The following is a 51,888-nucleotide window of genomic DNA, read 5'->3' on the forward strand; positions in this document are numbered from 1 at the left end:
CGTCATGTTCTGCGAGCCGCGCAATTGGCCGATCAGTCCGGCCGCATGCCAGGTGGTGCCGCTGGTGAGCTGCTTGCGCTCCAAGAGCACGATGTCGGTCCAGCCGAGCTTGGCTAGGTGATAGGCGACCGAGCAGCCGGAGACGCCGCCGCCGATGATGACGGCGCGGGCCTTACTGGGGATGGCCTTGGTCATGCTGCCTCGCGGCGGTAGTTGGAGGCGAAGCGGCGCACGCGAAGCGCTGCTTCCTTGAGGATGGGTTCTGGCTGGCAGAGGCTGATGCGGATGTGCCCGGCCGCGGCCTCGCCGAAGCTCGATCCGGGCATCACGCCGACCTTTTCCTTGTCGAGCAGTGCCCAGGCGAATTTCTCATCGTCGGGCTCGACGGCAGAGATATCGAGCATGATGTACATGCCGCCTTCGGAGCCGCGCACGGTGACTTCGTTGGCGCCGCGTATGGCATCGAGGAAGACGGTGCGTCGCGCGGCATAGCGTTCGGCGATGTCCTTCACGCCATAGTGGTTCTCCAACGCCTCGGCGCAGGCGATCGAAATGAAGGCCGGCAGGCCATAGGTCGTGACCAGATTGAGGTCGGTCATCAGCGCGATCATCGCTTTCGGCCCGGTCAGCCAGCCCATGCGCCAACCGGTCATGCCGTGGCTTTTCGACATGGAGTTGATGACCAGCGTGCGCTCGGCCATGCCGGGCAGCGAACGCGGCGAGATATGCTCGCCGCCGCCAAGCGTCCAGTAGACCTCGTCCGACAGCAGCCAGAGATCATGCTCCTTGCAGATTTTGGCCAGTTGCTCGAGCCGTTCGCGCGAGTAGACGGCGCCCGTCGGATTGTTCGGCGTGTTGATCAGGATGGCGCGGGTGTTGGGCTTGAGCGCGGCGCGGATCATCTCCGCGCGGGGTTGAAATCCATCTTCGGCGGGCGTCTCGACCACGGTGAAGCGGGCGCCTGCGGCGCTGAAGGTGTTGGGATAGGTGGCGTAATAGGGCGCGACGACGATGGCGTGGTCGCCAGGGTCGAGCACGCCCTGCACGGCAGCGTAAAGCGCTGCCTGGCCGCCAGGCGTGGCGATGACCTCGTCGGGTTCCGTGAGGATGCCGGCGCAAGCGGTCGCGGCGGCGGCCATCGCCTTGCGCAGGCGCGGTAGGCCAGGCAGCGGCGTGTAGTGATGGTTGCTGCCGCGCACGGCGGTCACGCAAGCCTCGATCGTTTCAGACGGCGTGTCGAAATCATGGTCGCCGACCGAGAGCACGATGATGTCTTCGCCGGCCTGCTTCCGATTCCAGGCGGCGAAATGAACCTCCCAACCATCCTTGCCGGAAGGCACGATGGCAGTAATGCGCTTTGACGGCTTTGGCATCAGGAAACTCCCGAAATCTGGTGGCCGGCCCGCGTGAGCTTGTCCCGCAGGGCGGCGATATGGGCGGGGCCGACCTCGCAGCAGCCGCCGACAATGCCGGCGCCGGCATCGACCCAGCCGATGGCCTGGTCGGCATAGGCTTGCGGATCGAGATCATGGCGGGCGTGCAGCACCTCGACCGTGCCGCCATGCTTCAATGCCTCGACCGAAGTGAAGCCGTTGGCATAGGCACCCACCTGTCCTCCCAGGGCAACGAGTTCGGGCAAGGCGGCGGCGATGGCTTCGGGCCGGCAGCAGTTGAGCAGCCGGGTCGCGACCGGCAGGTCGTCGAGAGCGTTGACGGCGGCAGCAATGGTTTCGCCGCTGCGCAGGCGGGGCGTGCCGTGGTCGGCCAATGTCCACGACACCCATACGGGCTTGCCGCTTTCCGAGGCTGCGGTGACCGCTGCGCGGGCCTCCTCGGCGGAAGCCATCGTCTCGCACAGGAACAGATCGACGCTGTCGGCCTGCTCGGCGACTATTCGGCGATAGATATCGAGCGTCTCCTCGAAGGAGATGGTCAGCGCCGGCGCGTAGCTTCCGAACAGAGGCGACAGGCAGCCGGCTATGGCTGCGTCGCCCGCTTCGTCGCGGGCCTGCCTCGCCAGTTCGATGCCGCGCTTCTGCAACGGCTTGAACAGATCTTCGGCGCCCTCGCGGGCCAGGCGTTCCGGCGTTGCCGAATAGGTGTTGATGGTAATGACACGTGCGCCGGCACGGATGAATTCCGCGTGCAGGTCGCGCACCAGGTTCGGTTCGTCGATCAGCACCCTGGCCGACCATAACGGCGTCGGCTCGGACCTGCTGCGCCGGACCAGTTCCTGGCCCATGCCGCCATCCGTGAGGATGACGGAGGTCATGCCCGCAACCTCTCGTTCTTCGGATCCCACAGCGGCTCGTCATTCTGGACGACGGCCTTGAAGCGATCGCCAAAAATCTCGATTTCGATCGCCGTGCCCGGCTGCGTGAGATCGGCGCGCAGCATGCCAAGCGCAATCGACTTGCCGACCCGGTGGCCCCAGCCGCCCGACGTCGTCTCACCGACGATGCTGCCGCCGTGCCAGAGCGTCGACATATAGGGCGCGTCGCAATCGCCGGGATTTTCGACGACCAGCGTGACGAAACGCTTCGTCACGCCCTGCTGCTTTTCATTGAGCAAAGCCGCCTTGCCGCGGAAGTCGGGCTTGTCCCATTTGACGAAGCGCTCCAGGCCGCCCTGCAGGATCGAATAGTCGGTCGAGAGATCGCCCTTCCAGGCGCGGTAGCCTTTCTCCAGCCGCAGCGAATCCAGCGCATACATTCCGAAGGGTTTCAGCCCGAGCTTCTGGCCGGCGGCCCAGACGGCGTCGAAGATGGTCGCCGTGTCGGCGACCTTGGTGTGGATCTCCCAGCCGAGCTCGCCGGCGAAGGAGACGCGTACCAGTTTCGCCCAGCGTCCGGCGATGGTCGTTTCCTGATGCGTCAGCCAGGGCAGCGAGAGATCCGCGTCGCAGACGTCGGCCAGGATCTTGCGCGAGTTCGGTCCGGCGAGGATCTGGGTCGAGTATTCCTCCGTCCGGTCGGTCAGCGTGAAGGCTGCGTCGGCGGGCATGCGCGACTTCAGCCATTCGAAATCGTGCCACTGCGCCACCGCCGCTGTGATCAGCGTCATCTGGTCCTCGCCATGGCGTACCACCGACATTTCGGTAACGATGCGGCCCTTGTCGTCGGCGAAATAGACGAGGCCGATGCGGCCGGGCTTCGGCACCAGCCCGGTGACCTGCCTTGCCAGCCAGTCAGCCGCACCGGGGCCTTCGAGGTTGAAACGCGAGAAGCCGGGCAGATCGAGGATGCCGGCGGCGTCGCGTACGGCGAGGCATTCCTCGCGCACCGCGCGGTGCCACGGACCTTCGCGGCGGAAGGTGAGGGTGGCTTCTTCCGATGTGTCGTCGCCGGGCTTCGCATACCAGGTGGCGCGCTCCCAGCCATTATAGGCGTCGAACTGGCCGCCCACCGCCTTGATGCGCTCATGCAGCGGCGAAAGCTTGCGGTTGCGCCCCTCCGGCCAGGCATGACGCGGGAACTGGATGGCGTATTCGTTGCCGTAGATCTCCATGCCCTTGGCGACGCAATAGTCGGGGGCCGAGGCAAAGCTCGTGAACCGGCGCGGATCGCAGGACCACATGTCCCATTCGGTCTGGCCCTCGGTGACCCACTCGGCCAGCACCTTGCCGGCGCCGCCCCCTTGCGCGATGCCGAAGGTGAAGACGCAGGCCTCGAAGGCATTCGGCACGCCGGGCATTGGCCCGATCAGCGGGTTGCCGTCCGGCGCGTAGGGGATCGGCCCGTTGATCACCTTGGAGAGGCCGGCGGTGCCGAGGATCGGCACGCGGGCCACGGCATCGGCGAGGTAATGCTCGAGGCGGTCGAGATCGTCGGGGAAAAGCTGGAAGGAAAAATCCTCCGGCATCGGATCGTTGTGGGTCGCCCAATGCGCACGGCAATTGCGCTCATAGGGGCCGAGATTCATGCCGGTCTTTTCTTGGCGCAGATAATAGGAGGTGTCGACGTCGCGCAGCAGCGGCAATTTGCGGCCCTGTTCCTTCGACCATGCGGCGAGCTCGGGGATTTCCTCGAACAATATGTACTGATGGCTCATTACCATCATCGGCACTTCGCGGCCGAACATTTTTCCAACCTCGGCGGCGCGATAGCCGGCCGCGTTGATGACGATCTCGCAGCGGATTTCGCCCTGTGGGGTGGTAACCACCCATTCGCCATTCTCGCGGCGCACGCCGGTGACCGGGCAGAAGCGGATGATTTTCGCGCCCATGTCGCGCGCGCCCTTGGCGAGCGCCTGGGTCAGCTGCGCCGGGTCGATGTCGCCGTCGCTCGGATCGTAGAGCGCACCCTTCAGCTCATGCGTCTCGATAAAGGGGTAGCGGCGCTTGATCTCGTCGAGGCCGACGACGTCGATGTCCATGCCTTGGTAGCGGCCCATGCCCTTGGCGCGCTGGAATTCCTGCATGCGCTCATTGCTATGAGCAAGCCGGAGCGAGCCGGTGACATGGTAGTTCATCGGATAGTCGACCGCTTCGGCCAGACCCCGGTAAAGCTCGGTTGAATAGCGCTGCATGTTCATCAGCGACCACGACGAGGAAAAGGTCGGCACGTTGCCTGCGGCATGCCAGGTCGAGCCGGAAGTCAGCTCGTTCTTTTCCAGAAGCACGCAATCGGTCCAGCCGGCCTTGCAAAGGTGGTAGAGCGATGAGCAGCCGACGACACCGCCTCCGATGATCACCACGCGTGCCGTGGTCGGCAAACCCGCCATGTTCTTCCTCCAACTCAAAGCGCGACACGTCGCGCTTTGCTTCCTGTTGATGCTTGCCGATGTCCCAAAACCGCTGGGCACTTTTGGGCGGCATGCAATGTTCAATAGACAGGCGGTGAAACCACCCAAATGACGACCGCTGCCTCGACGCCAGGATTGCGCCAGCGGAACGGCTTGCCCTCGAAGCGGAACGAATCGCCTTCGCCGAGACGATGCCAGACGCCGTCGATCTCGATCTCGAACGTGCCCGACGCGACATAGCCTGCTTCTTCCGTCGGGCGGCGCGCTTCGGTCTTCAGCTCCGCGCCCGGCGCGAAGACCGAGCGCAGCATCTCGAAGCTACCGCCGAGGTCGGGCGACAGAAGCTCCTCCACCAGGCCGGATTCACTTGTGCCAAGCGAACGGCGGCTGCCGGCGCGCACGACCACGCCGCGCTCCTGCTCGACAGGGACATCATGGCTGAAGAACAGGCTGATCGGAACATCGAAGAGGCTGGCGAATGCTCTGAGGTCGCCGAGCGAAGGAACCGAGAGGCCGCGCTCGACCTGGCTGACCCAACCGACCGAACGGCCTAACTTGAGCGCGATTTCAGCAAGCGTGAGGCCGCGCGCCTTGCGGAGCGCACGGATGTCGCCGGCCAGCAGCCGGTCGCCATTGTCCTGCTCCGATTTGGTCGCGGTCGGGGTCAAAGGTTGCTCGTGAAAAAATCTGGATAAATTTCATGAGAGGGTAAAATCATGAAAAAATCAAGGAGATTTTCATAGGCCACAAGATTTGCTTGCGCGTTTTCGGCGGTTGATGCAAAGGCTCGCGCACGAGCGGCGAGTGGGGCGTCCGGTCGGGGACCAGTTTTAGCTTATAGTCTGCGGATGGTCGTTAAGGAAACCGGGTTGCGGGTTTCTGGCCATGCCAAAAGGGACGACCCATGCTTGAGAAGAACATCCGGATCGCGTCGGATGCGGAGATCGTCGATGAGGCGATCATGTCGCGCCGGTCGGTGCGCGCCTTCCTGCCCGATATGGTCGATGATGACACGATCCGCGCGATCCTGGCCGTCGCCGCGCGCGCGCCGTCCGGCACCAACATGCAGCCCTGGCGCGTCTATGTGACCAAGGGCGAGGTCAAGCAGCGCATCAGCGACGCCATCCTCAATTCCGGCATCCGCGCCGAAAAGGCGGAGTGGGACGAGTACCGCTACTATCCCGACCAGTTCTTCGAACCATACCTCACGCGCCGCCGTGCCAACGGCTTCGGGCTCTATGGCGTGCTGGGCATCGGCCGCCGCGAGGTCGACAGGATGCGCGCCCAGCACGACCGCAACTTCATCTTCTTCGACGCGCCGGTCGGCATGATCTTCACGATCGACCGGAGATTGAACCAGGGGTCGTGGATCGACTACGGCATGTTCCTGCAGAACATCATGGTGGCGGCGCGGGGCAGGGGGCTGCATACCTGCCCGCAGGCGGCCTTCGCGCCCTATCACCGCCAGATCAGGCCGGTGCTCGGTATTCCCGACGAGGAGATCGTCGTCTGCGGCATGGCGCTCGGCTATGAGGACACGTCGAAGCCCGAAAACGAGTTCCGCACCGACCGCGCGCCGCTCGAGGACTGGGTAAGCTTCGCGGAATAATGACGCCGAGTTTCTCGGTCGGCTAATCGGTGCTCATATGCGCGCCGTGCCCGCTGACATGGGCGCCATCCTGCGGCGTCAGCCTGAGATAAGCCGACAGCGCGCAAAGCGTGATCAGCCCTTCGATGACGAACAGGATGCGATAGTCGTTGACGCTGGCCTTGCCGCCGCCGGCAAGCAGCGACAGCAGCGCAGCGGCGAGGCCGACGCTGATCGCCACCGCAAGCTGCCACAAGATGTAATAGAGCGCGCTGAAGCGCGCGAGCTGCTCCGGCGCGATATCCGAATAGGAAAGGTTGCCGGTCGAGGCCCATTGCACCGAACGGAAGACGCCGAAGGCGAAGATGTAGGCCAGGACGATCCAGGCCGGCAGGCTCTCTTGCATCAGGGCAAAGCCCGCGACCAGCAAAGCGACGATCGGCGTGTTGGTGACCAGCACGCGCCTGAAACCGAAGCGGTTCAACAGGCGCGGCATGAAGAAGCGCATCATCAACGACCCGATCGCGGCGACGAAGGTCAGCGATCCGGCCTGCACGGCGCTCATGCCGAAGCCGAGCTGGAACATCAGCGGCAGCAGGAAAACCACCGAGCTCAGGCCAATCGTGTCGAGGGCGCCGCCGGTGAGGAAGGAGATGCGGAAGGTGCGGATGCGCAGCAGGTTGAGATCGAGCAGCGGGTTGCGGGCGCGCAGGCAATAGAAGGCGGCAACCGCCAGGATGACGATCGCCAGGCCAAGCTCGATGCCGATGAGACTGCTTGCGGCATCCTTGGCGGCAAGCGAATCCATGCCGAAGACCAGCAGCCCCATGCCGCTGCCCACGAGCAGGAAGCCCGGAAAATCGAACGGCGTGCGGACCGGCTTGGTCGTCGTGGGAAACATGGAGGCGGCCAGCATCGCGGCGGTCAGCGCGATCGGGATGTTGATGTAGAAGATCCAGCGCCATGAGACGTAAGTGGTGAGCGCGCCGCCGACGAGCGGGCCGACAAGCGGCCCGGATTGGCCGGCCAGCGAGATATACATGTTGATCTTCAGCGTGCGGTCGCGCGGGAAGCTCGACAGGATCACGACCTGGCCAAGCGTGCCCATCAGCGCGCCGCCGCAGCCTTGCAAGGCGCGCGAGCCGACCAGCATCCAGATGTTTTCCGAAAGGCCGCACAGGGCCGAGGCGCCAGCAAAGACGAGCAGCGCGAAGCAATAGACGTTGCGCAGGCCGAAGCGGTCGGCCAACCAGCCGCCGAGCGGCATGGTGACGATGAGGCTCGCGACGTAGACCGTGATCAGCAGGCCAAGCTGGCTTGGCGGGCGATCGAGGCTCTCGCCGATGCCGGGCAGCGCGGTAACCACGACATTCTGGTCGAGGCTGGTCATGAACACGCCGCAGGCGACCGTCGCCGGCAACAGCATCGACGGCCCCCCCGCCGGAGCAAAGCGGGTCGTGGCCGTCGCCGAAGTCTCAACAGTCATGGAAGAGTATGGTCGAACTGGTTGCCTGAGCGGACGTTTGCCCTGGCAAACGCCGATGATTCCTATCTATCGTCCCTGCTGGCCCAACGCTCAAGCAGCAGTTGTAATCGTCCGTAGTGCCAGATGCCGGCTGGACCATTCCTGATCTTGCCGCGCCGGGCTATTGCACTTCGTAACCGACCTCCTCCGAGGCGTGGCACAAAGCCTTCCAGAACGAGCGCGCGAAAGAGCGGAAGACGTAGATGTCGAACTGGTCGGCGCCTGTGCGCTGGATCTGCGCGAAGACCTCGTGATGGTTGGTCGAACGTCCAGCGCCGAGCGGGAAGGCCGGCAAGGCGAAGTCGATGGCGAAGAATTTCGCCATTACCCATTCGGCCTTCGGGCCGGCGATGCGGATCGCGGTGCGGCCGTGCGAAAGGTCCGTCAGTGTGCCGATGGCCGGCGTGATCGATCCGGCAAAGGCCTGAGCCAGGCCTTCGGCCTCGTCCACCACGGTGAATTTCCCCGGCGCGAAGCCGAAAACGGCGCGGGCGCCGTTGCTCGCGCCACCGCCGGCGCCGTCGGGCAGCGCGAGCCCGGTGATCTTGCGGACAATTTCGATCAGCCGCTTCTCTTCGCCCGGCCATGCGGCGAGCTGCAGGATCGAGCCCGGCCGCGTCTCGGACAGGATGACATCGACGCCATGTTCGAAATTGCCGTGCGACCCCGGATGATAGTCCGGTTCGAGCGGCGATTGGCGTTCTGGCAACTGGTGCTCAGCCATGCATGCGGCTCCCGTCCGGATCGTAGAAGTGGTTGGAGACGATCTCGATCGGCCCGAACCGGTTGCGCAGCGGATCCGAGACGAACGCGCGGGTCCCGTGACGCGCCTTGCCGCCCTTGACCAGGGCCAGCGCGACATATTTGCCCAGCGCCGGCGAATAGCAGCAGGCGGTGATGTGGCCGAGCGAGTCGTGCGGATTGGCTTCGTCCAGTTCCTCGACGATGTGTCCGCCGCCGTTGAGCGGCCGGTTGTCGAGGGCGATCAGGCCGACCAGTTCGAGCCGGTCGGGCGCGATCAGGCCTTCACGGTCCATCATGGCCGAGCCGATGAAGGGCTTCTTCTTCGACAGCATCCAGTCGAGATGGAGATCGCGCGCGGTGGTGCGGCCGTCGATCTCGGCGCCGGTGACATGGCCCTTCTCGATGCGCATCGTTCCCAGCGCCTCGAGCCCGTAGGTGACCAGGCCGAAAGGCTTGCCGGCCTCGATCAAGGCTTCCCAGACGCGGGTGCCGTAGCCGGCGCCGGAATAGACCTCGAACGCCATTTCGCCGGAGAAGGACAGCCGGCAGATCATCACTGGGACGCCGGCGATCCGGCCATGGACGATGCCCATGAAGGGCAGGCTGGCGTTGTCGACGGCGGTGCCGGTGACACAGGAGGCAAGGATGGCGCGCGCGTTCGGTCCGCCGATCGCCGCGCCCGCCCATTCGTCGGTGACGGAGGTGACGGTGACCTTCAGCTCCGGCCAGATGACGTCGAGGAAATATTCCAGATGCTGCATCACCTTGCCGGCATTGGCGGTGGTGGTGGTCATCAGGAATTCCTGCTCGCCAAGCCGCCAGGTGGTGCCGTCGTCGAAGGCAAGCCCGTCCTCGCGCAGCATCAGGCCGTAGCGGGCCTTGCCGACCGCGAGTGTGGAAAACATGTTGGTGTAGACGCGGTCGAGGAACTCGGCCGCGTCGGGCCCTTGCACGGCGATCTTGCCCAGTGTCGAGACGTCGACGATGCCGGCGCTTTCGCGTGTCGCTTTCGCTTCGCGGACATAGGCCTGCTCGACCGTCTCGCCGGCAAGGCCGTAGATCATCGGGCGGTACCAGAGGCCGGCCGAATACATCCTCGCGCCATTGGCGAGGTGCCAGTCATGCATCGGCGTCAGCCGTTCGGGCTTGAGGTCGCCGAAGCGTTCGGCGGCCAAGGAGCCGATCGACACCGCCGTGTAAGGCGGGCGGAAGCGCGTCGTGCCGACTTCGGGGATCGGCTTGCCGAGCGCCTCGGCCATGATGGCAAGGCCAGGCACATTGGAGTTCTTGCCCTGGTCGGTCGCCATGCCGAGCGTGGTGTAGCGCTTCAGATGCTCGACCGAGACGAAGCCTTCGCGATGCGCCAGCCGCACGTCCTCGGCGGTCACGTCGTGCTGGAAGTCGACAAAGCTCTTGCCCTTGGCCTTGATCTCGAAGACCGGCGCCGGGTCGGGATCGCCGGGGGCCGCCTCGACGACGGGCAGGGGAGCGGATGACGCTGCACCGCCAGCCGCCTGAAGGCCGGCCGCGCGGCCTTCGGCGATGGCTTCGGCAGTCGAAAAACTGCCGGTGAAGGCGCCGGCGCCAATCCATTGCTGATTTGGCCAGCTCTGCTTCGGCTTCGGCGGCAGGAAGGCCTGCCGTGCCGGGTTCCATTCGGCCTTCGCTCCGGCCTGGCTGGCAAGATGGATGGTCGGCGACCAGCCGCCGGACATCAAAAGGCTGTCGGCATGGATGCTGCGTTCGTCGCCGCTCAGCGCACCGCTCGTGGCGTCGAAGCGCTGCACCTTGAGGCCGGTGAGGCCCTTGCCGCCCTCGGTCGCAACCACGGCATGGCCGTCCAGCAGCTCGGCCTCGGCTTCGCTCGCCAGCCGGCGCATGTCGTTCGAGACGTCGCTTCGGACATCGACGATGGCAACGATCGCGGCGCCGGCCTTCTTCAAGGCGAGGGCCGAGCGGTAGGCGCTGTCGTTGTTGGTGAAGAGCGCGATGCGCTGTCCCGGCAGCACGCCATATTCAACTGCGTAGCGTTCCGCCGCATGCGCCAGCATGACGCCGGGACGGTCGTTGCCCGGGAACACCAGCGGCCGCTCGAAGGAGCCGGTGGCGAGAACCACGGTGCCTGCGCGGATCGCCCAGTAGCGCTGGCGCGGCTCACCCTTGGCGGCCACTTCCTTGTGATCGGTCACGCGTTCGAGCGCGGCCAGCGTGTTGCCGTCGTAATAACCCCACACCGTCGTGCGCGGCAAAAGGCGGACATTGTCGTTGCCTTCGAGCTGGCCAACGGTGCGCTGGGCCCAGTCGGCGGCAGGCATGTCGTCGATGGTTTCGCCCGACCAGTTGGCGGAGCCGCCGAAGTTGGCTTCGAGATCGACGAGGATGACGCGGGCGCCCTGGTCGGCGGCGGCTTTTGCCGCCATCAGGCCGGCCGGACCGGAGCCGACGACCAGCACGTCGCAAAAAGCGTTCATGCGCTCGTAGCGCGCCGGATCGGGCGCGGTGCCGGCCTTGCCGAGGCCGGCGGCGCGACGGATGAAATGCTCGCAGAACATCCAGAAGCGCGTGCCCTTCAGCGGGCCGATCACTGGCCCCATGAAGGTCTTGTAGTAGAAGCCGGCCGAAAGGATCTTGCCGCCGAGTTGGTTGATCGCGCTTACATCCCAGGCAAGCGAAGGCGTGCGGTTCTGGCTGACGGCGACGAGACCGTCATAGATCTCGACCATGGTGGCCGGGATGTTCGGCTCGCGCACTTCGCCGCGCAGCACCGTCACCAGCGCGTTCGGCTCCTCGACGCCGGCGGCAAGCAGACCGCGCGGGCGGTGATATTTGAAGGAGCGGCCGAACAGCGTCACGCCGTTGGCGAGCAGCGCCGAGGCCAGCGTGTCGCCGGCATGGCCGGTGTAAGGCGCGCCGTCGAAGGTGAAGCGGATGGTGCGCAGCCGGTCGATCCGGCCGCCGGTCTCCGTGCGGCGAGGGCTCACGATCGGCCCCCCGCCTTGTGGCCGCCACGAGCGAAGGCGGTGCTCAGGATCTCATGCGTGATGGTGTTGCGCACGACCCTCAGATGCGCGCGGCAGCCGCCGGAATGCTGCCAGATCTCGTTGTGATCGCCGGCCGGGTTCAGCCGGTCGTAGACATAGGCGTTCCAGGCGTCGAGGTTCTGCGAGGCCGGCTGCGGCCGCTCGCGGTTACCGTCGCCCTGGTAGGTGAATTCGATGACATCGCGCGGCCCGCAATAGGGACAGGTGATAAGCATTCTCTTTCAAAACCCTAATGCAGCCGCGGGTTCGCGCCCTGGCCTTTGTCGTCGATGATCAGGCCACGATAGAAGCGGTCGAGCGTGAAGGACGCGTTGAACTCGTGCGGCTCGTCCTTGGCAATCGTGTAGGCAAAGCACCAGCCCGACGCGGGCGTCGCCTTGAAGCCGCCGTAGCACCAGCCGCAATTGAGATACATGCCCGGCAGCGGACCGGTGGTGATGATCGGCGAACCGTCCATCGTCATGTCGCACAGCCCGCCCCAGGAGCGCAGCATGCGCACGCGGGCCAGGCCGGGGAACAGCGCCAGCATCTCGCTCATCACCTCGTCGACAATCGGCAGGCTGCCGCGCTGGGCGTAGCTGTTGTAGCCATCGAGGTCGCCGCCATAAACGAGGCCGCCCTTGTCGGATTGCGAAATGTAGAAATGGCCCATGCCGAAGGTGAGAACGGTGTCGACGATGGGCTTCAGCGATTCCGAGACGAAGGCCTGGAGCACGTGGCTTTCGATCGGCATGTGCGAAATGCCGGCAAGCTGCATGACCTGGCCGGTGCTGCCGGCAACCGCAAGCGCGACCTTCTTGGCGCGGATTTCGCCGCGCGTCGTCGAAACGCCGGTGATGCGGCCGCCGTCGCGCAGGAAGCCGGTAACCTCGCAATTTTCGATGATGTCGACGCCGCGCCGGTCGGCACCGCGCGCATAGCCCCACGCGACCGCGTCGTGCCGGGCGGTGCCGGCGCGCGGCTGCATCAGCCCGCCAAGAACCGGGAAGCGCGCCGAACCCGAGACGTCCAGCGCCGGCACAAGCCGCTTGATCCGGTCGACGCTCATCAGCTCGGCGTCGACGCCGAGATGCCGCATGGCGTTGCCGCGCCTGGCATAATCGTCGAGCTGGGCGGGCGTATGCGCGAGGTTGAGGCAGCCGCGTTGCGAGAACATGACGTTGTAGTTGAGGTCGTGCGAAAGGTTCTCCCACAGCTTCATCGAATGTTCGTAGAAGCGGGTGTTCTGCGGCAAGAGATAGTTGGAACGCACCGCCGTGGTGTTGCGGCCGACATTGCCGGAGCCGAGCCAGCCCTTTTCCAGCACCGCGACATTGGTGATGCCGTGTTCCTTGGCAAGATAATAGGCGGTCGAGAGGCCGTGGCCGCCGCCGCCGATGATGATCACGTCATAGGAAGCCTTGGGGTCCGGCTTGCGCCAGGCGGGCTTCCAATCCTTGTTGCCGGTCAGCGCGTTCTTGAGCAGCGAGAAGGCTGAATATTCCGCCATTCTTCCTATCGTCCTTATGATGCGAGCGGCAGACTATAGAGCAGGCGGGAAGCGCAAAGCCAAGATTGCGCCATCGCTTTTCGACAGGCCGACTCTCGCCGATGCGGTGGGGACGGCTTGCCGCCAGATATGGCGGTCTTTATCAAGGGCGGAAATTTCGAGGATTTTTCGGCTGCGAGTCGCCAACAAACTCATGTTCTTCCGCCTGCTGCGACTGATCCTGGTCGTCATCGTCGCTGTCTTCGGGCAGCCGGCGCTGGAGGCGTCGGCGCAGGCGATCGGCCATGGCTCATCGCAACTCATCGCCGACCAGACCAAGGCCATCCAGGACCTGACGGCCAAGACCGACGGCCTGGAGAAGAAATTAGGCGACCCCGATGAGGACGATGCGGGGCTGGTCGACATCCGGTTGCAGCTCGAGGATATTTCGCGGGCGGCGCTGAACAGCGCGTTGGCATTCCGGCAGCGCCTCACCGACATCAACAACCGCGTCGAGGTGCTCGGCTTGCCACCGGCGCAGGGGCAACCTGCCGAGCCGGCGATCGTCAACAACGAGCGCAGCGCGCTCTCCTCGGAAAAGGCTCAGATCAACGCGGTCGTCGCCAGCGCGCAAAACCTGTCGATCCGCGTCAACGGGCTGGTCGACAAGATCGCCGTCATGCGCAGCGAGCTTTTCCGCAGCGTCATCACCAAGCACTATGACCTGACCGAGGCGCTGAGCCCGCAGGCCTTTTCCGACGCGCACGACCAGTTCTCGGGCCTCTACAAGTCGGTGTCGTCGTGGCTGAGCTTCGCCGTCAGGTTCAAGTTCCAGGCGATCCTCGCGGCGACGCTGATGGCGCTGGCGCTGGCGGCGGTGCTGTTGATCGGCGGCAGGCGCCTGTTCGGCCGCATATTCGAGGCCGACCCGACCGTCGAGGATCCGTCCTATCTCAGCCGACTGTCGGTGGCCTTCTGGTCGACGCTGCTGCCGACCCTGGCGCTCGGCGTCTTCTTCGCCTCGGCGGTGTTCTTCTTCAATTATTACAATGTGCTGCGGGGCGATATCGGTACGTTCCTCAATGCCTTGCTGACGGTGATCGGCATGGTGTTCTGCGTCAACCGGCTGACCAACGCGGCGCTCGAACCGCGCCTGCCCAACTGGCGGCTGATCCCGGTCGCGACCGGTCCCGCGCGCTGGCTCGTCGGGCTGACGACGGCCATGGCGCTGGTGCTCGGGTTCAATTACTTCCTGTCGGTCGTCAACGAGAAGATGGGTTCGCCGCTTTCGCTGACGATCGCCAGGGGCTTTGTCGCCACCATCATCGTCGGCGTCATCCTCATCCTGATGGGGTTGCTGCGGCCTTTCAGGGCCGCCGACGGCTCGTGGCGCCCCTGGCCGGCCTGGCTTCGTTTCATCGCCATCGGGCTCGGCCTGCTCACCATCGCGGCGGCACTGCTCGGCTATATCGGCCTGGCACTTTTCGTCTCGTTCCAGGTCGTGGTGACCGGCACCGTTCTGGTGACGGCCTATATCGGCTTCCTGTCGGCACGTGCGATCGGGGAGGAGGGTGGTTTCGCCGACACTTCGGTCGGACGATGGCTTTCGGAAAACTCCAGCTACGAGGATACCGCCCTCGACCAGCTCGGCCTGGTGGTCAGCATCGCCATCAACCTGATGATCGTGCTGGTGTTCCTGCCGCTGATCCTTTTGATGTGGGGCTTCCAGCCCGGCGATATCGAGGCCTGGGCCTACAAGCTGGCGACAGGGGTCTCGATCGGTTCGGTGACCATCTCCTTCCTCGGCATCCTCAGCGGTATCGTGGTCTTCGTCATCGGCTATTTCCTGACGCGCTGGTTCCAGGGCTGGCTGGATGGCTCGGTGATGGCGCGCGGCAAGGTCGATGCCGGCGTGCGCAATTCGATCCGGCTTGGCGTCGGCTATGCCGGCGTGGCGATTGCCGGCCTGGTCGGCATCTCGGCCGCGGGCATCGATCTTTCCAATCTGGCGCTGGTTGCCGGCGCGCTTTCGCTGGGTATCGGCTTCGGCCTGCAGAACGTCGTGTCGAATTTCGTTTCGGGCCTGATCCTGCTTGCCGAGCGTCCCTTCAAGGTCGGCGACTGGATCGTCGCGGGCGACGTCAGCGGCACGGTACGCAAGATCAGCGTGCGCGCCACCGAAATCGAGACCTTCCAGCGCCAGGCGGTGATCCTGCCCAACTCGAACCTGATCAACAATGCGGTCGGCAACTGGACGCATCGCAACAAGCTCGGGCGCATCGACATCAAGGTCGGCGTCGCCTATGGCAGCGACGTCAAGCACGTCCATGCCATCCTGATGGACATTGCGCGTGCCCATCCGATGGTGCTGAAGAACCCCGAGCCGTTCGTTCTGTTCGCCAATTTCGGGGCGGCCGCGCTCGAATTCGAAATCCGCGTGTTCGTCGCCGACATCATGAACGGCAGCGTCGTGCAGAACGACATCCGCTTCGCCATCTTCGATATCTTCGAGGAGGAGCGGATCGAGATACCCTCGACGCCGCGCGCCGTGGTCGAAACGAAGAAGCACGAGGCCTGGCCGATCGACGACGACAAGATCGAGGCCGAATTCGCCGAGCGGCAGAGGCTGGAGGCGGAAGCCGCGGCAGAGCGGGAGCGGCTGGCCAAGATGAAGCGCAAGGGCCGCAAGCCCGATCCGGGCTGAGGTGCACCGATATTCGGGTGGGGCCGGCCTGCAGACCACGCAAGCTGCGCTCATCCGGCGCCGAAACCGATTGTGGCATGAATGCGGCATTCAGTTGCGGTTCAGGTAACATCTCATATAAGCTTCGATGCAAAGGGCGAGAATGCCTTGCAAATTTGAACAGAGGCGGTGTGTGAACACCGGAAATGCAATGTGGAAGTCTGTCGTTGCCGCCATCGCTTTGCTGGCTCTGGGCGGTTCGGCTTTCGCCGCCAGCGCGATCAACAGGGACGCTCAGACGCGGACCCTGGTCGTGACCGAAGGCGGCGCCAAGAGCGAGCTGACGCTTGCCGCCGGCGAGACGGTGGAATTCTGCTCGAACGGCTGCTTCGTCACCCTGCCCAATGGCGACCTCGAAGCCCTGACCGGCTCGGAAACGGTCGAAATTTCGGGCGGTGCGGCCCGCATCAAGTAACCGTCGCCGCAAGATTGGCGCAGCAAGATTTGGCAAAGGCCGGACCGATGTCCGGCCTTTTATCGTTTTCGGTAGCCGTCGCTTAACGATGACGCCCGAAAACCGGTATGACCACGCGCTGCAACCGGGCGTTTTAACGTTCGCTGCGTCATCACCCGCTATATCCGACCCGAGGACGCCGGCACGCGGCGTGGGTTGAGTTGGCGCGTGGTCCCTTTCCGGGATCTTGCGGTCGATCGGGGCAGGACAATGGACGCGAGGTCGGACAGGAACGCAATCCCGCTTGCGGTCGATCTCGACGGCACGCTGATTGCGACGGACCTTCTGTGGGAAGGGCTGTTCATCCTGTTCAAGAAGAACCCGCTCTATCTCTTTCTTGTGCCGCTCTGGCTGACCGGCGGTCCCGCACGGCTGAAGCAGGAGATCGCCAGGCGCGTCGACATCGATCCGGCCTCGCTGCCCTACCGCCAGGACCTGCTCGACCGGTTGCGCGCCGAGCACCGGGAGGGCCGCGTGATCGTGCTGGCGACGGGAACGCCGCACAAGTTCGCGGAGGCGATCGCGGCGCATCTCGGCATCTTTGATCAGGTGCTGGCGACCGATGGCCCGCACAACATGACGTCGGGCAGGAAATGCGCGGCACTTGTCGCCGCCTATGGCGACGCGGGCTTCGACTATGCCGGCAACAGCCGTCATGACCTCAAAGTGTTCGACGCCGCGCGCAACGCGCTCGTGGTCGCGCCCGACCGCAGCGCCCGGCGCTGGCAGGCCGCGCATAGCGCCGAGGCCATGCCGGCGCCGAAGCCGACGCTGAGGACCTACGTCAAGATGCTGCGCATGCATCAGTGGCTGAAGAACTCGCTGATCGCCGTGCCGATGGTGCTGTCGCACGAATATTTCAACCCAAACATGATCTGGCAGTGCCTGCTGGCGTTCGTCTCCTTCAGCGCCGTGGCGTCCGCCATCTATATCCTCAACGATTTCTTCGACCTGGCGCTCGACCGCAAGCATCCGACAAAGCGCAACCGGCCCTTCGCCAGCGGTGCATTGTCCATTCCGTTCGGCCTTGGCGCGATCGTCGCGCTGCTCGCGATCGGCATCGCCGTCGGATTGTTCCTGCCGATCGAATTCCTTGGCGTGCTTGCCGGCTATATGGCGGTCACCACTGCCTACTCGCTGTCGTTCAAGCGCATGCTTCTGGTCGACGTGCTGACGCTTGCCGGCCTCTACACGATCCGCGTGCTGGCGGGCGCGGCGGCCACCGGCGTCGACGTCTCCTTCTGGCTGCTCGCCTTTTCGATCTTCTTCTTCCTGTCGCTGGCGCTGGTGAAGCGGTTTGTCGAATTGCGCACCACGGCCATTCCTCCGGGCGAGCGCATCGCCGGTCGTGGCTATCGCACCGAGGACCAGGAAATCGTCGCCCAGGCCGGCATGGCCTCTGCCTTTTCCTCGGCGCTGGTCCTGGCGCTCTATATGGACAGCCCGGCGGTGCGCGAGCTCTATCCGCATCCCTGGCTGATATGGCCGCTGGCGCCGATCGTGCTCTACCTCACGATGCGCGTCTGGATCCTCGCCCGGCGCGACGAGATGCATGACGATCCGGTCGTCTTCATCATCCGCGACTGGCGCAGCCAGATCGTCGTCGCCATCGGCGCGGTCTTCCTCGTCGCCGGAGGCTGGTGATGAGGAACGAGCGCTTCGGCAGCTTCGGACTGGCGACGGCGCCGGCGCGCGAGGCGATCCCGGCGGACGAGGCGATCGCCTTGCTGAAGCGTGGCGAGGCGAAAGCCGGATCGCTGCTCGGTTACGGCAATGGCCGCTCTTATGGCGACAGTTGCCAAAACGATGCCGGCATGGTGGTCGACATGCGGCCGCTCAACCGCATCCGTTCCTTCAACGCCGAGACCGGCGTGCTCGAAGCGGATGCCGGTACGCTGCTTTGCGACATCATCGTGCACGTCGCGCCCTACGGCTTCTTTCCGGCCGTGGTTCCAGGCACGCAGTTCGTCACGCTGGGCGGCGCGATCGCCAATGACGTCCACGGCAAGAACCACCATCGACGCGGCAGCTTCGGCTGCCACGTCGAGGCCCTGACACTGCTTCGGTCCGACGGCCGAACCTATCGCTGTTCGCAAACCGACAATGTCCGTCTGTTCGCGGCAACGATCGGCGGCATGGGGCTGACCGGGCTTATCCTTTCGGCATCGATCAAGCTGATGCGGGTGCCCTCGCTCGACATCACGGAAAAGGCGACGCGGTTTCGCGATCTCGGCGAATTCTTCGATCTTGCCGAGGCTGCCGACCAGGCCAACGAATATGCCGTCGCCTGGATCGATCAGCTTGCCGGGGGCAAAAGGCGCGGGCGCGGGCTCCTGTTCACCGGCAATCATGCCGAGCACGGCTCGCACGCCGCCGCGCGTGCCGGCAGCCGGCTTTCCGTGCCGGTGCAGCCGCCCTTCAATGTCCTCAACCGGCCTTTCCTCACCGTCTTCAACGCGGCCTACCGCTGGAAAAAGGGCAGGTCCGCGGCTCCGCGCCAGGCGGGCTATCAGGGTTTCTTCTTTCCGCTCGACGGCATCCGCGACTGGAACCGGCTCTATGGGCCGCGCGGGCTTTTCCAGCACCAGAGCGTGGTGCCGGAGGCCAATGCGCGCCGCATCGTCCCGGCGTTGCTCGAGGCGGCACGGCGGGCGAGCGAGGGATCGTTCCTGACCGTGCTCAAGCGCTTTGGCGATGTCCGCTCGCCGGCGCTGCTGTCGTTCGCGCGGCCGGGCTACACGCTGACGCTCGATTTCCCCAACCGGGGCGAAAGGACGTTGCGACTGCTTGCCGAACTCGACCGCGTCGCCGTCGAGGCGGGTGGGGCGGTGAACCCTTACAAGGACGCCCGGATGGGTCCAGAGACGTTCGCCGCGTCGTTTCCGCAATGGCAACGCCTGGAGGCACTTCGCGATCCGGCTTTCACATCAAGCTTCTGGGCGCGTACCGCCAAGAGATTGGAGATCGGACAAGGGAGAGCTGAAGCCGCAGAATAGATAAAAGTCGAATAAAACATGGTAAATAAATCGTTACGCCATGGTTTGTTCAAAGCACTATCGTGGCTTCACGAAATATTTGCAGGTTTGTAATAGGACCGCCCAAGGGGCGGGGTGGCAACAATGAAATACATAATCTTCATTCTCTTCACGGTCATGACCAATGCCGCGGCGCAGCTGATGCTGAAGCAGGGCATGATATCGATAGGCCCGATCTCTTTCGAAGGCGCCAATCCGCTCGTCAAGCTCCTGCAGATCGTGTTCAGCCCCTGGGTGTTCCTGGGCCTCTGCACCTTCGTCATCTCGATGGCATCGCATCTTTATGTGCTGTCCAAGGTCGAGCTCAGCTTCGCCTATCCGTTCCTCAGCCTCGCTTATGTCGCCGTGGCGATCTTTGCCTATTTCGTCTTCCGCGAGGACCTCAACGGCTGGCGCATCGCCGGCATCGCCTGCATTTGCGTCGGCACGATCCTGATCGCGCAAAGTGGCCGCGGCCATGAGGACCAGACGGCTTCCATCGCGCCTGACAGAACCCAAGCAAGCGAGATCGTTCGATGAGACATGTGATTTTCGGCGGCGACGGCTTCGTCGGCCGTCACCTTGCCCCCAAGCTTGTCGCGGACGGGGAGACCGTCGTCGTCGCCGACATCGTCAAGAGCGACCTGCCGCATTACCGCTCGGTGCGCTTCATCACATGCGACGTCACCGATCCGGCCTCGGTCGCGGCGGTCGGGCTCAAGGCCGACGACATGGTCTACAATCTGTCGGCCAAGATGCTGTCGCCGATCCAGGTGCGCGCCAAGCGGCACGATTTCTTCTTCCCGGTGAATTTCCACGGCACCGAGCACATCATCCAGGCGATGGACAAGGCCGGCGCCTCGAAGCTCGTCCACTACACGACCGACATGATCTACGGCCACACGGTGGTGCTGCCGATGACCGAGGATCATCCGGTCTCGCCGCTCGGCGAGTACGGGCTGTCGAAGCTGAAGACCGAGGAACTTGCCGGCGAATGGCGCAAGCGCGGCATGTCGATCTCGCTGTTCAGGCCGCGCCTGATCATCGGCCCTGGACGCCTCGGCATCCTGGAAAAGCTGTTCAAGCTGATCGACTGGAACCTGCCTGTGCCGATGATCGGCTCAGGCAGGAATCCTTACCAGTTCATCTCGGTGTTCGACTGCGCGGAAGCCGCCCGCGCGGCCTGGAAGGCCGGCGTGCCGAACGAGGCCTACAATCTCGGCTCGCTCAGTCCGCCACCGGTAAAGAGGCTGCTCGGCGACCTGATCCGCCATGCCGGCTCGAGGTCGATCCTGTTGCCGACGCCGGGCTGGGCGGTCAAGCGCACGCTCGACCTGCTCGACCTATTGAACATGCCGATCATGGATCCGGAACAGTATCTGATCGCCGACGAGGAATGCGTGCTCGACGTGTCCAAGGCCGAGCGCCAGCTCGGCTGGGTGCCGCAATATCGCGACGAGGACATGCTGATCGCCGCCTACAGCGAATATCGCGCCAAGCAGGACGGCCACGCCGTCGCCACCAGACACGTTCCCGCCGAATAAGGCGACGAAGGGAGATTTTTCAGATGACCGTCATGGCCAAGCCGGAACATACCGGAACGCGCACGCTGGTCGATGCGCCGGCGCTATCACCAGCGACCATCGCCAAGCCCGACCTGATCAGCGTCGAGCAGGCCAAGGCGCTGGATGTCGCCCGCATCACCGACCTGTTCAAGGCGCATCTCAATCCCGGACAGCTGCATTTCATGAAGCTGCTCGGCTTCCACAAGATCAAGATCGAGCGCGCCGAGGGCATGTTCTACATCGACCAGAACGGCCGCAAGATCCTCGACTTCTTCGGCGGCTTCGGCTCGCTCGCCTTCGGCCACAATCATCCGCGCATTCTGGAAGCGCGCAAGAAGTTCCAGGAGGAGAAGCGGCAGGAGATCGCCATTGCCTTCATGTCGCAATATGCGGCAGCCCTTGCGCACAACATCGCCAAGTGCTCGCCGGGCGAGCTCGACATGGTGTTCCTTGGCTCCTCCGGCTCGGAAGCGATGGAGGCGGCGGTGAAGCTCGCCGAGCGCGCCGCCGGCCCTAAGCGGCCGAAAATCGTCTATGCCGAGAATTCCTTCCACGGCAAGACCAAGGGCGTGCTGGCGATCACCGACGGCCAGCTCTACCGCGCCGACTTCAAGGTGGCGGACAATGTCGTGCGCGTTCCCTTTGCCGACATCGCCGCTGTCGAGCGCCTGTTCAAGAGCGATCCCGAGATCGGCGTCATCGTGCTCGAAACCATCCAGGGCGGCGGCGGCATCATCCAGGCGCCGGCGCAATATTGGCAGAAGCTGCGTGCGCTTTGCGACCAGCATGGCGTGCTGTGGGTCGCCGACGAAGTGCAGTGCGGTTATGGCCGCTCGGGCCGCTTCTATGCCTTCGAGCACTACGGCGTGGTGCCGGACGTGACGGCGCTGGCGAAATCGCTGGGCGCCGGCAAGGCCGCGGTCGGCGCCATGATCGCCAAGCGCGACGTCTACATGAAGGCCTATGGCACGCCGAAGACGGCGATGATCCATGCCATGGCGACGTTCGGTGGCATGGGCGAGGCCTGCGCCACCGCGATCGAAGGCATCAACGTGCTCTATGACGAGGGCCTGATCGAAAACGCCGCCTCGACGGGCGAGTACCTTCTGCAGCGGTTGCGGGCGCTCAAGGAGAAATACCCCAAGATCATCAAGGATGTGCGCGGCAAGGGTTTCATGATCGGGCTCGAGTTCCACGATTTCTCGCAGACCCTGCCGATGGTGCTGCGCCCGGTCGTCAGTGTGCTCGACGACAAACTGAAGGGCTCGCTGTCGGGCTTCGTCGGCTCGCTTTTGTTGCGCGACTACGACGTGCTCGTCGCCTTCACCGAATACAACCGCAACGTCATCCGGCTCGAGCCGCCACTGATCTGCCAGCCCGAGCATGTCGACCGCTTCGTCGATGCCTTCGACAGCCTGTTGTCGCGCGGCATCGTGGCGATCGTGAAGGATTTCGTGAAAAGCCAGGTCGGCAAATAGAGGCCGCTGAGCATGCTAACCAGGCCGTCCGCTCCGACCAATCCGCTGGAATGGCTAACCGGCGCCGGCCTGGCGTGGGGCGAGGGGGCTTACGCGAAATGGGCGGCATCGATCGGGGCGATCGCCTTCTCGCTCTATATACTGCTCACCGCAGCGACCGCCTGGTTCATGCCCGACGCCAACTGGGACATGCTGCCTTATCTGGCGATCGCCGAGGAGGGCGCCTATCCCGATCCGCAGGCGCTGCACGACTATGCCTACAGCACGGTCAAGGCCGGCGTGTCGGCAGGCGATTACAAGACGCTGACCGACGATGGCGGCGGCTTCCGCAGCCACATGACGGAGAACGCCGCCGACTTCCATTCGCTGCTCGGCATGTACCGCATCAAGTTCCTCTATGCCGAGATACTGTCCGGTCTCAGCCATGTCGTGTCGCCGGTCGAGGCGATGCGGCTGGTTCAGGTCTTCTCTGTGCTGCTGTTCGGCGCCGTCACGCTCGTCTGGCTGCGCGCGCAATGCGCGCTGGCGCTGGCGCCCGTGGTCGGCGCGATCCTGATCATGGCCGATTTCGGCGACGCGGCACGCGCTTCGACGCCGGACCTGTTTTGCTCGGCACTGTTCCTCGGCGGGCTCTTCGCCTATGTGCGCAAGCGCGAGGCGGCGACGGCGGTCCTGCTTTTCCTGGCGTTCATGGCCAGGCCCGACAACATCGTCTTCCTCGCCATTTTCGCGGTGCTGCTCGTCGCCTTCCGCGAGAGGGCGTGGGGCGCGTTGGCCGGCTTTGCCGCCTCCTTCGCCGCCTATTTCGCCATCTCGCACTGGGCGCAGCATCCGGGCTGGTGGCCGCATCTTTGGTTTTCCAGTATCGAGCAGCACTACAATATGGACGGGTTCGAGCCGCCGCTTTCGGTGGCCGCTTATCTGAAGGCCTTCGCGGCGTCGGTGGTGCGCGCCGTCAGCGTCAACAACTGGGTCGGCGTTTCGGTGCTGGCGCTGGCTGGCTGGTTCGGGCTCGAGCGTGCCGGCTTCCGGCTCGACCGCCGCGCCGGCATCCTGCTGGCGGCGCTGGTGCTTGGCGTGCTGGCGAAGTTCGCCGTCTTCCCGATCCACGACACCCGCATCTATTTCCCCAACCTTCTGCCGCCCTTCCTCCTGCTTGTCGCGCCGGTCATGGCGCTGTGGGCATCGGCAAGCCAAAGCGGCCGCCGCGCCGCGCCGCAGGTCATTTCCGGAGACAAGTCATGAGCTCGCTTTCCAACCTGGCGCGCATCTTCCTGTCGCTCGGCCTGCCCGCCGGACTTCTCGACCGCAGCCCCTCGCTCCACGGCACGAAATTTCTCGCCAAGGCGGCGTTGCAGGCCCGCTTCGGCGGCCGGCCGTTCCAGATGGTCAATGTCGGCGCCTGCGACGGCGCGCTGTTCGACGACGTGACGCCGTGGCTGCACCGCATTCGCGGCGCCCGCGCCATGCTGGTGGAACCGATCCCGTATAACCAGAAGCGGCTGCGCGCCAATTACCCGGATGCCGAACGCTTCGTCATCGAGCCGGTTGCGGTGACGAGGACCAAGGGCACGATCACCGTGCACACTTTCGATGCCGCCGCGCTCGAGGCCGGCACGCTGCCGATCGAGTTCATCGGCTGCTCGTCGGTCACCGACACCAATCTGATGTCGGGCAAGAACGCCTGGGGCGAGGCGGATGCCAACTTCAACAAGTTCGCGCCGCATCTGAAGGATATCGAGGTGCCGTCGGAGACCTTGCAGACGCTGCTCGACCGCAACGGCATCACCCACATCGACGCCTTCCTGGTCGACTGCGAAGGCGCCGACTGGATGGTGTTCGAGCAGCTCGACCTCAAACGCTACCGCCCCGGCATGGTCAAGGTCGAGGTCGGCGCGCTGCCGGCGGCCGAGATCGGCCAGGTCGTGGTCAAGCTGAAGACCGCCGGCTACCAGGTCGGCTTCCAGGCCGAGGACATCTGGGCCTTCGCCTGAACGAAAATTGCCGATGACGGCCCGCCGGCGCGCAGGGTCGCGCCGCACCTGCGACGTGTCGCAAACAGGCGGTAGCTCAATCCGCGTCCTCTGCATATTGTGCGCCATTCGAAGGGCGCGCAAACGCGCCCGTCTATACCTTTGGAGTCGCGGGCAATGGCAGAGTTTCCGAAAAAGGCGAAGGTCGTCATCGTCGGTTTGGGCGGTATTGTCGGCGCATCGGTCGCACATCACCTGATCGAGCGCGGCTGGGACGACATCGTCGGCATCGACAAGTCGGGCATCCCGACCGATATCGGCTCGACAGCGCACGCCTCGGACTTCTGCTACACGACCAGCCACGATTTCCTCTCGTGCTGGACAACGCTCTACTCCATCGATTTCTACGAGAAGATGGGCCACTACGCGCGCGTCGGCGGCCTCGAAGTAGCGCGCGTCGGCGACGATGCCCGCATGGACGAGATCAAGCGCAAGATCGCCTCGGCCAAATCCTTCGGCACCCGCGCGCGGCTGATCGAGCCGGCCGAGATCAAGGAAAAATTCCCGCTGATCGAGGAGCATCTGGTGCAGGGCGGCCTGTGGGACCCGGATGCCGGTCTCGTCATCCCGCGCTCTCAGACGGTCGCCGGCAAGCTTGTCGATCAGGGCGTCGCCGCCGGCAAGCTCCAGGCTTTCGCCAACACTTCTGCCAAGTCGCTGATCGTCGAGAACGGTCGCATCAAGGGTGTCGTGACCGAGCGCGGCACGATCGAGACCGATTACGTGGTGGTCTGCACCGGCATCTGGGGCCGGCTCACCGCCGCGCTCGTCGGCGAGGACCTGCCGGTGATGCCGATCGACCATCCGCTCACCTTCTTCGGCCCCTACAACGAGTTCGCCGGAACCGGCAAAGAGATCGGCTGGCCGCTGCTGCGCGACCAGGGCAACTCGGCCTATATGCGCGACACCGGCGATCCGAAGACCGCCGAGGGCGGCCAGATCGAGTGGGGCTATTACGAGGAGACCAATCCGCGTCTGTGCCACCCGCGCGATCTGCTCGAAAAGGACCAGGCGCGGTTGTCGCCGTCGCAGCGCGACCTCGACATGGAGCAGATCATGGCGCCGCTGGAGCGCGCCATGGAACTGACGCCGATCCTCGGCGAACTGGGTTACAATGAAGGCCATTCCTTCAACGGGTTGCTGCAGGTGACCACCGATGGCGGCCCGTCGATGGGCGAAAGCCAGAAGGTGAGGGGCCTGTGGTACGCCGTCGCCATCTGGGTCAAGGACGGCCCGGGCATGGGCAAGCTGATCGCCGACTGGATGACCGACGGCAGGACCGAGGTCGACCATCATGCGATCGACTATTCGCGCTTCTATCCGCACCAGACGCAGGAACAGTTCATCTGGGATCGCTGCACCGAGACGGCGATGAAGGTCTACAATCCGGCGGTGCATCCGCGCGAACCCTTCTCCAAGGGCCGCAACATCCGCCGCTCGCCGTTCTGGGAGCGCGAGAAGGAGCTCGGCGGCTATTTCATGGAACTGGGCGGCTGGGAGCGCGCGCATGGCTACGCTGCCAACGAGCATCTCCTGGAAAAGTACGGCAACCGGGTTCCCGTGCGCGAGAACGAGTGGGACAACCGCCATTTCTGGCGCGTCTCCAATGCCGAGCATCTGGCGATGAGCGAGGATTGCGGCATCGTCAACCTGTCGCATTTTTCGATGTACGACGTCGAAGGTCCCGACCATGTCGCGCTGCTGGAATGGCTGTGCGCGGCCAAGATCGGCGGCGACAACAATATCGGCAAGGGCATCTACACGCACTTCCTCGACGAGGAAGGCATGGTGCGCGCGGACTTCACGGTCATCCGCATGGCGGATCGCTGCCGGGTGATCGACGGCGCCGACGCCGGTCCGCGCGACTTCCGCTACATGCAGCGCACCGCGCAGGACAAAGGCTTCGACGCCACCGTCACCGACGTGACGGAAAAATACGTCACCATCGGCATCTGGGGGCCGAACGCACGGGCGACCCTGCAGAAGGTGGTCGAGAATCCGGACGGCCTCTCGCTCGAGAATTTCCCGTTCGCGGCGATCAAGCCGATCAGGATCGGCGGCAAGGACGTCACCGCCTTCCGCATCTCCTATGTCGGCGAGCAGGGCTGGGAACTGCATATGCGCTACGAAGATGGTCTCGCCGTCTGGGACGCGCTGCGCTCGACCGGCGTCATGCCTTTCGGCGTCGAGACCTACGCCAACACGCGCCGTATGGAAAAGAGCCTGCGGCTGCAGAACGCCGATCTGCTCACCGAGTACAATTTGCTCGAGGCCGACCTTGCCCGCCCGAAGGTCAAGGAGAACGACTTCTGCGGCAAGGCCAAGCATCTGGAGTATCGCGCCCGCGAGCACCAGCCGGCGATGCTGTGCACGCTGGTGATGACCGAGAACAAGGACGCCAAGGGCGTTGCGCGCTATCCGGTCGGCATCATGCCGGTGCAGGATCCAGCGACCGGCGAGACGCTGGTCGACGAGCTCGGCCGCCGCTCCTTCACCACGTCGGTCGCCTACGGCCCGACGATCGGCAAGAACATCGCACTCGCTTACCTGCCCTGGGCTTTCGCCCAGGAGGGCCGCAAGCTGCAGGTCGAGTATTTTGGTGAGACCTATCCGGTCGAGGTCGCTGGCGTCGGCTACAAGTCGCTCTACGACCCGGAGAACCTCAAGCCGCGCAGTTGAGATCGTGGACGTTGAAGCACGGATGCGAAAGCCCGGCTTCGACCGGGCTTTTCTCTTTTGTATGCCGGGATTCTCGCATAGCGTTGCGCCGGGCGGAGTAGGCAAGCTTGCAACGGTTCGGCTGGGACAGGAAGAACGACGCATTCGTCTTCACGATGAAGGGGAACATTCCCGTTCGTGTCAGCTGGACCTTTGCCATTCCCGCCGCCTTGCCGTTCCTGCATGAATGGTCGAGGCATCCCAGCAGCGCGCTGACTCATACGGTCATCTTTGCCGCGCTGCTGTTCCTGTCGGTGTTTCTGCATGAACTCGCCCATGTCTGGGCAGCGCGGCGACAAGGCATCGGCACCCAACGGATAGATCTATACCTCTTCGGTGGAATTGCCTGGTTCAAGCCCGGCGCGGCTTCGCCTTACGGCTGGGCGTGGATCTCCTTCGCCGGGCCGCTGGTGAACATCGTCCTGGCGGCGGGCTTTGCCGCTGCCTATTACCTTTTTGCCCGGCCCTTGTTGCCGGCCGAGCCAGACGGTCTTTTCAGTTGGCTGCCGCCGAGACCGGACACGCTTCTTGAGTGGACGCTTTGGCTTGGCGCCCTGGTGAACGCGGTTCTGGCCATTCTCAACCTCCTTCCGGCCTATCCGCTCGATGGCGGAGCGATCGCCAGGCATCTGCTGGCGCCGCGCTTCGGCGCGGAGACCGCCACGCGGATCGTCGGCTTCTGCGGCGTCGTGCTTTCGATCCTGCGTTTTGCGGTCATTGTGCCTGCGGCCACAGCCGGTATCCTGATCTGGATTCCGCCGTCTTTCAGGCCGAACTGGAGAGCGTTTCGCGCTGCCGGCAATAAGAAGCCCGCTCCGCAGCATCCGGCTTGATGTGCAAGGGGCCAGCGGCTTATGTGGCCGCATCAGAAGCCCGCGAAAGCAACACGCCCATGCGCATCCTGTCCGACGCCTTCATTCCCGAGCTGCCCAACCGCTACAATGGCAAGGTGCGCGAAAACTACGATCTGCCGGACGGGCGCCGCATCATCATCGCCACCGATCGTCTGAGCGCATTCGACACGATCCTGGCCTCGATCCCGTTCAAGGGAGAAGTGCTCACCCAGACGGCGCGCTACTGGTTCGAGGAAACCGCCGACATCTGTCCCAACCATGTGCTGGAATATCCCGACCCCAACGTCGTCGTCGGCACGCGGCTCGACATGCTGCCGGTCGAGATCGTGGTGCGCGGCTATCTGGCGGGAACCACCAGCACCTCGATCCTGACCAAGTACAGAAAGGGCGAGCGGAGTTTCTACGGCCACAGTTTTCCGGACGGGCTGCGCGACAACGAAAAATTGCCGGAAGCGATCATCACGCCGACCAGCAAGGCCGCCCATGGCGGCCATGACGAGCCGTTATCGGAAGCCGAGATCATCGCAGAGCGGCTGCTCACGCAGGCGCAGTGGGACACCGTATCGCGCTATGCGCTGCGGCTGTTCGCTCGCGGCCAGCAGCGCGCGGCCGAACGCGGCCTGATCCTGGCCGACACCAAATATGAGTTCGGCACGGCGCCGGACGGCGCGATCGTGCTTGCGGACGAAATCCACACGCCCGACAGCAGCCGCTACTGGATCGCGGCGAGCTACGACGAGGCGTTCGCAGGCGGCGAGCGGCCGCAGAGTTTCGACAAGGATTTCATCCGGTCATGGGTGTCGGCGCGTTGCGACCCTTACAAGGATCCGATCCCCGGCATTCCGGACGAGATCGTCAACAAGACTTCGGCGATCTATATCCAGGCCTACGAGGCGATCACCGGCGCGAAATTCGCGCCCGACCTTTCCGGCGATACGGTGCTGGAGCGTATCCGTTCGAACCTCGCGCGGTATTTTTAGGAAGGTTTCGCCGCCGGCAGAATCCGATGCGCCGGATTCCCGGCTTTTGCGCGCGGCGATTTTCGCCTAACCTTGCTTCATGTCTGCTTATGCCCGCGCAAGGCATATCTTTTCAGGCAGTGCCGCGCTGGCGCTGGCGCTCTGGCTGACGCCGCCAGCTTCTCCCGCCGAGCCCGTCGATGTCGAGCTGGTGCTGGCGGTCGATGTTTCACTCTCCATGTCGCCGGCCGAGCTGGAGATCCAGCGTCACGGCTACGCCGCGGCACTGACGCATGACAATGTGCTGAAGGCCATCGCCGACGGCGCCTATGGCAAGATCGCCGTTACCTACGTCGAATGGGCGGGGACGACCTGGCAGCGCGTGATCGTGCCGTGGACGGTGATCGCCAACCGCGCCGATGCCGAGAAGGTGGTGGCGCAACTCAATGCGCGACCGCCGGACAGCGCCCGGCGGACCTCGATCTCCGGCGCGCTGAGCTTCGGCAGCGACCTGTTCGCCGAGAGCGGTTTCCAGGGCACGAAGCGCGTCATCGACGTCTCGGGCGACGGACCCAACAACCAGGGCGCGCCGGTCGACCTCACGCGTGACGCGGTGGTCAAGCAAGGCATCACCATCAACGGCTTGCCGCTGATGACGCGCGGCGGGTTCAGCGGCGCCTTCGATGTGGAAAATCTCGACCGCTATTACAGCGACTGCGTCATCGGCGGACCGGGCGCCTTCATGATCCCGGTCAATGACTGGACGCAGTTCCCCGAAGCGATCCGCCGCAAGCTGGTGCTCGAGCTTGCTGGTCCCTCCTCGCCGCGACGGGCGGCGGAAGAGGCCGCGCATCCGCCGGTCGTGCTCGCCGACGACGCGCCGGCAGCGGACTGCATGGCGGGCGAGAAGATGTGGCGCAATCGCGGCTGGGGCATGCCGTGACGGATCGAGAAGCCCCTCCAGGCGCGCCGCCCGGCATTAGATCAGAATGACGAATCGTCATCCCGATCGTTGGAGCATGATCTCTTCCGAAAACCAGGTCCACTTTTCGGGATCAAGCTCCAGCTTGGACCAAGGTCGAGTGCGGCGTCTGCTTCATTGACAAGCCTTTTGGCGTCTGTGAGACAATTTGCGCTCACCACAAAAAAGGGGAACCACAATGAACAGAACCTCCATCTTCGCGGCGGCGCTGACGGCGGTCGCCGTGCTCAGCGCGCCGGCCATGGCCGCTACGTCGCTCACCATCGGCATCAGCGGCTGGACCGGCTTCGCGCCGCTGACCTTGGCAAAGCAGGCCGGGCTTTTCGAAAAGCACGGGCTGGATGTCACGCTCAAGAAAGTGCCGCAGGCGAGCCGCCCGCTGGCCATCGCCAGCGGCGACCTGCAATGCGCGGCGACCACGGTCGAGACCTGGATGGTGTGGAACGCCAGCGGCGTCACCACCAAGCAGATCTTCCAGCTCGACAAATCCTATGGCGCCGACGGCATCGTCGTGCGCAACGACATCAAGACCGTCGCCGATCTCAAAGGCAAGAATGTCGCCTCGTCCGCGCCCGGAACCTCGCCCTATTTCCTGCTCGCCTGGGTGCTCAACAAGAACGGCATGTCGACCAAGGACGTGACGGTGGTCAACCTGGAGCCGGACGCGGCGGCGCAAGCCTTCCTCGCCGGCCAGAACGATGCCGCGGTCACTTACGAGCCCTTCATCTCCGCCGTGCGCGACAAGGCCGACCAGGGCCATATCCTGGCGACCACGCTCGACTACCCGATGGTGATGGATACGGTCGGCTGCACACCGGACTTCCTCAAGACCAATCCCGACGCAGCCAAGGCGCTCGCCGACAGCTATTTCGACGCGCTCGACATGATCAAGAAGGACCCGCAGAAATCCTATGAGATCATGGGCGCCGACGTGAAGCAGTCGGCCAAGGAGTTCGAGGATTCGGCCAAGTACCTGAAATGGGCCGACAAGGCAGAGAACAAGCAGTTCTTCACCAAGGATTTCCAGGATTTTTCCAAGACGGCCGCCGAGCTGTTGCTGCAGATGGGGTTGATCAAGGAAGCGCCAGATGTGACGACGCTTGCCGACACCAGCGCGGTCGCCAACTGATCGCGCATTTTTCGATCGACGGCGGCGACAAGCCGCCGTTCTTCCTCTTCAAGGACAGGGCCTGATGCTGCGTCCCTTGCACCCCGTTGCGCCGGGCACGCGAACCGTGCTCGGCATCGCCTTTTTCGTGCTGTTCGTGGCCTTCTGGGCATGGATCACGCTCGGCGGCCATGTGAACCGGATCTTCCTCGCCGATCCGCTGTCGATGCTGAAGGATGGCTGGCGGCTGCTCACCGAGGATCGTTTCTGGCTCGACATCCTGATCACCATCTGGCGCGTCTTCGGCGGCTTCGTGCTGGCCTCTATCGTCGCGGTGCCGATCGGCATCGCCATGGGCGCCTGGAAACCGGTCGAAGCCTTTCTCGAACCGTTCGTCTCCTTCGCCCGCTACCTGCCGGCGTCCGCCTTCATCCCGCTGCTCATCCTGTGGGCCGGCATCGGCGAGCTGGAGAAGCTTCTGGTTATCTTCGTCGGCTCGGTGTTCCAGATCATTCTGATCGTGGCGGTCAAGGTCGGCAGCACGAGGCGGGACCTTGTCGAGGCCGCCTATACGCTTGGCGCGACGGACAATGGCATCGTCAGGCGCGTCATCATGCCGGCCAATGCACCGGAAATCGCCGAGACGCTGCGGCTGGTGCTCGGCTGGGCCTGGACCTATGTGATCGTCGCCGAGCTGATCGGCTCGTCTTCGGGCATCGGCTACATGATCATCAACAGCCAGTCGCGGCTGGCGACGGGGCAGATCATCTTCGGCATCATTGTCATCGGGCTGATCGGGCTTTTGTCCGACTTCGCCTTCAAGGCGCTCAACCGCTGGCTCTATCCATGGAGCCTGGCGTGAGCAAGCTTCTCATCGAAGGCGTTTCGCGGACCTTTGCCGGGGTCGGGGGCGGAGAGCCGGTGCGGGCGCTGCAGCCGGTCGACCTCGCGGTCGCGGCCAATGACTTCATCACCATCCTGGGGCCGTCCGGTTGTGGGAAATCTACCCTGCTCAGAATCGTCGCCGGGCTGGAGGCGCCGAGCACCGGCCGCGTGCTGCTCGACGGCAAGGCGGTCACAAGGCCGGGACCAGACCGCGGCATGGTGTTCCAGTCTTATACGCTGTTTCCCTGGCTGACGGTCGCCGAGAACATCGGCTTCGGCCTGCGCGAGCAAGGCAGGCCCGAGCGCGAACGCAACGAGATCGTCGCTTCCTATGTCGATCTCGTCGGGCTGAAGGGTTTCGAGAACCATTGGCCGAAACAGCTGTCGGGCGGCATGCAGCAGCGCACGGCGATCGCGCGGGCGCTGGCCAACGATCCCGAAATCCTGCTGCTTGACGAGCCGTTCGGCGCGCTGGACAACCAGACGCGCGGGCTGATGCAGGAATTGCTGCTCGGCATCTGGGAGCGGCGCAAGAAGACGGTGCTGTTCGTCACCCATGACATCGAGGAGGCGATCTTCATGGCGTCCCGGGTGATCGTGATGAGTGCCCGGCCCGGCCGCATCAAATCGGACGTGCCGGTCGTCCTGCCGCATCCGCGCCATTACACGCTGAAGACCAGCCCGGAATTCTCGGCGCTCAAGGCGCAACTCACCGAAGACATCCGTGTCGAAGCGATGCGGACGGCGCAGGGGCAGTCGGTCGGGGCTTGATCCGGAACCTTCGGATCAAGCAGCCAAGAGTTGCTTGCGGTCGACGCGCTCCTGCTGGGGCGAACGGGCGTAGAGCTCGCGGTAGCATTTGGAGAAATGCGAGGCGGAGACAAAGCCGCAGGCGACCGCCACTTCGACCACCGGCATCGACGACTGGATCAGCAGGTGCCGGGCGCGGTCGAGCCGGATTTCCAGATAGTAGCGGGCAGGGGAGCGGCCCATCTCGGTGCGGAACAGGCGCTCGATCTGCCGCCGGGAAAGATCGACATGGTCAGCGATCTCGATCAGCGACAGCGGCTCGGAAAGGTTGGCCTCCATCAGCTCGATGATGGTCAGCACCTTGGAATTCTGGACGCCGAGGCGGGCGCGCAGCGGCAGGCGCTGGCGGTCGGTCGGGCTACGCACGCGGTCGGTCAGCACCTGCTCGCAGACGCGGTTAACGAGGCTCTCGTCGAAATCGTCGCCGATCAGCTTCAACATCATGTCGAGCGCGGCGGTGCCGCCGGCGCAGGTGTAGACGTTCTGGTCGACCTCGAAGAGGTCGGCAAAGACATTGGCCTTCGGGAACGCCTCGGAAAAGCCCGGCAGATTCTCCCAATGGATGGCGCAGCGCTTGTTGGACAACAGGCCGGCGGCGGCCAGGATATGCGCGCCGGTGCAGAGGCCGCCGACGGCGACGCCGCGATTATACTCCTCGCGCAGCCAGGCGAAGGCCGACTTGTTCTGGTAGCGCTCGACATTGATGCCGCTGCAGACGATCGCCATGTTCGGCCGATCCGGCCCGGCCATCTTCTTGCGCTCTTCCTCGAGCGAGGTGTTGACCGCGCATTCGACGCCGTTCGAGGCGCGCACCGGCTTGCCGTCTATGCTGGCCAGCCGCCAACGATAGGCTTCGTAGCCGAGCATCCGGTTGGCCGAGCGCAGCGGATCGAGCGCCGTCGCGAAGGCGATCATGGTGAAATCGGGAATGAGGAAGAATACAAACGATCTCTTGATCGGATGCTTTACGGCATTCACGGGGAAACCTCACGCAGCCATGACGCGAACAGGATGTCGCGAACAGCATAGCGACAACAGGAAAAACCATTCCTGTCAATCGGGTAGGCGGCTAAGTGAAGATTAAATTTGCGACACGGGTCGCAAATGGGCAATTCATGCAACCGAAAGGCGTGAGGACACCGACGACAGCGGCAAACGACCAAACGAAAACGCCGCCTCGGCGGAGCCGGGCGGCGTTGAATTCGGTATGCCGGATTGTCTCAGGCAATGAAGCCGAGACGGGCAGCAGCCACGGCGCCGGTCTGGCCGGGCATGGTCTTGGCGAGGCGCTGACGCTCCAAAGCGGTGGTCAGGTTCATTTCGCGGCGGGCAAACAGGCGGGCAAAAAGCTTCATTGTCATCTCCATTGGGTTGCTCAGACGGGTCGCCTTCGCTTGATGGAGTGGGGCAGCTCGTTTGCTGGAGTGCATATAGGCTCACTTCAGCAGAAACTAAATCGCAAAAACGAACCGCTTGATATGAAAAGCGACATCATTTGCGACATTTTTGGGCAGGCTGCCCAAGATTTCCTATTATTTACAAGGGTTTAATCGGCTTGTTAACCCGCTATGCGGGTGGTTCATATGCGTCATGCTGTGATCGCATGGCTGGAAAAGTCGTTTGAGTGCAAACAAAGGCGCTAAAAACAAGCAAAAGGCCTGCCGAGCTGACGCGGCAGGCCTTCAGAACTCCATACACACTTGATTACTTCGCTCCGGCCCAACTTCCGACGCCGAAGCGCAAGCCGGTCTTGGCATCGGCGGCTTCCGGCCAGCCGATATCCTTCTGCAGTTCGATCGGCAGCGCATGGATGGCGCGTTCGGTCTGGTAGCGGGCGCGGGCCGCGCTGAATTCGGTCGCAAGCCGACCGATGGATGACAGGATAGACATTTCTTTCTCCTCTATGCGGGCAGGGAGGCGCCCGTCACTGCGTTAAGCCAGGTCTGTTTCAGCTTCATTTCACGTCGACTGCAGGATTGTGTCAGGGTCGTTTGATGGCTGCTTTTGGCAGCATCCTGCATCGATCGAGTTGACTATGCGCCTGGAGTGATGTTCAATCAAACGAAATGGAATGATGGATTGCATCAGAAAAATTGAAGGCAAGCTGCCATGAACGCCCCGCTCAATCATCCCTTGCCGCTGCTTGACCTCGATGTGCTGCGCACTTTCGTGGCGATCGCCGAGACCGGCAGCTTCACCACCGCCGCCAATGCGGTGTTCCGCACGCCATCCGCCGTCTCCATGCAGATCAAGAAGCTGGAGGACATCCTCGGCCGTTCCGTCTTCGCGCGCGACGCGCGTTCGGTGACGCTGACCACGGATGGCGAGATGCTGCTCGGCTATGCGCGCCGGCTTTTGTCGATCAACCGCGAGGTGGTGTCGAAATTCATCATCCCCGACATCGTGGGCGTGGTGCGGCTCGGTTCCCCGGACGATTATGGCGAGCGCGTGCTGCCGCATGTGCTGAAGCGTTTTGCCCAGTCGCATCCGTCGATCGCCGTCGACGTCACCATCGACCAGAGCATCAATCTGCGCCGCCGCATGGACGACCGCGCGCTCGACATCACGCTGCTCACCAATTCCTACAAGACCAGCGCGATCGGTGCCGAGGTGCTTTTGACCGAACCGATCGTGTGGGCGGGCGCCAAGGGCGGCTGCGCGCATCTGCGCGAGCCGCTGCCGGTGTCGCTGTGGGAAGAAGGCTGCGCATGGCGGGCAGGGGCGTTGGAAGCGCTTGGCCGCGAGGGCCGCAACTACCGCATCGCCTATATGAGCGCCCACACGGCCGGCCAGCGCGCCGCCATCATGGCCGACCTTGCGGTGGCGCCGCTGCCGAAGTCCTTCCTCGGCGACGAGATGGTCTCGCTGGGCGCCAAGGACGGCATGCCCGAGATTGGCACCTACAATCTCGCCATGGTGGTGGCGCCCGATGCGAGCGCGCCGGTGAAGGCCGTCGCCGACCATATCCGCGCGACGTTCGAACTGTTCCGGGAAACCGGCAAGTTCTGAGCTATTCGGCCGCCGGCGCCGGGCGCCCCGCGAAAGCGGCTTTCGTCCTGCGTCGCGCACGAGCCTGGCGCGCTGCTGGAACATTATCGAGGAATGCAACGATGCTGTCGCGCGCGCGGCGCGCCTCGGGCATCTCGATCAACGGCCAGACGTGGAACATGCCTTCCTCGTAGACCAGGTCGACCTCGACACCGGCAGCGCGTGCGCGTTCGGCGAAGATGAGATTGTCTGGTGTCAGCATGTCGCGTGAACCGGTCAGCAGCAGCGTCTTAGGCAGCACGGACAGGTCGCCGTAAAGCGGGCTGATGTGCCAGTCGGTGCGATCGAAACCGGCGCTGTAGAGCCGCACCGCTTCCAGCCCGCCCGCAATACCCAGCCATGGATCCTGCCGCTCGGCCTCGAAGACTTCCGGATTTGCAAGCGAAACGTCGAGGCCGGGCGAGATCAGCACATGGCGCGACGGTGCCGGCAGGCCCTCCTCGGCGGCTATCATGGTCAGCACGACGGCCATGTTGCCGCCGGCGGAATCGCCCATGAAGACGATGTCTTGCGCCTCGGTCTCTTCGAGCATGCGCCGGTAGACGTCGCCGACCATGCCGAACATGTCGTGGAAATCGTGCTCCGGCGCGATGGGGTAGACCGGCACCGTGATGCCGAAGCCGAGACGCTCGGCCATTTCGGCGATCAGCCCCCAATGGTAGGAGGTGATCTGAAAGACATAGGCGCCGCCATGCATGTAGAGGATGCGCCGGCTTTCGCCCGCCTTCGGCGCGATCTCATAGACGGGAAAGCCGTCGATCTCGGTCTCGGCGATGTCCAGCCGTGCCCTGAGCAAGGCCGGCGGATGATAATCCTCTGTCTTGCGGGCGTAGGCGATCCAGCGCTGCAGGTTCTCGGGACTGGAAAACGCCTTCTTGCGGCTGTGCCTGAGAACGAACGAAACGAGATGGCTTTTCAAACTGGGCATGCAGATACACGCACTTCGGCAGAGCCGACTAAGAGAATTCCCCCCGCTCTGCGAAGATTGTACCTCAGTTAAAAATGTCAAGGATTCACGCTGGCACATCGGCGTGATCCGATGGTGCCAGTTCTTTGTTTGCGCGATTTCGGGCGGAAGGCTACGGCGAATTGCCGAGCCTAACCGCTGCGCACGTTTCCTGGAATTGCTCTAGCGCCGCTTCGACAGCAACGCCGCGCGCAATTTGTTGTCGACGTTCGCCGAGGCCGCGTCGCGGCCACGGCGCTTGCCGAGCAGCCTGCATTTGTCGGCGAAGGTCATCAGCGCGGTGTGCCCAGAAGCAGCGCATGAAGGGCTGCCTGCGGGTCGCTCGGCGGCGAAGCCGGCCAGCCGATATCCTTCTGGACATGCGCAGGCAGGCTGTTCAGCGCACGGATCGCCTTGTTCCTGGCGTGAGCCAGCCTGATGGTCACGCCGAAACGGCTGAGGTTGTCGTACATCGACATTTTCATCTCCCTTGAAGTGCAGCGGCGGCCGAGGATTGTCCGCAGCCGCCGTTCGATGTCGGTTAAATCGCTCATGCATGTATCGGATCGATTTCGCGAAAACAGCGTTTCGGTTTCCGGATAGCGCGAATCCGGAAACATTTGCATACAAACGAATTGGACCGGCGGGCATTCCGGCTTCCATCCGGATAGAAGCCATCCGCGGGTTGACAGCAGCGCTCGGCTGCTTTGTTATTGTGCGATGCGATATCGACTGTATGCACTGCAGCATAGCGCGATCTGGACCAGAGCATCGTGACGAGCATCCACAGTATTCAATATCTGCGGGGCCTCGCCGCCTGCGCGGTGGTTTGCTTTCATGTCAGCGAACAGTTCGGCGGTCCGTTCCACGTCGGAGCAGCCGGCGTCGACGTTTTCTTCGTCATCAGCGGTTTCATCATGTGGGTGACGACGGCCGGCAGACCGGCCGATCCTTGGCGTTTCATGGGTCGCCGGATCACCCGCATCATGCCTCTCTACTGGATCGTCACGCTGCTGACCGCGGCAGGCATCCTGATCAAGCCGCAATTCTTCTACGGCCATTTCTTCAGTATGGCGAATTTCGTCGGCTCGCTGTTCTTCCTGCCTGTCCTGCAGGAGGGGGCGCTGCATCCCATCGTCATACAGGGTTGGACGCTTTGCTATGAGATGATGTTCTATCTCGTTTTCACCCTGGTCCTGTTCCTCGGGGAGCGCTGGCGGTTCGGAGTTCTCGTGGGCGCCCTTGTGGTCATCGTCGCGCTGCATTTCGTCTTACCCGTGGGATACGCGCATGCCTTCACCGATCCTGTCGTGCTCGAGTTCGCGGCCGGCATCGTCGTGGGGCGCTTGTGGCTCCAGGGCGCCAGGCTGCCGCTCGGAGTGGCGCTGGCGATGGCTGTCTTAGGATTTCTGCTCCTTGCGGCCAGCCCGCTGCTCGATGCCGACATGGCTCGCGCCTTGCGCTGGGGGCTTCCGGCCACGCTGATCGTGGCGGGCGCGGTGTTTGCCGAGCGGGCGCGGCCGTTCAAGCCCGCGGCCTTGCCCAGCTTTCTCGGCGATGCGTCCTATTCGATCTACCTATGGCATGTCGTGACCGGCGTCCTGGCGACGGGTATCGTCTTGAGGGCCGGCCTCCCGGCGGTCTTGCAGCCGGCAACGATCCTGGCCATCACGCTGGCGCTCTCGGCAGTGCTTTATCTGATCGTCGAAAAGCCATTGATCGGGCTGCTGCACCCGCAACGTCCCAAGGGCGCCGTGAAGGCAAGCACTGCCGCGGCCGCAGGGGCCGCGGAATGAGCTGAAACGTTAGTCGCGGCCGCGCCGTGCCGCGCGCTCCTCGCGTGAACGCCGGCGTGGCGTAGCATCGCCGGCGGTGCCGTCCTCGCTCATCGCCTTGCGCGGCGGCAGCTTCACCGCAGCCGCCAGCTTCGGGAAGGGGTCGACCTTGTTCGGCAGCGCCATGGCGTAGACGAAGTGCTCCTGGAATTTCGGCTCCAGCGCCGTCTCGATCTTCTCGATCCGGCTCACCGTCTCCTCGATCTCGCGACGGTAGCCGCGATTGAGCAGTGCCATGCGCGCGCCGGCGCCGGCGGCGTTGCCGACGGCCGAGACCTTGTCGAGGTCGCAGTCGGGGATGAGGCCGAGCACCATGGCGTATTTCGGATCGATGAACGAACCGAACGCGCCGGCGAAATGGATGCGGTCGACGTGCTCGGTGTGCTGCTTTTCCATCAACAGCTTGGTGCCGGCATAGAGTGCTGCCTTGGCAAGCTGGATGGCGCGCACGTCGTTCTGGGTGATGGTGATCCTGGGTTCGCCTTCCTTCAGCACATAGGAGAAGGTGCGGCCGTTGGGAACGATGCGCGCCGAGCGCGCGGCCAGCGATCCGTCGACGACGCCATCTTCGGAGATGATGCCGGCAAGGTACATTTCCGCCACGATCTCGATGATGCCGGAGCCGCAGATGCCGGTGACGCCGGTCGCCTGCACGCTATCGAGGAAGCCCGGCTCGTCCGACCACAACTCCGAACCGATGACGCGATATTTCGGTTCAAGCGTGTCCGGGTCGATGCGCACGCGCTCGATGGCGCCAGGCGCGGCGCGCTGGCCGCCGGAGATTTCGGCGCCCTCGAAGGCCGGGCCGGTCGGGGAGGAGGCCGCGACCACCCGCGTCGAGTTGCCGAGCACGATCTCGGCATTGGTGCCGACGTCGACGATCAGCATCATCTCGTCCTGGCGATGCGGGCCTTCCGACAGGGTGACGGCGGCGGCATCGGCGCCGACATGGCCGGCAATGCAAGGCAGCATATAGAGGCGGGCACCCTGGTTGAGCTTCAAGCCGATGTCGGAGGCCTTGATGCGCACCGCGCCGGAGACGGCAAGCGCGAAAGGCGCACCGCCCAACTCGGTCGGATCGATGCCGAGGAACAAGTGATGCATGATCGGATTGCCGACGAAGACGGAATCCAGGATGTCGGCGCGCTGGACATTGCCTTCGGCGCAGACCTTGTCGACGAGGCCGGAAACCGCTTCGCGCACGGCGACCGTCATGCCTTCGCGACCGTCCGGATTCATCATCACGTAAGAGACGCGGCTCATCAGATCCTCGCCGAAGCGGATCTGCGGATTGGACGTGCCGGAAGATGCGGCGACTCGGCCCGACAGCAGCGACACCAGATGCATGGCTATGGTGGTCGAGCCGATGTCGCAGGCAAGGCCATAGGCTTCGTTCTTGAGGCCGGGCCACAACGCGATGACACGCGCGATGTCGCTGTCGGCATCCTTGTGGATGGCGGCCGTCGCGGTCCAGTTGCCCTTGCGCAGGATCCCTTGCACCTGCGGCAGCAGATAGAAATCGAATTCGAGGTTCTTGAGGCCCCAGTCTTTCATCAGGGCGATCTTGAGCCGGTCGAGGTCGCCGAGCGGCTTGTGCATGTCGGGCTCCTCGATCTCGACATAGCACATGCGGATCGCCGTATCGCGGGCGATCACCCTGGTGTCGGCGTCCTTTCGGATGGTCTGGGCGTTGATGACCGTGTCCTGCGGCACGTCGATAACGAGGTCGCCGAGGATCTGCGCCGAGCAGGAGAGGCGGCGCCGCTCAGGCAGGCCGCGCACGCGCTCGTAGCGCTCTTCCTTGGCGCCCTTGGACGAGATGTGGTCGTTGGACGAGACGATCTTGTGCTTGGCGAAATTGCCTTCCTGCACCTCGATCTGGCAGCGCCCGCAAGTGGCGCGGCCGCCGCACACGCTTTCGACATAGACGCCGAGCTGGCGCGCCGCATCGAGCACGGGCGTTCCAACGGGGAACCGGCCGCGCTTGCCCGACGGCATGAACAGCACGAGCGGATCGGTGATGTTGGGCGGAGGGTTCATGCTGGCACGCGTCTCGATGGCAATTGTCGATGCCGTTTAACGGATCGTTTTACTGTTGGGTGGAGAGTCTGCTGGTCCAGGGGCCAACCATGTCGGATCTTCTGCTTTCCGCCGTCTTCACCGCGTTCACCATGGTGCGCGTGATCAAGGGCTCGTGGCTGCGCAATCCGCAATACCTCGCCACTGGGATCCTCGGCGCGATCGTCGGCGCGCTGCTGCTGCACGCGTTCTGGCCCGCCTATGACGATGATTTCATCGTCGGCGGCGTAACTGGCATCTTCGGATCGTGGGCGGGAATGGCGCTGTTCGACGCCATATTGAGCATGGCCTGAACGCAAAGCAGAGCTGTCCGGCCGCATCCACGATGCGATCGGATCAGCCTTGTTTGCGGTGCGGCTCACGATTGCGCGCTTATCCCCTGGCCATGCGGGCTTCACGGCCGCCGCGGCGACGGCCGCCATTGCCGCTGCCTTCGCCCGGCGCATTGACGGCCGTTGGAGCCGCAACGGCTTGACCGCCTTCGACCGGCTTATAATCCTTGTAGGTGCGGATCCAGTTGGTGCAGTTCTCGTCGGTGCCGTTGAGCACATTGGCACCGCGCACGGCTTCCATTTCCTGCGGACGGACCGGGTTCATGATTGCCGAGGTCATGCCGGCGCCGATCACCATCGGGATGAAGGCGGCGTTGATGCCGTGGCGGTGCGGCAGGCCGAAGGAGATGTTGGAGAGGCCGCAAGTGGTATTGACCTTGAGCTCTTCGCGCAGCCGGCGCAGCAGCGCGAACACCTGGCGTCCGGCATCGCCCAGCGCGCCGATCGGCATCACCAGCGGGTCGACGACGACGTCATGGGCGGGAATGCCGAAATCGGCGCAGCGCTGGACGATCTTCTTGGCGACGGCGAAGCGGACGTCCGGGTCCATCGAGATGCCGGTCTCGTCGTTGGAGATGGCGACGACCGGGACGTTGTATTTCTTGATCAGCGGCAGGATGGCCTCGAGCTTTTCTTCCTCGCCGGTGACGGAGTTGACCAGCGGGCGGCCCTTGGCGACCTTCAGCGCGGCCTCGATCGCGGCGGTCACCGAGCTATCGATCGACAGCGGCAGGTCGACCAGGCCCTGCACGATCTCCAGCGTCTGCACCAGAAGCGCCGGCTCGGTCGCATTGGGGTCGACGGCGGTGACGCCGGCATTGACGTCGAGCATGGTGGCGCCGCAGGCGGCCTGCTCCAGCGCGTCCTTGATGACGGTCTCGAAGTTTCCGGCCACCATTTCGGCGGCGAGCTTCTTGCGGCCGGTCGGGTTGATGCGTTCGCCGATCACGCAGAAGGGCTGATCGAAGCCGATGACGATTTCTCGGGTCGCCGAGGCGACGATGGTGCGGGTCATGAAATCTCTCCGTCGGGATATAAAGAGTTCTTTATATCGTTATCTGATCTCGTTCAAGCGAATGGTGACTGCCACGCTGTCAATGCGCGGTCTTCACCATATCCACCTGGGTTTCGGTAATCTCGTCGTGCAGCAGGTGGTCGAGTCGGTCGGCGACCAGTTGGTCGTCGCGCCGGCGCTCCCGCTTCCAGGGCTGGCGGCCTTTCAGCACGCCGGATTCATCGACGATCTCGGCGACATATTCCTCCTGGCGGTAGGCCATCACATGGATGCCGGCGACGCCGGGGATTTCCTTCACCTCGTTGATGATGTCGATGCAGAGCTGCTTGCCTTCCTTCTTCTGGTCCTGCGCGCCTTCCAGCCGCTTGATCACCGCGTCGGGGATGTGGATGCCCGGCACGTTGGAGCGGATCCACTTCGCCGTCTTGGCGGAAGCGAGCGGTCCGACGCCGCAAAGCAGGAAGAGCTTTTCAGTGTGGCCGAGGTCGCGCGCCTTCTGCATGAAGGTTCTGAACATCGGCACGTCGAAGCAGTACTGGGTCTGCGCGAACTGCGCGCCGGCGGCGATCTTCTTGCCGAGATGGATCGGGCGGAAGTCGTAGGGCGGCGCGAAGGGGTTGACGGCTGCACCGAGGAAAACCTGCGGCGGCGTCGTCAGCTTGCGGCCGGACAGGAACTTGCCATTGTCGCGCATGATGCGGATGGTTTCGAGCAGCGACATGGAATCGAGGTCGAACACCGGCTTGGCGCCGGGCTGGTCGCCGGCCTGCACGCCGTCGCCGGTGAGGCACAACATGTTGGCGACGCCCATGGCCGCGCCGCCCAGCACGTCGCCCTGGATGGCGATGCGGTTCTTGTCGCGGCAGGCGATCTGCATGATCGGCGCATAGCCCATGCGGGTGAGCAGCGCGCAGATGCCGACGGACGACATGTGACAGTTGGCGCCCGAGGCATCGACGGCATTGATGGCATCGACCCAGCCGTCAAAAATCTTGGCACGGTTGTAGACGTCTTCCGGATCGGCGCTGTCGGGCGGATTGAGCTCGGTCGTTACAGCAAACTCACCGCGGCGCAGCACGCGCTCCAGCCGGCCGCGCGATGTGTGGCCGGGCAGGGGCTCAAGCGGCAGGTGGATGCCGGCCGGGTTCTCGTCGACCTGGCGGGCGGTCATGCCGAAGCTCCGGGGTTCTGGGTCGTTTCACGCGCGGCGGCGGCCTGCGCGGTCACCCGCAGCCACGCCGAGGTCTCGCGCAGCGACTGATCGACCGGCTTCTGCACGGTGAGGATATTGTCGCCATGCACCATGTTGCGCGAGCCTTCCCAGGCCTTGACCCAGACGCAAGGCATGTCCGGCTCGACCTCGCAATTGCCGTTGGCGCGCACGCCGCCGCAAGGGCCGTTGCGCAGCTGCTTCGGGCAGTTCATCGGACACGACATGCCGGTGGAGGAGAGCACGCACTGACCGCACATGCGGCAGTCGAACATGAAGCCCTTGACGCGCTTCTCGACGAATTTCACCGGGGCTTCGACGCGGCCGTAGCCGATGCCCTTCCACAAAGGATGCAAGAGCAGGAAAATGTCGGCGAACCGGCTGTAGAACCATTCGAGCAATCGCGAATGCCGGATGGACCACAGGCGCACGGCGAAAGTGCGCTGGACGCGCCGCTGCGGCGACACGTCGGCAGGCTTGTAGTCGGATTTCGGCGCTGCCTTTTTGACCAAGGTGGCCTGGGTAACCGCCGGCTGCTTGTCAGACATTTTCTTTCCCGCCAGCCTTGACCAGAGCGACTAGCCGCTCGCGGTCATATTTCGCGTCGAGTTCCTGATAGGCCTTCTCGACCTCGGCCTCGATGTCGTCGCCGACTGGGATCGGGTCGGCCTTGCGCCATTCCGCCAGATAGTCGTCGGTGCCGCCGGCGCCGGTGCGCATGGCGCACATGTCGATCGCCTCGGTGAAACGCAGCGGCAGCTCGCGCTTGGCGTTCTGCCGGCCCTTCTTGACGATGACCTGGGCGGGGATGTCGCGCCAATAGACGACGATCAGATCGGCCATGAATTCTCACTCCTCGAGGTTGTCGAGCATTGCCGCATGCGCCGTTGGGCCGCTTGTTATGGGACGACGCGCGCGCCTTCAAAAGCGACGCTGGCGATGAGGCAAAGCGAATGCTGAAATCCGTCGCCGGCTGATTACCAGACGCGCTTGGTCAGGCCGGTCCAGAGGTAGAACCAGATCGTCGGGTGGTACCACTGCTTCGAGGGCAGGCCAAGGTCGATCGTTTCCAGTCTGCCGGCCAGCGCATTGCCGACCGCCTCGACGCAGATATCGCGCGAAAATGCTGCCTGCCGCAGCGCGTAGCTGGCGATCGTGTCGCCGGTCCTGGGCTTGCCGCGCGCCTGCTTCAGCACGCCGCCAGTGTCGACGCCGGCATCGACCAGATGCACTGTGGTGCCGAAATTCCCTTGATCGCCGGAGGCCAGCGCCCAGTAGCCGCCATTCATGCCGCGATATTTTGGCGCGATGCCGGCGTGATAGTTGAGCACAGGGCAAGGCATCTTGGCCAGCGTATCCTTCGACAGCAGCCTGCAGCCGGCAAGCAGCACAACGCCAGGATCGATGCTCACGATCCCCTTCAGGCATTCCGGCCCGTTGGCTGAAGGGACATGGATGATCGCCTGGCCTTGCCTCGGCTCGGTTGCGAGCTTCTCCTCGGCGATCAGTCGCGCGGCATGACGGGCCAGGAAGCGCTTGCCGAGCCTGGTCAATACCATGGTGCCGAGCTGGCCGATGGCCGAGATCCAGCCCTGGCGCCGGGCGCGGCCTATGAGTAGGCGCTTTTTGGATTCAGGGGATTCGAGGATGACGCTGACGGGGCCGACGCGATCGGCAAGCGCATTGACGATGGCCCAGATATGCGGGCCACCTTCGGTGACGACCACGATCGGTCGCGTAATCGATTCCGACGCTGCCATGGCAAGCACCTGCTCTGAAGATCGGGCGCATGCTATGCGGACCGGGTTAATCCCTGGTGTGCCGGAGGCGTTTCAGCCGGCGTCGAAGGGCCGGCTCAGCGCTTGAATTCCATGATGTCGAGCTTCGATTCGTAATAGGGCGCGGGGAATTCGATCCGCCATTCGGTGGCGCTGTTGCGGAAGGCATAGCCGACCTGGTCGCTTTCGGGGCCGCTGCCATAGGGATTGGCCTTGTCGTCATTGACCGAGAACGAGCCGAGATAGATGGCGCGCTTGTCGCCATCGTCGAAGAAACGACCGGCGGTGCGCTGCGAGCCGCTGATCTTCGCAAGCCGCCAGCCGGAGCCGTCGTCGGTCACCTTGCACTTGAACCAGCCATAGATGGCGAGCGGGCTGATGCCGCCCGCCTTGATGGTGCGGCACTTCCAGTTTCCGGTGAGGTCCTTGTCGGAGAAGGCGACAAGTGGTTTGGCGAGCAGTTCATCCAACTGCTTGACCTCCGACGGATCGCCGGTCTTGGCCTGCTCGATGGCCGCCTTGCGCGTCTCGCCATATTTGTCCAATCGCGCCTTGTCGGCAGCCGTGATCAGCTTCTGCACTTCGCCATCGGCAAGGGACGGCAAAGTGAGGGCGACAAGACCGAGGGCGGTAAGGAACAGGCGAGGCATCATGAACGTGTTTCCTCAAATCAATGGCTGGAACAAAGTTCTTTCTATCACTGGCGCACAACTTACCGGTTCGCGATCGCCTGTCATCCGTGCTTAACAGCGTGTGCTCGAAAAATGGCGGTTTGATCGATGCGAATCTTGCTCACGGGATCGTCCGGCTGGCTGGGCAGCGCGCTTAAGCCGAGGCTCGATGCGCTCGGCCATCACGTCGTCGGACTTGATCCGGTTCTCTCGGCGCGCACCCAAGTCGTCGGCTCGATCGCGGATCGCGATCTTGTCCTGAAGACTGTCCGCGAGAACAGCATCGAGGCCATCATTCACAGTGGGGCGCTGCACAAGCCGAACATCGAGCATCATGAGAACACGGCCTTCGTCGCCACGAATGTGCAAGGCACGCTCAACCTGCTCGACGCGGCCGTGGCCTGCGGCGTGCAGCGCTTCGTCTTCACCTCGACGACCTCGCTGATGATCTCGCAGGCGATCCGCGCCGGTTTCCAGGGTGGCGCGCGCAAGGCGGCCTGGCTGACCGAAGAGATGTCGCCGGAGCCGCGCAACATCTATGGCGTGACGAAGCTTTCCGCCGAGCATCTCTGTCGCCTCTACCACATCGAGCATGGGCTGCCGGTGGTGGTGCTGCGCACCGCGCGCTTCTTTCCCGAGGCGGACGACATGGCACATGCCATCGAACAGTCCGATGCCAACACCAAGGTCAACGAATTGCTGTTCCGGCGGCTGACGGTGGAGGACGCGGCCGAGGCCCATGTGGCGGCCCTGGAGAAAGCGCCGAGCCTTGGCTTCGACGTCTTCATCATCTCGGCGCCGACGCCGTTCCGGCCGCAGGATTGCGTCGAGTTGATCGCCGACGCGCCGACGGTCGTCGCGCGCTATTTCCCGGACTATTCGAGGCTCTATGCGAGGAAGGGCTGGACGATGTTCTCCTCGATCGACCGCGTCTACGATCCGTCGCGGGCGCGAGAGCGGCTCGGCTTCGTATGCAGAACGAGTTTTGCCGATGTGTTGAGGGCGCTGGAAGCGGAGGCGTGAAGACCGACCTTCAGGCGCCCTGTGCCGCGCGCGCCAGTTCGCTTGTCAAATCGCCATAGCCGGTCGGGCGGCGCTCATAGGCGAGGCCGAGCATGGCGGCGGCTTTCTCTGCGACCTTGTCGAGCTCCGGATCGTCGGTCTGGGCGAGATAGATCAGCTTCTCGTAGTTGCCGAAATAATCCTTGATCAGTTCGGGATGCCTGTCGAGGCCGAGCGGCTTGATGAAGAAGGCCTCGAACTGGCGGCAGAGGAAGTCGGTCATATAAAACGACATCATGTCGTCGTCGGCGACCTTCGCGTAGGCGTTCATGCCTTGGTAGAAGGCAAAGCAATGCGGCCCGGCCATGCGCTCGACGCCATGTTTCTCGATGACGCGGTCGAGCAGGCCGCCGGTGCCGCAATCGGCATAGCCGACGAAAATACGGCTGTAGCCTTCCGTCTTGGCCTTCTCGATCGCCTTGTCCATCGCCGGAGCGATGCGGTCCGGATAGAAATGGAACTCGGCCGGCAGGCAGGTCAGCTCGAGATGGTCGAGCTTTAGCTGTTGCTTGACGGCCAAAACTTCGCGCGCAATCATCCCGCAGGCGATGACGAGCAGCCTGTCCATTTGATTCGATTTCGTTTTTTGCGTCTTGACCAAGTCGGGCCGGCTTTCGCTGCGGGGCTTAATACCTGTCGAGGGAGACACCGTCCATGAAACTGCTACGCATCGCGCCGATCGCCATCCTGGCCTGCGCGCTTGCCCTCACGGCCTGCGCGAACACCATCCGGGGCGTCGGCAAGGACGTCAAATCGACGGCAAGGGCGGTCAAAGACACTGTCAACTGATCGGCAGCCTCTCCCATCATCTGGGAACAAAAAAGCCGCGCTGCAAGGCGCGGCTTTTCTTGTCGATCCATCCTGATGCCTTGGGTCAGGCGGAAGCGCGAACGTTGTGCTTGCGCTTCATGTAGTCCTTGGCGGTCTCGACGGCCACCGCGGCATCGCGGCAATAGGCGTCGGCGCCGACGGCCTTGCCGAATTCCTCGTTGAGCGGCGCGCCGCCGACCAGCACGACATAGTCGTCGCGGATGCCCTTTTCCTTCATCGTATCGATGACGACCTTCATATAGGGCATGGTGGTGGTGAGCAGCGCCGACATGCCGATGATGTCGGGCTGGTGCTGCTCGATGGCGTCCAGGTACTTCTCGACGGCGTTGTTGATGCCGAGATCGATGACATCGAAGCCAGCACCCTCCATCATCATGCCGACGAGGTTCTTGCCGATGTCGTGGATGTCGCCCTTGACGGTGCCGATCACCATCTTGCCCTGTTTCGGCGCGCCGGTGGCGGCGAGCAGCGGACGCAGGATGAACATGCCGGCCTTCATGGCGTTGGCCGAGAGCAGCACTTCCGGCACGAACAGGATGCCGTCGCGAAAATCCTCGCCGACGATGCGCATGCCTTCGACCAGCGCCTCGGTCAGCACCTTGTAGGGCGCCCAGCCGCGCTCAAGCAGGATTCGCGTGCCTTCCTCGATCTCTTCCTTCAGCCCATCATAAAGATCGTCGTGCATCTGCTGCACGAGCTCGTCGTCGGAAAGCTCGGAAAGGATGATCTCGTCGTCGGACATTTCTCTCGGGCTCCTTGCTGCTCGGAATGACTGCGGCAGCCTAAAAATCGATGCGCCAATACCTAACCCGCGAGGGCAGGGCATCCATAGCTGATTTGCGACTTCCCGCAAAAGGAAAGCGACTGAAAAATTGGCGCTTTTCTTGTCGATTTTGCGACAGGCGTTGGCGCTGGCTGGCCGTTTCCAATAGGGTGCATGGCTACGATCCGGGCAAGAAGCGGCAGCGATGGGCCGCAGGCCAGTTCAGGCCAGATTTATAGGAAGAACGATCATGAGCGATAACGCGGCAGTCGAGCAGGAAGCGTCGGGCGGACGGCGCGGACGCGGCGCCAGCGGCGGCGCGGCGGCACGCCGGGCTGCCCGTTCGGGCGGCGGTCCGGGCACGCAGCTCACCTACATCAAGCGCAAGATTAACGTGTACGAGGTCCTCAACGAGGAAGGCCTGGCGTTGATCGAGAAGAACACCGACACGGTGTTGGAAGAAATCGGCATCATCTTTCGCGACGACGCCGAAGCGCTGGCGCTGTGGAAAGAAGCGGGCGCCGACGTCAAGGGCGAGCGCGTGCACTTCCCCAAGGGCCTCTGCCGCTCGCTGTTGAAGACCGCCCCCTCTATCTACACCCAGCATGCGCGCAACCCGGAGCGCTCGGTGCAGATCGGCGGCAATGCGACGGTGTTCGCGCCGGTCTACGGCCCGCCTTTCGTGCGCGACCTCGACGGCAACCGCCGCTACGCGACCATCGAGGATTTCCAGAATTTCGTGAAGCTCGCCTATATGGCGCCATCGATCCACCATTCGGGGGGCACGGTCTGCGAGCCGGTCGACGTGCCGGTCAACAAGCGCCATCTCGACATGATCTACGCGCATATCCGTTATTCGGACAAACCGTTCATGGGCTCGGTGACGGCGCCGGAACGGGCCGAGGACACGGTGGCGATGGCCAAGCTCGTGTTCGGCGACGACTTCGTCGAGAACAACACGGTGCTGACCAGCCTGATCAACGCCAACTCGCCGATGGTGTTCGACGAGACCATGCTCGGCGCCCTGAAAGTCTATTCGCGCCACAACCAGGCCTGCATCGTCACGCCGTTCATCCTGGCCGGCGCGATGAGCCCGGTGACGGTCGCCGGCACGCTGACGCAGGTGCTGGCGGAGGTGCTGGCCGGCGCCTCGTTCACCCAGCTGATCAGGCCCGGCGCGCCGGTGCTGTTCGGCACCTTCGCCTCGTCGATCTCGATGCAGTCCGGCGCGCCGACCTTCGGCACGCCGGAGCCGTCTCTGGTGTCCTATGGCGCCGCGCAGCTCGCGCGCCGGCTCGGTTTGCCGTTCCGCACCGGCGGCTCGCTCTGCGCCTCGAAGGTCCCGGACGCGCAGGCAGCCTATGAGAGCGCCAACACGCTCAACTCGACGATCCTTGCCGGCACCAATTTCGTGCTGCATTCGGCCGGCTGGCTCGAGGGCGGTCTCGCCTCCTGCTATGAAAAATTCATGATGGATATCGACCAACTCGGCATGCAGCAGAAGTTTGCCGAGGGCGTCGACCTGTCGGAAAACGGCCAGGCGATGGACGCGATCCGCCAGGTCGGTCCGGGCAGCCATTATCTCGGCTGCGACCACACGCAGGCGAATTTCCAGACGGCCTTCTACCGCTCCAACATCGCCGACAACAATTCCTACGAGCAGTGGCTGGCCGAAGGCGAGAAGACCGCGCCGCAGCGCGCCAACGAGCTTGCCCGCCGCTGGCTGGAAAGCTACGAGGCGCCGCATCTGGATCCGGCCATCGACGAGGCGCTGAAGGATTTCATCGCCAAGAAGAAGGGCTCGATGGCCGACGCCTTCACGTGAAAGGAGCCCGAGTCAGGCCGGGCTAAAGTGGCCGACATCATCCATAAGGAAGTCTGGCGGAGCGCATTCTCCGATCCGGACCGGAAGGGATGATTTTTGCGCGTGGCACGGTCGAGGAGATTGCGGCCGCGCTCGCGGCCGACGGCCTGATCCTGCGTGGCGGCTTCCGTTTCACTGATGGTGAGGCTGCGCCAGCCGGACCTTCCGGCGCTCCAGCCAAATCTGCGCTGCTCGTCGGGCAGGCGGGCGCGGCGCCATGGCCGCATTTTCAACGCTGGCTGGGACAGCAGGCGAGGGACATCGCCAATCCGCTCGACACCTGGTCGCGCGCGGTGATCGGCGCGGTCGCGCAAGGCTGCGGCGCCCGCGCGGTGTCGCCCTCCGACCGGCCCTATCTGCCGTTCCAGCAATGGGCGATGCGGGCCGAAGGGTTGAAACCGTCGCCGCTCGGCGTTCTGATGCACCCGCAATATGGGCTATGGCATGCCTATCGCGGCGCATTGCTGTTCGAGGACGAGATTTCTCTTCCCGACCCTCATGCAGCGATTCATCTCTGTGACACATGTGTCGCAAAACCCTGCCTGAAATCCTGTCCGGTCGACGCCTATTCGACGGAAGGATTTGCCTATGAGGGTTGCCTCGGCCATGTCCGCAGCCCGCTCGGCGAGCCTTGCCGCAGCGGCGGCTGCCTCGACCGCAATGCCTGCCCCTATGGCACAGACTATCGCTATCCGCCGGAGGTGCAGGCCTTTCATATGGCGGCCTTCGCGCGGCTCTAGGAGGCAGGCCGGCCGCACGAAATCTTGAACGGCCTGGTCCGGGAATGGCTTGCCGGAACGGCGCGTGCGGATATCTAACGCGCGACAGGCAACGGAGAGCATCATGACTGGAAAGCAGATCGAGTTCGAAACCAGGGACGGCAAGGCAAAGGCTGGCCTTTTTCGACCGTCCACCAAGGCCAGCGCCGGCGTCATCCTTTATATGGACGCCTTCGGGCCGCGCCCGGCGCTTGACGAGATGGCCGAGCGGCTCGCCGGTCACGGCTATGCCGTGCTGGTGCCCGATCTTTTTTACCGCAACGCGCCCTACGGTCCGTTCGACGCCAAGACCGCCTTCACGGCGGAGGAAACCAAGACCAAGCTGATGGCGCTGGTTACCGGCACCACACAGGAAATGACCATCCGCGACAATGCCGCCTTCCTCGATGCGCTCGCCGCCGAAGGGGTCGATGGGCCGATCGGCGTCGTCGGCTACTGTATGGGCGGCGCGCGGGCGCTAAACGCGGCGGCAACCTATCCCGACCGTATCGCTGCAGCGGCGAGCTTCCATGGCGGCAATCTCGCCAGCGACGCGGCCGACAGCCCGCACCGCAAGGCGGCCTCGATCAAGGCGCGCGTCTATGTCGGCGTTGCCGGCGTCGACCGCAGCTTTCCGCCGGAGCAGTCGGCTCGGCTGGCGGAGGCGCTGCGCCTGGCGGAAGTCGACCATGTGATCGAGAACTATGTCGGCGTAGGGCATGGCTGGTGCATCAGGGACCATAGCGTCTATGACGAGGCGGGTGCCGAGCGCCACTGGAAGCGGCTGACGACGTTTTTCAAAGAGACATTGGGGTAAGCGATCTTCTGGCCTATGGCCGCGCTGCCCCTCATCCGTCACTCCGTGACACCTTCTCCCCGTAAACGGCAGGGGAATCGCATGTGGCGCTTTTGGGGTTGAGTTTAGGCTGAGAAAGGATTCTTTGGAGAGGCAGTTGAGCGAAGGAGCGACTGCCATTTCCTGCC

Annotated in this window: 49 protein-coding genes (1 of these 49 only partly in view); 25 read left to right on the forward strand and 24 right to left on the reverse strand. The window is 63.9% G+C overall.

What is annotated here, in order from left to right; genetic code table 11:
- The 5 genes from FJ417_RS20720 to FJ417_RS20740 all read right to left on the reverse strand — a co-directional run.
- Positions 1-195, reverse strand: the 5' portion of a protein-coding gene (locus FJ417_RS20720; RefSeq protein ID WP_140784747.1) for an FAD-dependent oxidoreductase. 2,253 nt of this gene lie to the left of the window's left edge; 195 of the gene's 2,448 nt are visible here — the first part of the coding sequence; the start codon lies at positions 193-195; its stop codon lies beyond the left edge, outside the window.
- A complete protein-coding gene (locus FJ417_RS20725; RefSeq protein WP_140784748.1) occupies positions 192-1,373 on the reverse strand; it encodes a pyridoxal phosphate-dependent aminotransferase in 1,182 nt (393 codons plus the stop codon). Before FJ417_RS20725 ends, FJ417_RS20720 begins: the two co-directional genes overlap by 4 nt.
- Entirely contained in the window at positions 1,373-2,272 is a 900-nt protein-coding gene (locus FJ417_RS20730; protein WP_140784749.1) for a homocysteine S-methyltransferase family protein, read from the reverse strand. The genes FJ417_RS20725 and FJ417_RS20730 overlap by 1 nt, the downstream gene beginning before the upstream one ends.
- Positions 2,269-4,722 carry an FAD-dependent oxidoreductase gene (locus FJ417_RS20735; protein WP_140784750.1) on the reverse strand — a complete coding sequence of 818 codons (2,454 nt, stop codon included), beginning with the start codon at positions 4,720-4,722 and terminating at the stop codon, positions 2,269-2,271. The genes FJ417_RS20730 and FJ417_RS20735 overlap by 4 nt, the downstream gene beginning before the upstream one ends.
- A gap of 101 nt (positions 4,723-4,823) precedes the next feature.
- Positions 4,824-5,411: an XRE family transcriptional regulator gene (locus FJ417_RS20740; protein ID WP_246687501.1), complete on the reverse strand. Its 588-nt coding sequence runs from the start codon at positions 5,409-5,411 to the stop codon at positions 4,824-4,826.
- Between the two features lie 236 nt (positions 5,412-5,647).
- Here FJ417_RS20740 and FJ417_RS20745 point away from each other — a divergent pair, with 236 nt between their 5' ends.
- Positions 5,648-6,352: a nitroreductase gene (locus FJ417_RS20745; protein WP_140646639.1), complete on the forward strand. Its 705-nt coding sequence runs from the start codon at positions 5,648-5,650 to the stop codon at positions 6,350-6,352.
- Positions 6,353-6,374: 22 nt separating this feature from the next.
- On the opposite strand, the gene FJ417_RS20750 is transcribed toward FJ417_RS20745, so the two are convergent.
- The 5 genes from FJ417_RS20750 to FJ417_RS20770 form a co-directional block, all read right to left on the reverse strand.
- On the reverse strand, positions 6,375-7,817 hold the full coding sequence (locus FJ417_RS20750) for an MFS transporter (RefSeq protein ID WP_140646637.1): 1,443 nt from the start codon (positions 7,815-7,817) through the stop codon (positions 6,375-6,377).
- A 160-nt stretch (positions 7,818-7,977) separates the two neighbouring features.
- On the reverse strand, positions 7,978-8,565 hold the full coding sequence (locus tag FJ417_RS20755; protein ID WP_140784778.1) for a sarcosine oxidase subunit gamma: 588 nt from the start codon (positions 8,563-8,565) through the stop codon (positions 7,978-7,980).
- Positions 8,566-8,572: 7 nt separating this feature from the next.
- On the reverse strand, positions 8,573-11,581 hold the full coding sequence (locus FJ417_RS20760) for a sarcosine oxidase subunit alpha (RefSeq protein ID WP_140784751.1): 3,009 nt from the start codon (positions 11,579-11,581) through the stop codon (positions 8,573-8,575).
- On the reverse strand, positions 11,578-11,856 hold the full coding sequence (locus FJ417_RS20765) for a sarcosine oxidase subunit delta (RefSeq protein ID WP_140646633.1): 279 nt from the start codon (positions 11,854-11,856) through the stop codon (positions 11,578-11,580). Before FJ417_RS20765 ends, FJ417_RS20760 begins: the two co-directional genes overlap by 4 nt.
- 14 nt (positions 11,857-11,870) lie before the next feature.
- Positions 11,871-13,130, reverse strand: coding sequence for a sarcosine oxidase subunit beta family protein (locus tag FJ417_RS20770; RefSeq protein WP_140784752.1), 1,260 nt, complete (start codon positions 13,128-13,130; stop codon positions 11,871-11,873).
- A gap of 193 nt (positions 13,131-13,323) precedes the next feature.
- Here FJ417_RS20770 and FJ417_RS20775 point away from each other — a divergent pair, with 193 nt between their 5' ends.
- From FJ417_RS20775 to FJ417_RS20850, 16 genes are all read left to right on the forward strand, one after another.
- Positions 13,324-15,813, forward strand: a complete 2,490-nt coding sequence (locus FJ417_RS20775; RefSeq protein ID WP_140784753.1) for a mechanosensitive ion channel family protein — start codon at positions 13,324-13,326, stop codon at positions 15,811-15,813.
- 190 nt (positions 15,814-16,003) lie between these two features.
- Positions 16,004-16,267 (forward strand): hypothetical protein, encoded by a 264-nt coding sequence (locus FJ417_RS20780; protein WP_027167119.1) that lies wholly within the window; start codon positions 16,004-16,006, stop codon positions 16,265-16,267.
- Positions 16,268-16,516: 249 nt separating this feature from the next.
- Complete coding sequence (locus FJ417_RS20785) at positions 16,517-17,950, forward strand: UbiA family prenyltransferase (protein ID WP_140705618.1); 1,434 nt, start codon at positions 16,517-16,519, stop codon at positions 17,948-17,950.
- The gene (locus tag FJ417_RS20790) at positions 17,950-19,302 is read left to right on the forward strand and encodes an FAD-binding oxidoreductase (RefSeq protein WP_140784754.1); all 1,353 of its coding nucleotides are present in this window, start codon (positions 17,950-17,952) and stop codon (positions 19,300-19,302) included. Before FJ417_RS20785 ends, FJ417_RS20790 begins: the two co-directional genes overlap by 1 nt.
- Positions 19,303-19,425: 123 nt before the next feature.
- Positions 19,426-19,860: an EamA family transporter gene (locus FJ417_RS20795; RefSeq protein WP_140784755.1), complete on the forward strand. Its 435-nt coding sequence runs from the start codon at positions 19,426-19,428 to the stop codon at positions 19,858-19,860.
- On the forward strand, positions 19,857-20,864 hold the full coding sequence (locus FJ417_RS20800; RefSeq protein WP_140784756.1) for an NAD(P)-dependent oxidoreductase: 1,008 nt from the start codon (positions 19,857-19,859) through the stop codon (positions 20,862-20,864). The genes FJ417_RS20795 and FJ417_RS20800 overlap by 4 nt, the downstream gene beginning before the upstream one ends.
- 32 nt (positions 20,865-20,896) lie before the next feature.
- Positions 20,897-22,363, forward strand: coding sequence for an aspartate aminotransferase family protein (locus FJ417_RS20805; RefSeq protein WP_181183266.1), 1,467 nt, complete (start codon positions 20,897-20,899; stop codon positions 22,361-22,363).
- A 12-nt stretch (positions 22,364-22,375) separates the two neighbouring features.
- The gene (locus FJ417_RS20810; protein ID WP_140784758.1) at positions 22,376-23,608 is read left to right on the forward strand and encodes a hypothetical protein; all 1,233 of its coding nucleotides are present in this window, start codon (positions 22,376-22,378) and stop codon (positions 23,606-23,608) included.
- On the forward strand, positions 23,605-24,357 hold the full coding sequence (locus FJ417_RS20815; RefSeq protein ID WP_140784759.1) for an FkbM family methyltransferase: 753 nt from the start codon (positions 23,605-23,607) through the stop codon (positions 24,355-24,357). The genes FJ417_RS20810 and FJ417_RS20815 overlap by 4 nt, the downstream gene beginning before the upstream one ends.
- Before the next feature lie 156 nt (positions 24,358-24,513).
- Positions 24,514-27,075 (forward strand): FAD-dependent oxidoreductase, encoded by a 2,562-nt coding sequence (locus tag FJ417_RS20820; protein ID WP_140784760.1) that lies wholly within the window; start codon positions 24,514-24,516, stop codon positions 27,073-27,075.
- A 107-nt stretch (positions 27,076-27,182) separates the two neighbouring features.
- Complete coding sequence (locus FJ417_RS20825; protein ID WP_140784761.1) at positions 27,183-27,947, forward strand: site-2 protease family protein; 765 nt, start codon at positions 27,183-27,185, stop codon at positions 27,945-27,947.
- A 59-nt stretch (positions 27,948-28,006) separates the two neighbouring features.
- Positions 28,007-28,948 carry a phosphoribosylaminoimidazolesuccinocarboxamide synthase gene (locus FJ417_RS20830; RefSeq protein ID WP_140784762.1) on the forward strand — a complete coding sequence of 314 codons (942 nt, stop codon included), beginning with the start codon at positions 28,007-28,009 and terminating at the stop codon, positions 28,946-28,948.
- Positions 28,949-29,027: 79 nt separating this feature from the next.
- Positions 29,028-29,870: a DUF1194 domain-containing protein gene (locus FJ417_RS20835; protein WP_140784763.1), complete on the forward strand. Its 843-nt coding sequence runs from the start codon at positions 29,028-29,030 to the stop codon at positions 29,868-29,870.
- 217 nt (positions 29,871-30,087) lie between these two features.
- Positions 30,088-31,038 (forward strand): ABC transporter substrate-binding protein, encoded by a 951-nt coding sequence (locus FJ417_RS20840; RefSeq protein WP_140784764.1) that lies wholly within the window; start codon positions 30,088-30,090, stop codon positions 31,036-31,038.
- A gap of 67 nt (positions 31,039-31,105) precedes the next feature.
- Entirely contained in the window at positions 31,106-31,879 is a 774-nt protein-coding gene (locus tag FJ417_RS20845; protein ID WP_140784779.1) for an ABC transporter permease, read from the forward strand.
- The gene (locus FJ417_RS20850; RefSeq protein ID WP_140784765.1) at positions 31,876-32,673 is read left to right on the forward strand and encodes an ABC transporter ATP-binding protein; all 798 of its coding nucleotides are present in this window, start codon (positions 31,876-31,878) and stop codon (positions 32,671-32,673) included. Before FJ417_RS20845 ends, FJ417_RS20850 begins: the two co-directional genes overlap by 4 nt.
- A gap of 15 nt (positions 32,674-32,688) precedes the next feature.
- On the opposite strand, the gene FJ417_RS20855 is transcribed toward FJ417_RS20850, so the two are convergent.
- The 3 genes from FJ417_RS20855 to FJ417_RS20865 all read right to left on the reverse strand — a co-directional run bounded on the left by FJ417_RS20855 (position 32,689) and on the right by FJ417_RS20865 (position 34,602).
- Positions 32,689-33,627: a GlxA family transcriptional regulator gene (locus tag FJ417_RS20855; protein WP_348639758.1), complete on the reverse strand. Its 939-nt coding sequence runs from the start codon at positions 33,625-33,627 to the stop codon at positions 32,689-32,691.
- A gap of 305 nt (positions 33,628-33,932) precedes the next feature.
- Positions 33,933-34,067 (reverse strand): hypothetical protein, encoded by a 135-nt coding sequence (locus FJ417_RS33815; protein WP_112099240.1) that lies wholly within the window; start codon positions 34,065-34,067, stop codon positions 33,933-33,935.
- Between the two features lie 349 nt (positions 34,068-34,416).
- The gene (locus FJ417_RS20865; RefSeq protein ID WP_140646602.1) at positions 34,417-34,602 is read right to left on the reverse strand and encodes a hypothetical protein; all 186 of its coding nucleotides are present in this window, start codon (positions 34,600-34,602) and stop codon (positions 34,417-34,419) included.
- 219 nt (positions 34,603-34,821) lie between these two features.
- Here FJ417_RS20865 and FJ417_RS20870 point away from each other — a divergent pair, with 219 nt between their 5' ends.
- On the forward strand, positions 34,822-35,721 hold the full coding sequence (locus tag FJ417_RS20870; protein WP_040981895.1) for a LysR substrate-binding domain-containing protein: 900 nt from the start codon (positions 34,822-34,824) through the stop codon (positions 35,719-35,721).
- 1 nt (position 35,722) lies between these two features.
- Here the strand turns inward: FJ417_RS20870 and FJ417_RS20875 are convergent, their stop codons facing one another.
- Both FJ417_RS20875 and FJ417_RS33160 read right to left on the reverse strand, forming a co-directional pair.
- On the reverse strand, positions 35,723-36,688 hold the full coding sequence (locus FJ417_RS20875) for an alpha/beta hydrolase (RefSeq protein ID WP_140784766.1): 966 nt from the start codon (positions 36,686-36,688) through the stop codon (positions 35,723-35,725).
- 311 nt (positions 36,689-36,999) lie between these two features.
- Positions 37,000-37,185: a hypothetical protein gene (locus FJ417_RS33160; protein WP_181166902.1), complete on the reverse strand. Its 186-nt coding sequence runs from the start codon at positions 37,183-37,185 to the stop codon at positions 37,000-37,002.
- 294 nt (positions 37,186-37,479) lie between these two features.
- Here FJ417_RS33160 and FJ417_RS20885 point away from each other — a divergent pair, with 294 nt between their 5' ends.
- Positions 37,480-38,502 carry an acyltransferase gene (locus tag FJ417_RS20885; RefSeq protein WP_246687502.1) on the forward strand — a complete coding sequence of 341 codons (1,023 nt, stop codon included), beginning with the start codon at positions 37,480-37,482 and terminating at the stop codon, positions 38,500-38,502.
- Positions 38,503-38,511: 9 nt separating this feature from the next.
- Here FJ417_RS20885 and FJ417_RS20890 read toward each other — a convergent pair whose 3' ends face one another.
- Positions 38,512-40,581 (reverse strand): ASKHA domain-containing protein, encoded by a 2,070-nt coding sequence (locus FJ417_RS20890; protein WP_140784768.1) that lies wholly within the window; start codon positions 40,579-40,581, stop codon positions 38,512-38,514.
- Between the two features lie 89 nt (positions 40,582-40,670).
- On the opposite strand from FJ417_RS20890, the gene FJ417_RS20895 reads away from it, so the two are divergent.
- Positions 40,671-40,913: a hypothetical protein gene (locus tag FJ417_RS20895; protein WP_246687503.1), complete on the forward strand. Its 243-nt coding sequence runs from the start codon at positions 40,671-40,673 to the stop codon at positions 40,911-40,913.
- Positions 40,914-40,992: 79 nt separating this feature from the next.
- Here FJ417_RS20895 and FJ417_RS20900 read toward each other — a convergent pair whose 3' ends face one another.
- From FJ417_RS20900 to FJ417_RS20925, 6 genes are all read right to left on the reverse strand, one after another.
- The gene (locus FJ417_RS20900) at positions 40,993-41,967 is read right to left on the reverse strand and encodes a methyltetrahydrofolate cobalamin methyltransferase (RefSeq protein ID WP_140646596.1); all 975 of its coding nucleotides are present in this window, start codon (positions 41,965-41,967) and stop codon (positions 40,993-40,995) included.
- 79 nt (positions 41,968-42,046) lie between these two features.
- Positions 42,047-43,138 (reverse strand): methylenetetrahydrofolate reductase, encoded by a 1,092-nt coding sequence (locus FJ417_RS20905; RefSeq protein ID WP_140646594.1) that lies wholly within the window; start codon positions 43,136-43,138, stop codon positions 42,047-42,049.
- Positions 43,135-43,725 (reverse strand): methylenetetrahydrofolate reductase C-terminal domain-containing protein, encoded by a 591-nt coding sequence (locus tag FJ417_RS20910; protein ID WP_140784769.1) that lies wholly within the window; start codon positions 43,723-43,725, stop codon positions 43,135-43,137. Before FJ417_RS20910 ends, FJ417_RS20905 begins: the two co-directional genes overlap by 4 nt.
- Positions 43,718-44,020, reverse strand: a complete 303-nt coding sequence (locus tag FJ417_RS20915; protein ID WP_127863411.1) for a virulence factor — start codon at positions 44,018-44,020, stop codon at positions 43,718-43,720. Before FJ417_RS20915 ends, FJ417_RS20910 begins: the two co-directional genes overlap by 8 nt.
- A gap of 134 nt (positions 44,021-44,154) precedes the next feature.
- Positions 44,155-44,937 carry a formyl transferase gene (locus tag FJ417_RS20920; RefSeq protein WP_140784770.1) on the reverse strand — a complete coding sequence of 261 codons (783 nt, stop codon included), beginning with the start codon at positions 44,935-44,937 and terminating at the stop codon, positions 44,155-44,157.
- A 95-nt stretch (positions 44,938-45,032) separates the two neighbouring features.
- Positions 45,033-45,608, reverse strand: coding sequence for a DUF4893 domain-containing protein (locus tag FJ417_RS20925; protein WP_140784771.1), 576 nt, complete (start codon positions 45,606-45,608; stop codon positions 45,033-45,035).
- 126 nt (positions 45,609-45,734) lie between these two features.
- On the opposite strand from FJ417_RS20925, the gene FJ417_RS20930 reads away from it, so the two are divergent.
- The gene (locus FJ417_RS20930; protein WP_140784772.1) at positions 45,735-46,649 is read left to right on the forward strand and encodes an NAD(P)-dependent oxidoreductase; all 915 of its coding nucleotides are present in this window, start codon (positions 45,735-45,737) and stop codon (positions 46,647-46,649) included.
- A 10-nt stretch (positions 46,650-46,659) separates the two neighbouring features.
- Here the strand turns inward: FJ417_RS20930 and FJ417_RS20935 are convergent, their stop codons facing one another.
- On the reverse strand, positions 46,660-47,289 hold the full coding sequence (locus tag FJ417_RS20935; RefSeq protein WP_140784773.1) for a DUF1638 domain-containing protein: 630 nt from the start codon (positions 47,287-47,289) through the stop codon (positions 46,660-46,662).
- Between the two features lie 53 nt (positions 47,290-47,342).
- Here FJ417_RS20935 and FJ417_RS20940 point away from each other — a divergent pair, with 53 nt between their 5' ends.
- Positions 47,343-47,477 (forward strand): entericidin A/B family lipoprotein, encoded by a 135-nt coding sequence (locus tag FJ417_RS20940; RefSeq protein ID WP_041003961.1) that lies wholly within the window; start codon positions 47,343-47,345, stop codon positions 47,475-47,477.
- An 85-nt stretch (positions 47,478-47,562) separates the two neighbouring features.
- On the opposite strand, the gene FJ417_RS20945 is transcribed toward FJ417_RS20940, so the two are convergent.
- Positions 47,563-48,261: a B12-binding domain-containing protein gene (locus FJ417_RS20945; RefSeq protein WP_140495658.1), complete on the reverse strand. Its 699-nt coding sequence runs from the start codon at positions 48,259-48,261 to the stop codon at positions 47,563-47,565.
- 271 nt (positions 48,262-48,532) lie between these two features.
- Here FJ417_RS20945 and FJ417_RS20950 point away from each other — a divergent pair, with 271 nt between their 5' ends.
- From FJ417_RS20950 to FJ417_RS20960, 3 genes are all read left to right on the forward strand, one after another.
- Positions 48,533-50,107, forward strand: coding sequence for a trimethylamine methyltransferase family protein (locus FJ417_RS20950; protein WP_140705563.1), 1,575 nt, complete (start codon positions 48,533-48,535; stop codon positions 50,105-50,107).
- 89 nt (positions 50,108-50,196) lie between these two features.
- Complete coding sequence (locus tag FJ417_RS20955) at positions 50,197-50,886, forward strand: 4Fe-4S dicluster domain-containing protein (RefSeq protein WP_140784774.1); 690 nt, start codon at positions 50,197-50,199, stop codon at positions 50,884-50,886.
- A gap of 103 nt (positions 50,887-50,989) precedes the next feature.
- Complete coding sequence (locus FJ417_RS20960) at positions 50,990-51,721, forward strand: dienelactone hydrolase family protein (RefSeq protein ID WP_140784775.1); 732 nt, start codon at positions 50,990-50,992, stop codon at positions 51,719-51,721.
- Positions 51,722-51,888 lie beyond the last annotated feature (167 nt).

The sequence above is a fragment of the Mesorhizobium sp. B3-1-7 genome (genome assembly GCF_006439385.1).
Taxonomy (GTDB): domain Bacteria; phylum Pseudomonadota; class Alphaproteobacteria; order Rhizobiales; family Rhizobiaceae; genus Mesorhizobium.

What these genes read in the sequence shown, in the direction of transcription:
- FJ417_RS20730 (WP_140784749.1), bottom strand. Translation starts at nt 2,272, where the DNA reads ATGACCTCCGTCATCCTCACGGATGGCGGCATGGGCCAGGAACTGGTC.
- FJ417_RS20770 (WP_140784752.1), bottom strand. Translation starts at nt 13,130, where the DNA reads ATGGCGGAATATTCAGCCTTCTCGCTGCTCAAGAACGCGCTGACCGGC.
- FJ417_RS20735 (WP_140784750.1), bottom strand. Translation starts at nt 4,722, where the DNA reads ATGGCGGGTTTGCCGACCACGGCACGCGTGGTGATCATCGGAGGCGGT.
- FJ417_RS20930 (WP_140784772.1), top strand. Translation starts at nt 45,735, where the DNA reads ATGCGAATCTTGCTCACGGGATCGTCCGGCTGGCTGGGCAGCGCGCTT.
- FJ417_RS20940 (WP_041003961.1), top strand. Translation starts at nt 47,343, where the DNA reads ATGAAACTGCTACGCATCGCGCCGATCGCCATCCTGGCCTGCGCGCTT.
- FJ417_RS20775 (WP_140784753.1), top strand. Translation starts at nt 13,324, where the DNA reads ATGTTCTTCCGCCTGCTGCGACTGATCCTGGTCGTCATCGTCGCTGTC.
- FJ417_RS20955 (WP_140784774.1), top strand. Translation starts at nt 50,197, where the DNA reads ATGATTTTTGCGCGTGGCACGGTCGAGGAGATTGCGGCCGCGCTCGCG.
- FJ417_RS20765 (WP_140646633.1), bottom strand. Translation starts at nt 11,856, where the DNA reads ATGCTTATCACCTGTCCCTATTGCGGGCCGCGCGATGTCATCGAATTC.
- FJ417_RS20925 (WP_140784771.1), bottom strand. Translation starts at nt 45,608, where the DNA reads ATGATGCCTCGCCTGTTCCTTACCGCCCTCGGTCTTGTCGCCCTCACT.
- FJ417_RS20960 (WP_140784775.1), top strand. Translation starts at nt 50,990, where the DNA reads ATGACTGGAAAGCAGATCGAGTTCGAAACCAGGGACGGCAAGGCAAAG.
- FJ417_RS20800 (WP_140784756.1), top strand. Translation starts at nt 19,857, where the DNA reads ATGAGACATGTGATTTTCGGCGGCGACGGCTTCGTCGGCCGTCACCTT.
- FJ417_RS20945 (WP_140495658.1), bottom strand. Translation starts at nt 48,261, where the DNA reads ATGTCCGACGACGAGATCATCCTTTCCGAGCTTTCCGACGACGAGCTC.
- FJ417_RS20820 (WP_140784760.1), top strand. Translation starts at nt 24,514, where the DNA reads ATGGCAGAGTTTCCGAAAAAGGCGAAGGTCGTCATCGTCGGTTTGGGC.
- FJ417_RS20810 (WP_140784758.1), top strand. Translation starts at nt 22,376, where the DNA reads ATGCTAACCAGGCCGTCCGCTCCGACCAATCCGCTGGAATGGCTAACC.
- FJ417_RS20920 (WP_140784770.1), bottom strand. Translation starts at nt 44,937, where the DNA reads ATGGCAGCGTCGGAATCGATTACGCGACCGATCGTGGTCGTCACCGAA.
- FJ417_RS20900 (WP_140646596.1), bottom strand. Translation starts at nt 41,967, where the DNA reads ATGACCCGCACCATCGTCGCCTCGGCGACCCGAGAAATCGTCATCGGC.
- FJ417_RS20745 (WP_140646639.1), top strand. Translation starts at nt 5,648, where the DNA reads ATGCTTGAGAAGAACATCCGGATCGCGTCGGATGCGGAGATCGTCGAT.
- FJ417_RS20855 (WP_348639758.1), bottom strand. Translation starts at nt 33,627, where the DNA reads ATGATCGCCTTCGCGACGGCGCTCGATCCGCTGCGCTCGGCCAACCGG.
- FJ417_RS33160 (WP_181166902.1), bottom strand. Translation starts at nt 37,185, where the DNA reads ATGTCGATGTACGACAACCTCAGCCGTTTCGGCGTGACCATCAGGCTG.
- FJ417_RS20950 (WP_140705563.1), top strand. Translation starts at nt 48,533, where the DNA reads ATGAGCGATAACGCGGCAGTCGAGCAGGAAGCGTCGGGCGGACGGCGC.
- FJ417_RS20875 (WP_140784766.1), bottom strand. Translation starts at nt 36,688, where the DNA reads ATGCCCAGTTTGAAAAGCCATCTCGTTTCGTTCGTTCTCAGGCACAGC.
- FJ417_RS20835 (WP_140784763.1), top strand. Translation starts at nt 29,028, where the DNA reads ATGTCTGCTTATGCCCGCGCAAGGCATATCTTTTCAGGCAGTGCCGCG.
- FJ417_RS20830 (WP_140784762.1), top strand. Translation starts at nt 28,007, where the DNA reads ATGCGCATCCTGTCCGACGCCTTCATTCCCGAGCTGCCCAACCGCTAC.
- FJ417_RS20915 (WP_127863411.1), bottom strand. Translation starts at nt 44,020, where the DNA reads ATGGCCGATCTGATCGTCGTCTATTGGCGCGACATCCCCGCCCAGGTC.
- FJ417_RS20795 (WP_140784755.1), top strand. Translation starts at nt 19,426, where the DNA reads ATGAAATACATAATCTTCATTCTCTTCACGGTCATGACCAATGCCGCG.
- FJ417_RS20790 (WP_140784754.1), top strand. Translation starts at nt 17,950, where the DNA reads ATGAGGAACGAGCGCTTCGGCAGCTTCGGACTGGCGACGGCGCCGGCG.
- FJ417_RS33815 (WP_112099240.1), bottom strand. Translation starts at nt 34,067, where the DNA reads ATGAAGCTTTTTGCCCGCCTGTTTGCCCGCCGCGAAATGAACCTGACC.
- FJ417_RS20910 (WP_140784769.1), bottom strand. Translation starts at nt 43,725, where the DNA reads ATGTCTGACAAGCAGCCGGCGGTTACCCAGGCCACCTTGGTCAAAAAG.
- FJ417_RS20750 (WP_140646637.1), bottom strand. Translation starts at nt 7,817, where the DNA reads ATGACTGTTGAGACTTCGGCGACGGCCACGACCCGCTTTGCTCCGGCG.
- FJ417_RS20905 (WP_140646594.1), bottom strand. Translation starts at nt 43,138, where the DNA reads ATGACCGCCCGCCAGGTCGACGAGAACCCGGCCGGCATCCACCTGCCG.
- FJ417_RS20785 (WP_140705618.1), top strand. Translation starts at nt 16,517, where the DNA reads ATGGACGCGAGGTCGGACAGGAACGCAATCCCGCTTGCGGTCGATCTC.
- FJ417_RS20805 (WP_181183266.1), top strand. Translation starts at nt 20,897, where the DNA reads ATGGCCAAGCCGGAACATACCGGAACGCGCACGCTGGTCGATGCGCCG.
- FJ417_RS20815 (WP_140784759.1), top strand. Translation starts at nt 23,605, where the DNA reads ATGAGCTCGCTTTCCAACCTGGCGCGCATCTTCCTGTCGCTCGGCCTG.
- FJ417_RS20870 (WP_040981895.1), top strand. Translation starts at nt 34,822, where the DNA reads ATGAACGCCCCGCTCAATCATCCCTTGCCGCTGCTTGACCTCGATGTG.
- FJ417_RS20780 (WP_027167119.1), top strand. Translation starts at nt 16,004, where the DNA reads ATGTGGAAGTCTGTCGTTGCCGCCATCGCTTTGCTGGCTCTGGGCGGT.
- FJ417_RS20865 (WP_140646602.1), bottom strand. Translation starts at nt 34,602, where the DNA reads ATGTCTATCCTGTCATCCATCGGTCGGCTTGCGACCGAATTCAGCGCG.
- FJ417_RS20895 (WP_246687503.1), top strand. Translation starts at nt 40,671, where the DNA reads ATGTCGGATCTTCTGCTTTCCGCCGTCTTCACCGCGTTCACCATGGTG.
- FJ417_RS20890 (WP_140784768.1), bottom strand. Translation starts at nt 40,581, where the DNA reads ATGAACCCTCCGCCCAACATCACCGATCCGCTCGTGCTGTTCATGCCG.
- FJ417_RS20725 (WP_140784748.1), bottom strand. Translation starts at nt 1,373, where the DNA reads ATGCCAAAGCCGTCAAAGCGCATTACTGCCATCGTGCCTTCCGGCAAG.
- FJ417_RS20840 (WP_140784764.1), top strand. Translation starts at nt 30,088, where the DNA reads ATGAACAGAACCTCCATCTTCGCGGCGGCGCTGACGGCGGTCGCCGTG.